This window comes from Streptomyces sp. NPDC045678 (genome assembly GCF_056432085.1).
This window is the reverse complement of record NZ_JBWKJS010000009.1, coordinates 137,627-191,893: the sequence shown is the minus strand read 5'-3', so window position 1 is coordinate 191,893 and position 54,267 is coordinate 137,627. Positions and strand designations below refer to the sequence as shown.

General features: G+C 72.2%; 56 protein-coding genes (2 of these 56 only partly in view). 21 read left to right on the top strand and 35 right to left on the bottom strand.

Annotated elements, in window-relative coordinates; genetic code table 11:
- The 4 genes in view from AC07DO_RS29815 to narI are tightly spaced (at most 1 nt apart) and all read left to right on the top strand, a layout consistent with a single transcriptional unit that may run on beyond the window.
- A protein-coding gene (locus AC07DO_RS29815; protein WP_479063817.1) for a nitrate reductase subunit alpha crosses the window boundary here: on the top strand, positions 1-1,917 show its 3' portion. The gene continues 1,812 nt to the left of window position 1, outside the view; only the last 1,917 of its 3,729 coding nucleotides appear in the window; its start codon lies off the left edge, out of view; its stop codon occupies positions 1,915-1,917.
- 1 nt (position 1,918) lies between these two features.
- On the top strand, positions 1,919-3,550 hold the full coding sequence (narH, locus tag AC07DO_RS29810; RefSeq protein ID WP_479063816.1) for a nitrate reductase subunit beta: 1,632 nt from the start codon (positions 1,919-1,921) through the stop codon (positions 3,548-3,550).
- Positions 3,547-4,125 carry a nitrate reductase molybdenum cofactor assembly chaperone gene (gene narJ, locus AC07DO_RS29805; protein ID WP_479063815.1) on the top strand — a complete coding sequence of 193 codons (579 nt, stop codon included), beginning with the start codon at positions 3,547-3,549 and terminating at the stop codon, positions 4,123-4,125. The genes narH and narJ overlap by 4 nt, the downstream gene beginning before the upstream one ends.
- Positions 4,122-4,844, top strand: coding sequence for a respiratory nitrate reductase subunit gamma (narI, locus tag AC07DO_RS29800; RefSeq protein WP_479063814.1), 723 nt, complete (start codon positions 4,122-4,124; stop codon positions 4,842-4,844). Before narJ ends, narI begins: the two co-directional genes overlap by 4 nt.
- Before the next feature lie 22 nt (positions 4,845-4,866).
- Here narI and dnaK read toward each other — a convergent pair whose 3' ends face one another.
- Both dnaK and AC07DO_RS29790 read right to left on the bottom strand, forming a co-directional pair.
- Positions 4,867-6,765, bottom strand: a complete 1,899-nt coding sequence (gene dnaK / locus AC07DO_RS29795) for a molecular chaperone DnaK (protein ID WP_479063813.1) — start codon at positions 6,763-6,765, stop codon at positions 4,867-4,869.
- A 149-nt stretch (positions 6,766-6,914) separates the two neighbouring features.
- A complete protein-coding gene (locus AC07DO_RS29790) occupies positions 6,915-7,340 on the bottom strand; it encodes an OsmC family protein (protein WP_479063812.1) in 426 nt (141 codons plus the stop codon).
- Between the two features lie 311 nt (positions 7,341-7,651).
- On the opposite strand from AC07DO_RS29790, the gene AC07DO_RS29785 reads away from it, so the two are divergent.
- On the top strand, positions 7,652-9,283 hold the full coding sequence (locus AC07DO_RS29785; RefSeq protein ID WP_479063811.1) for a DUF6345 domain-containing protein: 1,632 nt from the start codon (positions 7,652-7,654) through the stop codon (positions 9,281-9,283).
- Positions 9,284-9,289: 6 nt separating this feature from the next.
- On the opposite strand, the gene AC07DO_RS29780 is transcribed toward AC07DO_RS29785, so the two are convergent.
- From AC07DO_RS29780 to AC07DO_RS29770, 3 genes are all read right to left on the bottom strand, one after another.
- A complete protein-coding gene (locus AC07DO_RS29780) occupies positions 9,290-10,741 on the bottom strand; it encodes an amino acid permease (RefSeq protein WP_479063810.1) in 1,452 nt (483 codons plus the stop codon).
- Positions 10,742-10,824: 83 nt separating this feature from the next.
- Positions 10,825-12,882, bottom strand: coding sequence for an alkaline phosphatase family protein (locus tag AC07DO_RS29775; protein ID WP_479064193.1), 2,058 nt, complete (start codon positions 12,880-12,882; stop codon positions 10,825-10,827).
- Positions 12,883-13,162: 280 nt separating this feature from the next.
- Positions 13,163-13,567: a hypothetical protein gene (locus AC07DO_RS29770; RefSeq protein ID WP_479064190.1), complete on the bottom strand. Its 405-nt coding sequence runs from the start codon at positions 13,565-13,567 to the stop codon at positions 13,163-13,165.
- A 111-nt stretch (positions 13,568-13,678) separates the two neighbouring features.
- On the opposite strand from AC07DO_RS29770, the gene AC07DO_RS29765 reads away from it, so the two are divergent.
- Together AC07DO_RS29765 and AC07DO_RS29760 are read left to right on the top strand one after the other, a co-directional pair.
- Positions 13,679-14,455, top strand: coding sequence for an MBL fold metallo-hydrolase (locus AC07DO_RS29765; RefSeq protein WP_479063809.1), 777 nt, complete (start codon positions 13,679-13,681; stop codon positions 14,453-14,455).
- Entirely contained in the window at positions 14,455-15,069 is a 615-nt protein-coding gene (locus AC07DO_RS29760) for a DedA family protein (protein ID WP_479063808.1), read from the top strand. Before AC07DO_RS29765 ends, AC07DO_RS29760 begins: the two co-directional genes overlap by 1 nt.
- 13 nt (positions 15,070-15,082) lie before the next feature.
- On the opposite strand, the gene AC07DO_RS29755 is transcribed toward AC07DO_RS29760, so the two are convergent.
- Both AC07DO_RS29755 and AC07DO_RS29750 read right to left on the bottom strand, forming a co-directional pair.
- Complete coding sequence (locus AC07DO_RS29755) at positions 15,083-16,318, bottom strand: aminotransferase class I/II-fold pyridoxal phosphate-dependent enzyme (protein WP_479063807.1); 1,236 nt, start codon at positions 16,316-16,318, stop codon at positions 15,083-15,085.
- Positions 16,319-16,408: 90 nt separating this feature from the next.
- Positions 16,409-17,107 carry an ANTAR domain-containing response regulator gene (locus AC07DO_RS29750; protein ID WP_479064189.1) on the bottom strand — a complete coding sequence of 233 codons (699 nt, stop codon included), beginning with the start codon at positions 17,105-17,107 and terminating at the stop codon, positions 16,409-16,411.
- Positions 17,108-17,189: 82 nt separating this feature from the next.
- On the opposite strand from AC07DO_RS29750, the gene AC07DO_RS29745 reads away from it, so the two are divergent.
- Complete coding sequence (locus AC07DO_RS29745) at positions 17,190-18,326, top strand: PAS domain-containing protein (RefSeq protein ID WP_479063806.1); 1,137 nt, start codon at positions 17,190-17,192, stop codon at positions 18,324-18,326.
- Here the strand turns inward: AC07DO_RS29745 and AC07DO_RS29740 are convergent.
- On the bottom strand, positions 18,307-19,119 hold the full coding sequence (locus tag AC07DO_RS29740) for an RNA polymerase sigma factor SigF (protein ID WP_479063805.1): 813 nt from the start codon (positions 19,117-19,119) through the stop codon (positions 18,307-18,309). The two genes, AC07DO_RS29745 and AC07DO_RS29740, sit on opposite strands and share 20 nt — an antisense overlap.
- A 250-nt stretch (positions 19,120-19,369) precedes the next feature.
- Between AC07DO_RS29740 and AC07DO_RS29735 the strand changes: the two genes are divergently transcribed.
- The 3 genes from AC07DO_RS29735 (at position 19,370) to AC07DO_RS29725 (ending at position 22,402) form a co-directional block, all read left to right on the top strand.
- Positions 19,370-21,190, top strand: a complete 1,821-nt coding sequence (locus AC07DO_RS29735) for a thiamine pyrophosphate-requiring protein (protein WP_479063804.1) — start codon at positions 19,370-19,372, stop codon at positions 21,188-21,190.
- A 94-nt stretch (positions 21,191-21,284) separates the two neighbouring features.
- A complete protein-coding gene (locus AC07DO_RS29730; protein ID WP_479063803.1) occupies positions 21,285-21,722 on the top strand; it encodes a CBS domain-containing protein in 438 nt (145 codons plus the stop codon).
- A 119-nt stretch (positions 21,723-21,841) separates the two neighbouring features.
- Complete coding sequence (locus AC07DO_RS29725; RefSeq protein WP_479063802.1) at positions 21,842-22,402, top strand: type 1 glutamine amidotransferase domain-containing protein; 561 nt, start codon at positions 21,842-21,844, stop codon at positions 22,400-22,402.
- Positions 22,403-22,471: 69 nt separating this feature from the next.
- Here the strand turns inward: AC07DO_RS29725 and AC07DO_RS29720 are convergent, their stop codons facing one another.
- The 3 genes from AC07DO_RS29720 to AC07DO_RS29710 form a co-directional block, all read right to left on the bottom strand.
- Entirely contained in the window at positions 22,472-23,479 is a 1,008-nt protein-coding gene (locus tag AC07DO_RS29720; protein ID WP_479063801.1) for a Ppx/GppA family phosphatase, read from the bottom strand.
- Between the two features lie 99 nt (positions 23,480-23,578).
- Complete coding sequence (locus AC07DO_RS29715; protein ID WP_479063800.1) at positions 23,579-24,157, bottom strand: TIGR03086 family metal-binding protein; 579 nt, start codon at positions 24,155-24,157, stop codon at positions 23,579-23,581.
- Complete coding sequence (locus tag AC07DO_RS29710) at positions 24,154-24,387, bottom strand: DUF6158 family protein (protein ID WP_479063799.1); 234 nt, start codon at positions 24,385-24,387, stop codon at positions 24,154-24,156. The genes AC07DO_RS29715 and AC07DO_RS29710 overlap by 4 nt, the downstream gene beginning before the upstream one ends.
- A gap of 255 nt (positions 24,388-24,642) precedes the next feature.
- Here AC07DO_RS29710 and AC07DO_RS29705 point away from each other — a divergent pair, with 255 nt between their 5' ends.
- The gene (locus AC07DO_RS29705; RefSeq protein ID WP_479063798.1) at positions 24,643-26,214 is read left to right on the top strand and encodes an alpha/beta hydrolase; all 1,572 of its coding nucleotides are present in this window, start codon (positions 24,643-24,645) and stop codon (positions 26,212-26,214) included.
- A gap of 28 nt (positions 26,215-26,242) precedes the next feature.
- Here the strand turns inward: AC07DO_RS29705 and AC07DO_RS29700 are convergent, their stop codons facing one another.
- Positions 26,243-27,871 (bottom strand): ABC-F family ATP-binding cassette domain-containing protein, encoded by a 1,629-nt coding sequence (locus AC07DO_RS29700; protein ID WP_479063797.1) that lies wholly within the window; start codon positions 27,869-27,871, stop codon positions 26,243-26,245.
- A 91-nt stretch (positions 27,872-27,962) separates the two neighbouring features.
- Between AC07DO_RS29700 and AC07DO_RS29695 the strand changes: the two genes are divergently transcribed.
- On the top strand, positions 27,963-29,495 hold the full coding sequence (locus AC07DO_RS29695) for a phosphatase PAP2 family protein (RefSeq protein WP_479063796.1): 1,533 nt from the start codon (positions 27,963-27,965) through the stop codon (positions 29,493-29,495).
- Between the two features lie 101 nt (positions 29,496-29,596).
- On the top strand, positions 29,597-30,406 hold the full coding sequence (locus AC07DO_RS29690; protein WP_479063795.1) for a methyltransferase domain-containing protein: 810 nt from the start codon (positions 29,597-29,599) through the stop codon (positions 30,404-30,406).
- A 28-nt stretch (positions 30,407-30,434) separates the two neighbouring features.
- Here the strand turns inward: AC07DO_RS29690 and AC07DO_RS29685 are convergent, their stop codons facing one another.
- The 11 genes from AC07DO_RS29685 to ligD form a co-directional block, all read right to left on the bottom strand.
- Entirely contained in the window at positions 30,435-30,698 is a 264-nt protein-coding gene (locus AC07DO_RS29685) for a gas vesicle protein K (protein WP_479064187.1), read from the bottom strand.
- A 152-nt stretch (positions 30,699-30,850) separates the two neighbouring features.
- Positions 30,851-31,039 carry a gas vesicle protein gene (locus AC07DO_RS29680; protein ID WP_098245919.1) on the bottom strand — a complete coding sequence of 63 codons (189 nt, stop codon included), beginning with the start codon at positions 31,037-31,039 and terminating at the stop codon, positions 30,851-30,853.
- Complete coding sequence (locus AC07DO_RS29675; protein WP_479063794.1) at positions 31,036-31,875, bottom strand: GvpL/GvpF family gas vesicle protein; 840 nt, start codon at positions 31,873-31,875, stop codon at positions 31,036-31,038. Before AC07DO_RS29675 ends, AC07DO_RS29680 begins: the two co-directional genes overlap by 4 nt.
- Complete coding sequence (locus AC07DO_RS29670; RefSeq protein WP_479063793.1) at positions 31,856-32,281, bottom strand: gas vesicle protein; 426 nt, start codon at positions 32,279-32,281, stop codon at positions 31,856-31,858. The genes AC07DO_RS29675 and AC07DO_RS29670 overlap by 20 nt, the downstream gene beginning before the upstream one ends.
- Positions 32,278-33,465, bottom strand: a complete 1,188-nt coding sequence (locus tag AC07DO_RS29665) for an SRPBCC family protein (protein WP_479063792.1) — start codon at positions 33,463-33,465, stop codon at positions 32,278-32,280. Before AC07DO_RS29665 ends, AC07DO_RS29670 begins: the two co-directional genes overlap by 4 nt.
- Entirely contained in the window at positions 33,458-34,150 is a 693-nt protein-coding gene (locus AC07DO_RS29660) for a DNA primase (protein ID WP_479063791.1), read from the bottom strand. Before AC07DO_RS29660 ends, AC07DO_RS29665 begins: the two co-directional genes overlap by 8 nt.
- A 2-nt stretch (positions 34,151-34,152) precedes the next feature.
- Entirely contained in the window at positions 34,153-34,392 is a 240-nt protein-coding gene (locus AC07DO_RS29655; protein WP_150174161.1) for a gas vesicle protein GvpG, read from the bottom strand.
- Between the two features lie 7 nt (positions 34,393-34,399).
- Positions 34,400-35,140: a GvpL/GvpF family gas vesicle protein gene (locus AC07DO_RS29650; protein WP_479063790.1), complete on the bottom strand. Its 741-nt coding sequence runs from the start codon at positions 35,138-35,140 to the stop codon at positions 34,400-34,402.
- The gene (locus AC07DO_RS29645; RefSeq protein ID WP_150215162.1) at positions 35,137-35,565 is read right to left on the bottom strand and encodes a gas vesicle structural protein GvpA; all 429 of its coding nucleotides are present in this window, start codon (positions 35,563-35,565) and stop codon (positions 35,137-35,139) included. Before AC07DO_RS29645 ends, AC07DO_RS29650 begins: the two co-directional genes overlap by 4 nt.
- Positions 35,566-35,631: 66 nt before the next feature.
- Entirely contained in the window at positions 35,632-35,976 is a 345-nt protein-coding gene (locus AC07DO_RS29640; protein ID WP_479063789.1) for a gas vesicle protein GvpO, read from the bottom strand.
- Between the two features lie 47 nt (positions 35,977-36,023).
- Complete coding sequence (gene ligD / locus AC07DO_RS29635; protein WP_479064185.1) at positions 36,024-37,001, bottom strand: non-homologous end-joining DNA ligase; 978 nt, start codon at positions 36,999-37,001, stop codon at positions 36,024-36,026.
- Positions 37,002-37,215: 214 nt separating this feature from the next.
- Here ligD and AC07DO_RS29630 point away from each other — a divergent pair, with 214 nt between their 5' ends.
- Positions 37,216-37,878 carry a hypothetical protein gene (locus AC07DO_RS29630; protein ID WP_479063788.1) on the top strand — a complete coding sequence of 221 codons (663 nt, stop codon included), beginning with the start codon at positions 37,216-37,218 and terminating at the stop codon, positions 37,876-37,878.
- A gap of 15 nt (positions 37,879-37,893) precedes the next feature.
- Here AC07DO_RS29630 and AC07DO_RS29625 read toward each other — a convergent pair whose 3' ends face one another.
- Entirely contained in the window at positions 37,894-39,747 is a 1,854-nt protein-coding gene (locus tag AC07DO_RS29625) for a transketolase (protein WP_479063787.1), read from the bottom strand.
- Positions 39,731-40,021 carry a hypothetical protein gene (locus AC07DO_RS29620; RefSeq protein ID WP_479063786.1) on the bottom strand — a complete coding sequence of 97 codons (291 nt, stop codon included), beginning with the start codon at positions 40,019-40,021 and terminating at the stop codon, positions 39,731-39,733. Before AC07DO_RS29620 ends, AC07DO_RS29625 begins: the two co-directional genes overlap by 17 nt.
- A gap of 220 nt (positions 40,022-40,241) precedes the next feature.
- On the opposite strand from AC07DO_RS29620, the gene AC07DO_RS29615 reads away from it, so the two are divergent.
- Entirely contained in the window at positions 40,242-41,234 is a 993-nt protein-coding gene (locus AC07DO_RS29615) for a TIGR03557 family F420-dependent LLM class oxidoreductase (protein WP_479063785.1), read from the top strand.
- 32 nt (positions 41,235-41,266) lie between these two features.
- A complete protein-coding gene (locus tag AC07DO_RS29610; RefSeq protein ID WP_479063784.1) occupies positions 41,267-42,364 on the top strand; it encodes an enolase C-terminal domain-like protein in 1,098 nt (365 codons plus the stop codon).
- A 135-nt stretch (positions 42,365-42,499) separates the two neighbouring features.
- Here AC07DO_RS29610 and AC07DO_RS29605 read toward each other — a convergent pair whose 3' ends face one another.
- Both AC07DO_RS29605 and AC07DO_RS29600 read right to left on the bottom strand, forming a co-directional pair.
- The gene (locus AC07DO_RS29605) at positions 42,500-42,817 is read right to left on the bottom strand and encodes a hypothetical protein (RefSeq protein ID WP_479063783.1); all 318 of its coding nucleotides are present in this window, start codon (positions 42,815-42,817) and stop codon (positions 42,500-42,502) included.
- 7 nt (positions 42,818-42,824) lie between these two features.
- Positions 42,825-43,397, bottom strand: a complete 573-nt coding sequence (locus AC07DO_RS29600; RefSeq protein ID WP_479063782.1) for a phage holin family protein — start codon at positions 43,395-43,397, stop codon at positions 42,825-42,827.
- A gap of 169 nt (positions 43,398-43,566) precedes the next feature.
- Between AC07DO_RS29600 and AC07DO_RS29595 the strand changes: the two genes are divergently transcribed.
- The 3 genes from AC07DO_RS29595 to AC07DO_RS29585 all read left to right on the top strand — a co-directional run bounded on the left by AC07DO_RS29595 (position 43,567) and on the right by AC07DO_RS29585 (position 44,924).
- Positions 43,567-43,644, top strand: a complete 78-nt coding sequence (locus tag AC07DO_RS29595) for a 50S ribosomal protein bL37 (RefSeq protein ID WP_370443954.1) — start codon at positions 43,567-43,569, stop codon at positions 43,642-43,644.
- Between the two features lie 150 nt (positions 43,645-43,794).
- A complete protein-coding gene (locus AC07DO_RS29590) occupies positions 43,795-44,151 on the top strand; it encodes a VOC family protein (RefSeq protein WP_479063781.1) in 357 nt (118 codons plus the stop codon).
- A 71-nt stretch (positions 44,152-44,222) separates the two neighbouring features.
- Complete coding sequence (locus AC07DO_RS29585) at positions 44,223-44,924, top strand: GntR family transcriptional regulator (RefSeq protein WP_479063780.1); 702 nt, start codon at positions 44,223-44,225, stop codon at positions 44,922-44,924.
- 13 nt (positions 44,925-44,937) lie between these two features.
- On the opposite strand, the gene AC07DO_RS29580 is transcribed toward AC07DO_RS29585, so the two are convergent.
- The gene (locus tag AC07DO_RS29580) at positions 44,938-45,327 is read right to left on the bottom strand and encodes a VOC family protein (protein WP_479063779.1); all 390 of its coding nucleotides are present in this window, start codon (positions 45,325-45,327) and stop codon (positions 44,938-44,940) included.
- 255 nt (positions 45,328-45,582) lie between these two features.
- Here AC07DO_RS29580 and AC07DO_RS29575 point away from each other — a divergent pair, with 255 nt between their 5' ends.
- The gene (locus AC07DO_RS29575; protein ID WP_479063778.1) at positions 45,583-46,911 is read left to right on the top strand and encodes an amidohydrolase; all 1,329 of its coding nucleotides are present in this window, start codon (positions 45,583-45,585) and stop codon (positions 46,909-46,911) included.
- Positions 46,912-46,925: 14 nt separating this feature from the next.
- Here the strand turns inward: AC07DO_RS29575 and AC07DO_RS29570 are convergent, their stop codons facing one another.
- The 7 genes from AC07DO_RS29570 to AC07DO_RS29540 all read right to left on the bottom strand — a co-directional run.
- Positions 46,926-48,899 (bottom strand): DUF5107 domain-containing protein, encoded by a 1,974-nt coding sequence (locus AC07DO_RS29570; RefSeq protein WP_479063777.1) that lies wholly within the window; start codon positions 48,897-48,899, stop codon positions 46,926-46,928.
- Between the two features lie 40 nt (positions 48,900-48,939).
- Positions 48,940-49,836, bottom strand: a complete 897-nt coding sequence (locus AC07DO_RS29565; RefSeq protein WP_479063776.1) for an arginase family protein — start codon at positions 49,834-49,836, stop codon at positions 48,940-48,942.
- A 33-nt stretch (positions 49,837-49,869) separates the two neighbouring features.
- Positions 49,870-50,451 (bottom strand): GNAT family N-acetyltransferase, encoded by a 582-nt coding sequence (locus AC07DO_RS29560; protein ID WP_479063775.1) that lies wholly within the window; start codon positions 50,449-50,451, stop codon positions 49,870-49,872.
- A 149-nt stretch (positions 50,452-50,600) separates the two neighbouring features.
- Positions 50,601-50,834, bottom strand: a complete 234-nt coding sequence (locus AC07DO_RS29555) for a LapA family protein (protein WP_479063774.1) — start codon at positions 50,832-50,834, stop codon at positions 50,601-50,603.
- 143 nt (positions 50,835-50,977) lie between these two features.
- On the bottom strand, positions 50,978-52,744 hold the full coding sequence (locus AC07DO_RS29550; RefSeq protein ID WP_479063773.1) for a CocE/NonD family hydrolase: 1,767 nt from the start codon (positions 52,742-52,744) through the stop codon (positions 50,978-50,980).
- Between the two features lie 171 nt (positions 52,745-52,915).
- Positions 52,916-53,860, bottom strand: a complete 945-nt coding sequence (locus tag AC07DO_RS29545) for a S66 peptidase family protein (RefSeq protein ID WP_479063772.1) — start codon at positions 53,858-53,860, stop codon at positions 52,916-52,918.
- On the bottom strand, positions 53,857-54,267 hold the final stretch of the coding sequence (locus AC07DO_RS29540) for a prolyl oligopeptidase family serine peptidase (protein WP_479064183.1). The gene runs 1,575 nt beyond the window's last position; the window shows 411 of its 1,986 coding nt (coding positions 1,576-1,986); its start codon lies off the right edge, out of view — the gene reads right to left on this strand; the stop codon is at positions 53,857-53,859. Before AC07DO_RS29540 ends, AC07DO_RS29545 begins: the two co-directional genes overlap by 4 nt.

The following is a 54,267-nucleotide window of genomic DNA, read 5'->3' as shown; positions in this document are numbered from 1 at the left end:
ACGCTCGCGAGCGCCAACGACTGGAGCAGGCCGCCGCGGCAGATGATCGGGGCCGCCTACTGGTTCCTCAACACCGACCAGTGGCGCTACGACAGGTTCGCGGCGGACGTGCTCGCGTCGCCGTTGGGCGAGGGGCGCTTCGCGGGGATGACGGGGGCCGACTGCCTTGCCCTGTCCGCCCGTACGGGGTGGATGCCGTCCTATCCGACCTTCGACCGCAGCTCCCTCGACCTGGGGGCGGTGACGGGTGATCCCGTCGCCAACGTCGTCGACGAACTCAGGTCCGGCACCCTCAAGTTCGCCTGCGAGGACCCCGACGCGCCGGAGAACTGGCCGCGCGTCCTCACCCTGTGGCGCGCCAACCTGCTCGGCTCGTCCGCGAAGGGCGCCGAGTACTTCACGAAGCACCTGCTCGGCACGCACTCGTCGCTGCGGGCGGCGGAAGCGGAACCGGACGAGCGGCCCTCCACGGTCACCTGGCGCGACGAGGCACCCGAGGGCAAGCTCGACCTGCTCGTCTCCCTCGACTTCCGCCAGACGTCGTCGACGCTGCTGTCCGACGTGGTGCTGCCCGCCGCCACCTGGTACGAGAAGCACGACCTGTCGACCACGGACATGCACCCCTACGTGCACTCCTTCACCCCGGCCGTCGACCCGCCCTGGCAGGCCCGCACCGACTTCGACACCTTCCGCGCCATCGCCGACCGGCTCAGCGAACTGGCCGTGGACCACCTGGGCGTGCGCAAGGACGTCGTCGCCACCGCGCTCCAGCACGACACTCCGGGCGAGATCGCACAGCCCGGCGGTGTCGTCCTGGACTGGCGCAAGGGCGAGTGCGAACCGGTGCCGGGCAGGACGATGCCGAACCTCGCGGTCGTGGAGCGCGACTACACCGCGATCGGCGCGAAGTTCGCCGCGCTCGGCCCGCTCGTGGAGCGGCTGGGCCTGCCCGCGAAGGGCATCGCGCTCCACCCCGACCAGGAGGTCGACGAGCTGCGCGAACGCAACGGCGTGGTGCGCGGCGGTCCCGCGGACGGGCGGCCAGCCCTGGACACGGCGGTGAAGGCGGCCAACACCATCCTCGCGCTGTCCGGGACGACCAACGGCCGCCTCGCCACCCAGGGCTTCCGCACCCTGGAGGCGCGCACCGGGCAGGAGATGGCGCACCTGGCCGCCGAGCACGAGGGCAAGCGCGTCACGTACGCCGACACGCAGGCCGCGCCCGTCCCGGTGATCACCTCGCCGGAGTGGAGCGGCAGCGAGTCCGGCGGCCGCAGGTACACGGCGTTCACGCTCAACACCGAGCACCTCAAGCCGTGGCACACGCTCACCGGGCGCCAGCACTTCTTCATCGACCACGACTGGATGCACGAGCTGGGCGAGGCGCTGCCCGTCTACCGGCCGCCGCTGGACATGAACCGGCTGTTCGGGGAGCCACGGCTCGGCCCGGACGGCGAGCGTGAGGTGACCGTCCGCTACCTCACGCCGCACAACAAGTGGTCGATCCACTCCGAGTACCAGGACAACCTGTTCATGCTGTCCCTCTCCCGCGGCGGCCAGTGCGTCTGGATGGCGCCGCAGGACGCGGACGCGATCGGCGTCAAGGACAACGACTGGATCGAGGCGGTCAACCGGAACGGTGTGGTGGTGGCGCGGGCGATCGTGTCGCACCGCATGCCGGCCGGCACCGTCTTCATGCACCACGCGCAGGAACGCACCGTGAACGTGCCCAGGACGGAGACGACCGGCAGGCGAGGAGGCATCCACAACTCGCTGACCCGCCTCATCCTCAAGCCGTCCCATCTCATCGGCGGGTACGCGCAGTTGTCGTGGGCGTTCAACTACCTGGGTCCGACGGGCAACCAGCGCGACGAGGTGACGGTCATCCGCCGCAGGTCGCAGAAGGTGGAGTACTGACATGCGCGTCATGGCTCAGATCGCGATGGTGATGAACCTCGACAAGTGCATCGGGTGTCACACCTGTTCGGTCACCTGCAAGCAGGCGTGGACCAACCGCGACGGCATGGAGTACGTCTGGTTCAACAACGTCGAGACCCGCCCCGGCCAGGGCTACCCGCGCCGCTACGAGGACCAGGAGAAGTGGCGCGGCGGCTGGGAGCTGAACAAGCGCGGCGCCCTGAAGCTGAAGAACGGCGGCCGCCTCAAGTCGCTCCTGGAGATCTTCTCCAACCCCAAGCTGCCGGAGATCAAGGACTACTACGAGCCCTGGACGTACGAGTACCGGAACCTCACCGACGCCCCGCTCGGCGACGACTATCCGGTGGCCGAGCCGCGCTCGCTGATCAGCGGCAAGCCCATGAAGATCGAGTGGTCGTCGAACTGGGACGACAACCTCGGCGGCGCCACCGAGCACGGCGACCTCGACCCAATGGTGCAGAAGACGCGCCAACAGGTCACGGACAAGATCAAGTTCGCCTTCGAGCAGACGTTCATGTTCTATCTGCCGAGGATCTGCGAGCACTGCCTCAACCCGGCGTGCGTGGCGTCCTGCCCGTCCGGCGCGATGTACAAGCGGTCGGAGGACGGCATCGTCCTCGTCGACCAGGACCACTGCCGGGGCTGGCGCAAGTGCGTGACGGGCTGCCCGTACAAGAAGGTGTACTTCAACCACCGCACCGGCAAGGCCGAGAAGTGCACGATGTGCTACCCGCGCGTCGAGGTGGGCCTGCCGACGGTCTGCTCGGAGACGTGCGTGGGCCGGCTGCGCTACCTCGGCGTCATCCTGTACGACGCCGACAAGGTGACGGCTGCCGCCTCCGAGCCCGACGAACACAAGTTGTACGAGGCCCAGTTGGGCGTCTTCCTCGACCCCGAGGACCCCGAGGTGCGGCGCGCGGCCGAGCGGGACGGGATCTCGTACGACTGGATCGAGGCGGCCCGCCGCTCCCCCGTGCACGCGCTGATCAGCAAGTACAAGGTGGCGCTTCCGCTGCACCCGGAGTACCGCACCATGCCGATGGTCTGGTACATCCCGCCGCTCTCCCCCGTGGTGGACGCGCTGACGGAGACCGGCCACGACGGCGAGGACCTGGGCAACCTGTTCGGCGCCATCGACACGCTGCGCATCCCCCTCGAATACCTCGCGGAGATCTTCACCGCGGGGGACGTCGGCCCCGTACGGGCCTCGCTGGAGAAGCTCGCGGCGATGCGGTCCCACATGCGGGCCATCAACCTCGGTGACACGCCCGGCAGTTCGACGGCCGACGCGGTCGGCATGACGGGACAGGAGATCGAGGAGATGTACCGGCTGCTCGCCATCGCGAAGTACGAGGACCGGTACGTCATCCCGACCGCCGCCGTCGCCGACGCCCAGCGCCTGGAGGAGTCCGCGCTCCCCGACTCGTGCAGCCTCGACTACGAGGGCGGCCCCGGGATGGGCGACGACGGACCCTTCGGCCAGGACTCCGGCCGCAGGAACCTGCCGCTGGTCACCATCGAGAACTTCCACACGCTGCGCGACCGGCAGACCGCCGACGAACAGCCCAGCGCGGCCGACAAGGCGCACGCGGCCAAGGAGGACGACCAGTGACGCGGCACGCGGTGCTGTACCAGGCGGCGGCGCTCTGCCTGGCCTACCCGGACGACGAGTTCCACGAGCGGCTTCCCCTGCTGCGGGCGGCCGCCCCCGCCGGCCTCGACGGCTTCCTCGGCCATGTCGAGACGACCGACCCGCGGGAGCTCGCCGCGCACTACGTCCGGGTCTTCGACTTCAAGAACCGCCACAGCCTGTATCTGAGCTGGTGGCGCGAGGGCGACACGCGGCGCCGCGGCATGGCCCTGGTCCGGTTCAAGGAGGTCTACCGGGAGCACGGCATGGAGTTCACGGGCGAGGAACTGCCGGACTTCCTGCCCGCCGTCCTGGAGTTCTCCGCGCACGCGGGCCCCGCCCTCCTCCAGGAACACCGCAGCGGCCTGGAGTTGCTGCGGATCGCGCTCACCGACTTCGGCACGCCCTACGCGGCGGTCCTCGACGCGGTGTGCGCGACGCTGCCAGGACCCTCGCCCAAGGACCGCGCGGAGGCACAGGCCCTCGCCCGCTCCGGGCCGCCGCGCGAGGACGTCGGACTCCAGCCCTTCGCACTCGTCGGGGAGCGCTCCTCATGAAGACCCTGTTGTGGGGCGTGCTCCCCTACGTCGCGTTCGTCCTGCTCGTCGCGGGCATCGTCTGGCGCTACCGCTACGACAAGTTCGGCTGGACGACCCGTTCGTCCCAGGTCTACGAGTCGAAGCTCCTCAACATCGCGTCGCCGATGTTCCACTACGGCATCCTCTTCGTGCTCGTCGGGCACCTGGTGGGGCTGTTCCTGCCGGAGTCGTGGACGGACAAGGTGGGCCTCACGGAACACACGTACCACCTGTTCTCGCTCTACGGCGGCACGGCGGCCGGCGTCCTCCTGGTCCTCGGCATCCTCCTGCTGCTCTACCGGAGGCGCACCAACACGCCCGTGTTCCGCGCGACGACCGCCAACGACAAGCTGATGTACCTGGTGCTGTTCGCGGCGATCGTGCTCGGCATGGTGGCCAAGCTGACGCACGCGTCCGGCGACGGCTACAACTACCGCACGTCCATCGCACCGTGGGCGCGCAGCCTGTTCACGCTCCAGCCGGACATCGACAGGATGACGGGGGTGCCGGTGCTGTACGAGATCCACGCGGTGGTCGGGATGGCCCTCATCGCCCTGGTGCCGTTCACCCGGCTGATCCATATGTTCAGCGCGCCGGTGCAGTACCTGTTCCGGCCGTACGTGGTGTATCGCAGCCGGGACCCGAAGCGGGTCGGGGCGCGGCCGGACCGGCGGGGCTGGGAGCGGACGGGTTCGTGACCCCCGCCCGCCCCCGCGGCACCTACTGGGCGCCGCCCTTCCCCCCGTCGCTCCTCTCCCCGTCGCTCTTCTCCCCGGCACTCCTGTCGTCCTCGTCCACGATCTCGGCGTCCACCACGCTCTCCTCGGCGGGGGCCTCCGTGGGCGTCTCCTGCTGGGCGCCCCCGCCGGAATTCGCGTACATCGCCTGCCCCATCTTCTGGCTCACCGTCGCCAGTTTCTCGGCGCCGGTGCGCAGGGCCGTCGTGTCGTCGGGCCGGTTCTTGAGGACGTCCCGCAACTCGGCCGCCGCTGCTTCCACCTCGTTCTTCGTGTCCACCGGCACCCGCTCCCCGTTCTCCCGCAGGAAGCGCTCCGTCTGGTAGACGAGCTGCTCGGCCTGGTTGCGGCCCTCCGCCGCCTCGCGGCGCCTGCGGTCCTCCTCCGCGTGCTCCTCGGCCTCCCGCACCATCCGGTTGATGTCGTCCTTGGGCAGCGCGGAGCCGCCGGTGACCGTCATGCGCTGCTCGCGGCCCGTGGCCTCGTCCTTCGCGGAGACGTGCATGATTCCGTTGGCGTCGATGTCGAAGGTGACCTCGATCTTCGGGACGCCGCGGGGAGCGGGCGGCAGGCCCGTCAGGTCGAAGACGCCGAGCTTCTTGTTGTACGCGGCGATCTCCCGCTCGCCCTGGAAGACCTGGATGCCGACCGACGGCTGGTTGTCCTCGGCGGTGGAGAAGGTCTCCGAACGCCGGGTGGGGATCGTGGTGTTGCGCTCGATGAGCTTGGTCATGATGCCGCCCTTGGTCTCGATGCCGAGGGACAGCGGGGTCACGTCGAGCAGCAGCACGTCCTTCACATCACCGCGGATGACCCCGGCCTGGAGCGCCGCGCCGAGCGCGACGACCTCGTCGGGGTTGACGCCCTTGTGCGGGTCCTTGCCGGTGAGCTCCCTGACGAGGTCCGTCACCGCGGGCATGCGGGTGGAGCCGCCGACGAGGATGACGTGGTCCACGGCGGAGAGCTTGACGCCCGCGTCCTTCACCGCCTGGTGGAAGGGGGCCTTGCAGCGGTCGAGCAGGTCCGCGGTGAGCTCCTGGAACCGGGCGCGCGTCAGCTTCTCCGCGAGGTGCAGCGGGCCGTCCGCGGACGCCGTGATGTAGGGCAGGTTGATGTCCGTCTCGCTCGATGAGGACAGCTCGATCTTGGCCTTCTCGGCGCCCTCGCGCAGGCGTTGCAGCGCCATCTTGTCCTTGCCGAGGTCCACGCCGTGCCCGTTCTTGAACTGGCGCACCAGGTGCTCGACGATCCGCTGGTCCCAGTCGTCGCCGCCCAGCTGCGTGTCGCCGTTGGTGGCCTTGACCTCGATGACGCCCTCGCCCATCTCCAGGAGCGAGACGTCGAAGGTGCCGCCGCCGAGGTCGAAGACGAGGACGGTCTGGTCGTCGCCCTTGTCCAGGCCGTACGCGAGGGCGGCCGCCGTCGGCTCGTTGACGATGCGCAGGACGTTGAGGCCCGCGATCTCGCCGGCCTCCTTGGTGGCCTGGCGCTGGGTGTCGTCGAAGTACGCGGGCACGGTGACCACCGCGTCGGTGACGTCCTCGCCCAGATAGGACTCGGCGTCGCGCTTGAGTTTCTGCAGGACGCGCGCGGAGAGCTCCTGCGCGGTGTAGCGGGTGCCGTCCACGTCGCCGTTCTCCGGAAAGCGCCAACCCCCGTCACCCATGTGGCGTTTGACGGAGCGTGCGGTGCGCTCCACGTTGGTGACGGCCTGCCGCTTGGCGACCTCGCCCACCAGGACGTCGCCGCTCTTCGCGAAGGCGACGACGGAGGGCGTGGTGCGCGCGCCCTCCGCGTTGGCGACGACGGTGGGTTCACCTCCCTCCAGCACGGCCACCACTGAGTTCGTCGTCCCGAGATCGATCCCGACCGCACGTGCCATGGTCCAGTCCCTTCCGCCGCGAGCTCACGTCCCCCGTTTCCCGGTCTACTCCGTTCTCCATCACAAAACTTGAGCGGGCTGATGTCAATGCCGCACACGACAATGCCGCCACCCCGACAGGGGTGACGGCACTGTCAACGGGCGCGAGGTCAGGCCAGCTTGGCCGAAAGCGTGATGGTCGTGCCCGACAGCGCCTGGCTCACCGGGCAGTTGGCCTTGGCGTCTTCTGCGGCCGAGACGAAGCCGGCCTCGTCGAGCCCGGGAACGGTGCCCTCGACGGTGAGGTGGATGCCGGTGATGCCGGTGCCGGGCTGGAAGGTCACGTCGGCGGAGGTGGTGAGCCGGCTGGGCGGGGTGCCCGCACCCGTCAGACCGTGCGACAGCGCCATGGAGAAGCAGCTGGAGTGGGCGGCCGCGATCAGCTCCTCCGGGCTGGTCTTGCCGTTCGCCTCCTCGGCGCGCGACGGCCAGGACACCGCCTGCTCCCCGATGCCGGAGGAGTCGAAGGTGACGGTGCCCGAACCCTCCGTCAGAGAGCCTTCCCAGACCGTGTGCGCGGAGCGCGTGGTAGCCACGATGCGTTTCCCTTCAATGCGGATCCGTGAACGGAAGTTCCGTTGCCCCCATCCGATCACACTCCGGATCAAAACGGGCCGCGCGGGGCGCGGCGGGCCGACGGGGGTGTTCGAGCAAGGGGCGCAGGTACGCGTCGGCCGATACGAACACGTTGTGTGCGGCGCCGCGCCACAGGGGCCTCTGAGGTGCGGGAACAGGTCCGTGGCAGGGGGCCAATGGCCGGAATGGCAACTGGGCAAGGCGCGTCTGCGGTGACACTTTGAGGCCCCCTCGCGCACAGAACGAGGAGATCCTCTCAGGGGGTATGGCCATGCGCATCAACTACTCGGACCACGGTCCGTCTCCGCTCGAACCCGAGAAGCCCGGAGCGGCGGGTGACCGGGACTCGACCTTCGGCTGGTGGGGTGCCTTCAGCATCCAGAAGTTCGTCAACCAGTCCTCGCTCTCCCACACCCACGGCGACGCCACCGGCTGGCTGGCGTACCTCCAGCAGTTCTACGACCGGAACTTCTGGTTCGCCGACGGCGGCGCGCAGGTGTGGGCGTACGAGGAGACGTACGACAACTGGCAGGACCGCTACGGCATGGACGCGGTCGTCGCCGTCTACCACTCCGGCCACGGCGGCATGGACAACAACGGCGTCTTCTTCGCGCCGCTCGGCGCCGTCTGGGACGGCCGCAGCGACGCCATCTCCAACCGGATGGCGCTCGGCAACGAGAAGGCGAACTACGTCTTCTGGTCGACGTGCACCTCGCTGCGCGTCCTCGGCGGGCACTCCCCGATCCGCACCTGGGCCGGACCCAACATCGGCTTCCGGATGATCTTCGGGTTCGAGACGGTCAGCATCGACAGCCCGGACTACGGCAAGAAGTTCTGGGAGAAGTGGCGGTCCGGGCAGACGTACTGCGACGCCTGGCTCAACGCCAGCTGGGACATCTACCACGGCCAGGCGCCCTCCGTGTGCGCCGTCGGCGCCACCCAGGCCGAGGCCACCAACCGCCTCAACACGGAGCGGAACTTCTACCGCGACCACGTGCCGGACAACTGGTACGCGTGGCGCTGGTACTACGCCCGCGAAGGCATCAGGGAGCCGCTCGCCCAGCTTCCCGGGCAGCAGCAGATCATCCAGCTGGCGCCCCGCGAGCCGAGCGCCGAACTCGGCACGCTCGGACAGCTCGCCGACTTCCCGTCGGCGGCGCTGCAGGAGGTCCAGGTCGACGGGCTCGGCGTGCTCAACGCGTCCTCCGGCGACCGTGTGATCTCCACGGGCCCGGAGGGCGTCCGCTGGGTGCGGCTCGCCGAGCCCAACCACCGCAACACCCAGCAGCTGCCCACCGAGCGGGCGATCGAGGCGGCGCGCGCGTTCGCCGAGCGGTACGCCGACGGCGCCGACCTCGTCGTCGACGGCGTGCACGACCTGATGCAGAACTCCGGCACGAAGGACGGCTCCGAGGTCGGGCGCCCCGTGTCGCTCCAGACACACGTGACGTTCCGGCAGGTCTTCGACGGAGTGCCCGTCATCACGCCGGGCCGCGGCCTGATCCGGGTCGGTCTCGACAACGACGGCACGGCCGTCCAGGCGCAGATCGCCACGCGCCGGGCCACCGGCGTCACGCGCGAGCCGAGCACCGAGGTCTCGCCCCCGCCGCCCAAGGGCGGCAGGGCGACGGCGGCACCGCTGGAGCGGGACCCGCGCAAGGCGCTCGACGCGGCGCAGCGGAAACTGCTCGCCGAACTCGCCGCGATCACCGCCGACGAGTCCGGGCAGCGGGCGACGGCGGAGCGGCAGCCCCAGGTCACGGACGTGCCCGGCACGTTCGAGGTCGGCTATGAGATGGAGGGCAACGAGGCCTATCCGGCGGCCCGCAAGCTGATCGAGATCGGCTCGAAGGACAGCATGTTCAAGACACGCCGCTGGGTCGTCGCGCCACTGGCGAGGTAGGCGCTCTCAGTGACCTTCGGTGGCGGCCCGCTGCTTGCGGGCCGCCATCCACGCGTAGACGAGCACACCCACGAAGAGGAACAGCACGCCCTGGTAGACGGCCGCGTACCCGGACCCGGCGACCAGCCACATGGAGAACGCGAACGCGACGCCCGCGAGGACCGCGTCCCGCACGAGACGCCCGCGGTGCACGCGGTCGCGCTGCCCGGACACCAGGAAGTAGATCTGCGCGACGGTGGCGAGGAGGTAGGGCACCGTCGCCGTGAACGTGGTGATCAGGACGAGGGACTCGAAGACGCCGCCCGAGCCCGCCGTGTAGTTGTAGACGGTGAGCAGCGAGGCGAGCACGACGGTGACCAGCACGCCGACCGTCGGCACACCGCGCTTCTTCTTCCCGAACGCGCTCGGGAACAGGCCGTCCTGGGCCGCCGCGTACGGCGTCTGCGCGCTCAGCAGCGTCCACCCGTTGAGGGCGCCGACCATCGAGACCAGCGCGGCACAGGCGACCGCGGTGCCGCCCCAGGATCCGCCGAACATGACGTCGACGGCGTCCGAGAAGGGCGCGGTGGACGCCACCAGCTTGTCGTGCGCCACCGTTCCGAAGACGGCGAGCGTGCCGAGCAGATACACGACGGCCGCGCCGAGGGTGCCGAGGATGGTGGCCCGCCCGACATTGCGGCGCGGGTCGCGCACCTCGCCCGCGCTGACGGCGGCGGACTCCACGCCCAGGTAGGAGAAGAGCAGGATCGCGGCGGCGGCCGAGACGGCGCCCATCGGGCTGTCGTCGCTCGCCTGGAAGGGTCCGAGGTTCGCGCTGTCGAAGAAGAAGAGACCGCCGACCGCGACGAGCAGCAGCGGCACGAACTTCAGGACGGTGGCGACCAGCTGGACGGCGCCCACATACCGCGTGCCCGCGAAGTTCGCGAGCGCCGGCAGGAGTTGCAGGACCAGCGCGGCCGCGCAGGCCGACCACTTGTGGTCGTTGACCGGGATCAGGACGTCGAGGTAGCCGACGGCGGCGACGGCCAGCGCGGCGTTGGACACCCAGGTGGTGATCCAGTACGACCAGGCGGCCAGGAAGCCCGCGAAGTCGCCGAAGGCGGCGCGGGCGTAGACGTACGGCCCGCCGGTCCGCGGATCGCGCTCCGCGAGCCGTCCGAAGACGAGCGCGAGGGCGATGGCGCCCGCGGTCAGGACGGCGAACGCGACGAGGCTGATGGTGCCGAAGGGGGCGACGGAGGCCGGGAGCAGGAAGATGCCGCCGCCGATGATGTTCCCCATGACGAGGCAGGTGGCGATGGGAAGTCCGAAGCGCCGGGCGTGCTTGCTCGCCGCCTGCGCCGTTGCTCCTTGACCGGGTTCGCCCTTGCCGGATTCGCCCTTGCCGGATTCGCTCCGGCCGGGTTCTCCCTGGTCAGGGGCCGGATCCGACGGTGCCGCGGTTCCGGTGTCGTGCATGGGGTGGTGCGCCTCTCGTCGTGCCCGGCGCCCGGGATCGCCGGGCGGAAGACATGGTCGGGCACGGCGGACGCTCCCACAAATCAGAGTGTTTTGTCCTGCACAGCGCGGCCGGGAACAGTAAAAGCTGTGCTGTCCGGCGCACCGGACAGGGAATCGTTCACGTCGACGGACAGCGGCACTTCCGGCCCCGAGCCCTCTCCCAGCCAGTCCCGCAGGACGCGGTGGACCTCCTCGGCACCGACCAGTTCCCCGCCGTCAGCCACCGGATCGCCGAGCACGAGCGGCGACAGCAGGAACGGCCGGGACTGCGCCCCGCCGAGGCCGCCGTGCGAACCGATCTGCTCCTCGAAGGCGAGCACCTCCCCGTCGTCCGGGTCGTACCAGGAGTTGACCATGATGTCCGCGACGTGCGGAAAGCCGTCGGTGCGCCGCACGGTCTCCGCGGCGCCGGGCCCGAAGTCGGCGAGCGGCCCGAGATCGGCCGGGTCCTCGTCCAGATACACCTCGGCGCCGCGCGCCCCCAGCACCAGCGCGCCCCGAGTCGCACTGCGCACGAGGAGGAAGCCGACGCCCGGATGGTTGGCGAGCGTCGGAAGCAGCGCCGGATGCCTGAGGTCGATCTCCTCGCGCGTCATGCGATGCCGCACATCCGGGAACGACACGAGCCCCAGATTGCCGGAGGCCAGCACGATCGGCTCGGCGCGGCGCACCGGCCTGCGCTGCTCCGCGCCCTCCTCCACGGGCCTGCGCAGCGCGGCCCGCACGGCCGCCCTGGCCTCCGCGCCACTGTGCGTGCGCCGCGCCTTGCGCGGCACGGGCAGCCCGCACCCGGCCCGGACGAGGTCGCCGAGCGACAGGCCGTAGCGGGTACGGAACGTCTCACCGGGGCTCTGCCCGTGGTCGGAGAGCACCACGATCCGGTAGGCGCGGGGCGCGTGGTCGGCGACCTGGTCGAGCAGCGCGAGCGACCGGTCGAGCCGCCGCAGCACCTTGTCGACGTCCTTCCCCGCGGGACCGGAGTGGTGCGCCACTTCGTCGTACGCGACGAGGTCGGCGTAGACCGCGCTGCGCCCGGCGAGCATGTCCCCGATGACGGCGGCGACCACGACGTCACGCTCGACGACGGTCGCGAAGGCGCGGATGAACGGGTACAGGCCGCCGCGGCCCACCCGGGGGCGGCGCCGCTTGAACCGGGCGGCCGTCGACTCGCCGATCTCGCGGAAGACCTCGGCGACGAAGGAGAGCGCCGTACGGACGGCGTTGGCGGGATCGGAGAAGTACGCGAAGTACCCCGCCCGCGACCGGTTCTCCTTCCCCCTCCTCGCCGCCATCGAGAGCACGAGGGCGAGCTGCTCCGCGCCCCCGCTGAACAGGTTGCCGCGGCTCGCGCCGTCCACGGCGAGGAGCCCCCCGTCACCGGTCCGCGCGACGGCCCGCCGCTGCAGCTCCGCGGCGGAGGCGGGCCGGTTGATGACCATGACCTCGCCCGTGTCCTTCTCGTACCACCGGAACGCGGGCACGTCGTGGTTCGAGCCGTGCAGGATGCCGAGCTGACTGGCACCGGTCTGACTGGACCAGTCGGTACGCCACGGAGTGAGCCGGTGGGTGGCGGGCCCCGTGTCGCCGAGCCAGCGCGCGACGGTCGGCATGAGCCCTCTCCCGACGGCACCGGTCAGGACGTCGTGCCCGACCCCGTCGAGCTGGATGAAGACGGTGCCGGGGGTGGTGGGCCCGGGAGTGCCGTCGGGACGGCGGCGGCGTCGCCGGTCGGCGAGCCGGTACAGCCGCCGCCGGTACGCGTCGTCGTCCCGCACGGCGAGCGCGCCGCCGGTCGCCGAGGCGACGGCGGACATCACGGCGGCCACCACGACGGCGGTCTCGGCACCGGCCTCGCCACGCCCCTCGGGGATGAGGCTCAGCGCCAGCAGCAGCAACGACCCGTTCAGGAAGAACGCGAGCACCCCGAGCACGAGCGCGGGCACGAGCAGCAGGGCCCGCACGAGCAGCGGCCACACAAGGACCGAGAGGAGGCCGAAGGCACCGGCGCCGAGGGCGGCGGTGATCGCGATGCGGGTGGCGCTGTCGCCGTCGGCCGACTGGAGCTTGAAGTCCGGCAGGAGGCCGGCGAGCACGAGCATCGTCAGCGTGCTGACGGCCCATACCGCCACGACGCGCCACAGGGCGCTGCCGACTCTCCGCCATCGCCCCACGTCAAGCCCTTTCCCGACCCCCGATGTGCCCCCAGCGTGCCACACCGCCGCGGAGCGGCGGAGATCTACCGGGTGCTGCGGTGCGGAGTACGGGCGGGCGGGTGGGAGAACCGCCGCGGAGCGGCGGAGCCAACGGCGCGGAGCGCCGGGGATACACGCCGCGGAGCGGCGCAGAAGCACGCCGCGGAGCGGCGGAGAGGGGCGCCGGTCAGCAGCCGTCGTACCCCGCGGTCGGCATGGACAGCCGCCGATGGACGCTCGCCTTCATGCGCGAGTCGTACGCGGGCTCCGCAAGCCCCGCCGTCTCGACCCGCACCCCCCGCCGCGCGCACTCCGCCGTGAACTCGTCCGCGGACCGCAGCGCCCGCTCCAGGACCCTGCGGCTCGGCACGACGAAGAGGTCGACGAGGCCGGCCTCGACGTCGCCCCACAGCACGGCGTGATCGGTGCGCACTCCTCGTACGACGAGTTCGCGAGTGATCACGTATCCCTGCGCGGCGGCCCACCGCGCGCACATCGCGTGCTGGCTGCGCGAGTCGACCAGGAAGGGGTCGGCCTCCAGCTCCTCCAAGGGGGTCAGACTGGCGATCGCCGCGACACGTACGGCGCCCACGACGGCGGTGCCCACGGCATCCTCCACGGCGTCCCCCTGACCTTCGGTCCCAGGCCGCCGACCCTACTCCTGGCCGTAGGCTCGGAGACAGTCGCACGAAGGAGGAACCGGGTGCCCGTCGAGGTCACATGGTGGGGTCACGCCACATGCACGGTCGAGGACTCGGGCGTCCGCGTACTGACCGACCCCCTGTTCGCCCGCCGCCTCGCGCACCTGAGACGGCGCAGGGGCGCCCTGCCGCCGCCGGACGCGGCGGTCGCCGACGTCGTGCTCCTGTCGCACCTGCACGCCGACCACCTGCACGTGCCCTCGCTGGCCCGGCTCGCGCCCGGCACCCGCGCCCTGGTCCCGCACGGCACGGCACGTTCGCTCCCGGGGCTGCGGCGCAGGCTGCCGCACCTGCGCTTCACCGAAGTCGTGCCCGGTGACGAGATCCCGGTCGGCGACGTCACCGTACGCGTGGTGTCCGCGCTGCACGACGGGCGGCGGCTGCCCGTCGGCCCGCACCGTTCGCCCGCGCTCGGCTACGTCGTGGAGGGCGAGGCGCGCACGTACTTCGCCGGGGACACCGGACTGTTCGACGGGATGGCCGACGAGGTCGGCGCCGTCGACGTGGCGCTGCTGCCGGTGGGCGGCTGGGGCCCGTATCTGGGCCACGGCCACCTGGACGCGGCACGCGCGGCGCGAGCGCTGGCACGGATCGGGCCGCGGAGCGCGGTTCCGGTGCACTACGGAACGTACTGGCCCATCGGCATGGACGCGGTGCGTCCGCATGAGTTCCACGCGCCGGGGCACGAGTTCGTGCGTCATGCGGCCCGGCTCGCCCCCGAGGTGTCGGTGCACCGGCTCGCGCACGGAGAGAGCGTGCTGCCGGAGGTGTCCAGGTAATGCTTGCCTCAGTGGCCCAGGTGACGCCGGAGAGTACGCAGCAGGCCGTCGGCTATCCGACGCTGTTCCTGCTCGTGGCGGTCGGCGCGCTGGTGCCCGTGGTGCCGACGGGCGCGCTGGTCAGTTCGGCGGCGGTGGTGGCCTTCCATCAGACGGCGCCGTTCTCGCTGCTCATCGTCTTCGGTGTCGCGGCGTTCGCCGCGTTCCTCGGGGACGTCGCCCTGTACTGGCTGGGGCGGCGCGGCATGAGCTCGAAGAACGGGTCGCGCTGGCTGGAGGCGATCCGTGACCGGGCGCCGGAGGAGCGTCTCGCGCAGGCACAGGCGAAGCTGGCGGACCACGGGGTGATGGTCCTGGTCCTCTCGCGGCTGGTGCCCGCGGGCCGGATCCCGGTGATGCTGGCGTGTCTGATGGCGAAGATGCCGCTGCGCCGGTTCGCCCGCGGGGACGTGCCCGCGTGTCTCGCGTGGGCGGTGACGTACCAGCTGATCGGCATCCTCGGCGGTTCCCTCTTCAAGGAGCCGTGGGAGGGCGTGGCGGTGGCGGTCGCGCTGACCGTGGTGATCAGTGTGGCGCCCGCGCTGTGGCGCAGGGTCAGGCACGCGCTGGCCTAGGGCCTGTCCGGCCCTAGACCTCGCTGTGGTGGTCCGCGAGGTCGTCGAAGGCCGCGCCGAACAGGGTCAGCGCCCGCTTCACGTGCGGCAGCACCAGAGGGTCCGGTGCGGTGAGCGACGCCTGGCGTTCCGCCTGGGTCGAGCCGAGGAGAGGCCCCGTGGACAGCCGTACGCGCAGGGCGTCGAAGTCGTCGCCGAAGCGGTGCCCGCCCGGTGCGGGCATCCCGAGGCGTGCGCCGAGGTGGTCCTCCAGGTCCTGCGCGTCGCCGACGCCCCGTGCGGCGAGCGCGGAGCGCAGGGGGCCGAGGTCGGCGTAGAGGTGGCGGCCCGCCTGCGGCGGCCTGACGAGGGCGCCCGCGGCGAGCAGGGCGTGCTGGGCCGCGTCGGCCACGCGCGCGTGCAGCCGGACGGCGGCGGCGAGCCGTTCGACGACCGGGTCCGGTTCGCCGAGTGCGTACGACGCCGCCGCCGCGGCGGGTGCGGCGAGGGTGGCGCCGAGCGCGGTGAGGACGTCGAGGGTGCGGGCGCGCAGGGCGGCGCCCGCCGCGGTGGCGGGGAAGCGGGCGACAGCGGCGGGCAGTGCCGGGGGCAGGAAGGGCCCAGCGAGGTCGCAGAGCACGGTCACCCGCTCGTGGTCCATCTCGGCGGGTCCGATCAGGACGGTGTCGCGGGGGTGGTGCAGGGTGTCGCGCCACGTCTCGTCACTGACGATGTGCAGGCCTTCGCCCGCGGCGGCCTCCACCGCCTCGTGGAGCACTTCGGGCGGCGGCACGGTGGCGGTCGGGTCGTCGGCCACGGAGAGCACGAGGAGCCGGGGTCTTCCGCCCTCGGCGCGGATACGGCGGACGGTCTCCAGGAGGGCGTACGGGTCGGGGACGCCGCCGCACTCGGCGGGTGTCGGCACGTGGTAGACGCCGCGGCCGAGCAGCCGCGCCTGCGGCGCCCACCAGGCGGGGCAGGGGCGGGGCAGCAGGACGTCGCCGCCGAGGGCCGCGGTGAGGGCGAGCAGGAGGAGCGGGGCGCCGGGTGCGGCGACGACCTGGCCGCGCTCCCCGGGCAGACCGCGCCGGGCCCAGTAGCCGCTCGCGGCGTCGAGGAGCGCGGGGCCGCCGCCGGCGGGCTCGGCCGGGGAGCGGCCCGCGGCCGCCGCGGCGGCCGCCGCGAGCTCGGGCAGGACCGGGAGGCCGGGCTCCGGCTGCGGGGGCCCGTACCGGACGGGTCCGCGGCCCTCCGTCTCCGTGCGCCGCATCCCTGCCTCCGTGCCGTACGGGTCCGCCGCGCTGGTCCGCGGTACGTATCCATACGTATCCCCGACAGGCCTGCGCCGCCACCGGCGCCGTCAGCGGGCCAGGGAGACCAGTTCGCGTTCCAGGCCGCGGCCCTTCGTCTCGACCAGCGCGGCGGCGACGTCCGCCAGCTTGCGGTTGGTGGTCTGGGAGATCCGTCGCAGCACTCCGAAGGCGGTGTCCGCGTCGCAGCCCAGGACGTGCATGACGATCCCGGACGCCTGGTCCACGACGGGCCGGGTCCGCAGGGCCGTGCCGAGCTGGTCCAGCTCGGTCAGCACGGCGCGGTAGTGCCGGTCGCGCACGAAGCTCGTCGTGGCGAGGTCCCCGAGTGCCTGGGCGGGCCCGTGCTCGGGGTCGTCGAGCGCTCCGGAGCGGAAGCTGAACAGGGTCAGGGTGACGGTGAGCCCGCCGCGCTGGAAGGGCAGCGTGACGGAGGACCGTACGCCCGCGTCGAGGGCCATGGCCCGGTACTCGGGCCACCGCTCGTCCCGCAGCAGGTCCTCCGCGTCGACGGGTACGCCCTGCTCCTCTGCGGCGGGGATGGGGCCGTCGCCGGAGCGCAGCTGCACCGAGACGAGGCCGGCGAGGTCGGGGTGGGTGACGGCTATGGGCTGTCCGTCGCCGCCGTCGGAAACCGTCGTGCTCGCGCCGCAGCAGGCGGGGGTGCAGCGTGCGGCCTGCTCGGCGAGTTCGGACAGCCTGCGGCCGGGCAGGGACGACTCCGGTCGGAGCAGGTCCGGGTCGGGCATGGGCGCCATGACTGTTCCTCCTCTCCCCCTCGGCTTCCCTGCACGGCCCGCGGAAAACGGTCGCAGCGGATAGGTTCGACCCATGTCCCAGATGGAGGAGTTCGGTGAAGAGCTCGCGGATTTCCTGCGCCGTGTCGCCGAGTTGAGGTCGGCGCGCTCCGTCCCGGCCGGTGACCTCAGCACCGTCCTGGACGCGGCGCTCTTCGAACTGGACCATGTGGCGGCCCGGTTGTGGCCCACGTACGAGCGGCTCGCCGTGAACGGCCAGTGGGACGACGCCACGTCGGACCGTGGCGAGCAGCGGCTGCTGCGGTCCCTGTTCCAGCGGATGCCGCTGCCGGTCGCGCTGGTCGACAGGGAGACCGTGGTGCGGCGCATGAACTTCGCCGCGACGGGTCTGACCGGTGTCCGCGCGGGCTACGCGACGGGCCGGCCGCTGACCGGGTTCCTGATGCACGCGGACCGGGTCGCGTTCCGTACGCAGACCGCGGCCGTCGCCCGCGGCGAGGGCGACCGGAGCCTGAACGTGCACCTCCAGCAGAGCCCCGGCACCCCGGTCCGTGCGACCCTCACCGCGCTGCGCCCCGGCGCCGAGCCGCGCACCTCGGTCCTCGTCGTGCTGCAACCCACGAAGGACCACGCCCAGCAGCGGCCGAGCGTCCGGGGGCCCGCCCCCGACCTCGGTGAGGCGACCCGGCACGCGGCCCAGCTCGACCTGATGGACGCCATGACGTCGGCGCTGCTCTCCGCGCCCGCGGGGGACGGCGCGGCCGTCCTCGATGCGGCCGCCGGGGTGCTGCACGGACGGTTCGCGGACTGGGTGATCGCCGACGAGGGCGCCGCCCGGCCGCGGCGTTCGACGGTCCTCGGACCGCCGGACGCACCGGCCGCCGACGTCCTCGCGCAGAACCCCGCCGCGTGCCCCCTCGTCGTGGAGGCGGCACGCGGCGGGGCGGCCTCGCTTCAGGTGCGCCCGGAGGACCCGGACGCGTTCGGCAGGGACGCGTCCGGCGCGCACGTACTCGTCCGCGCCGAGGTCACGTCCCTGCTGTGTGTGCCGCTGACCGCCCGCACGCACGGGCCGGTGGAGGGCGTCCTCACGCTCTTCCGCAGCGGCGCGCGGCTCGCCTTCTCGATGGCCGAGGCGCGGGCGGTCGACGTGATGTCACGGCACATCGCACTCGCCATGCGGCGGGGCGTCAGGCCGCGTCCCGCATGACCTGGTCGCGCAGCCGGTCGCAGCAGCGGCTGATCAGCCGTGAGACGTGCATCTGGGAGATGCCCATCTCGTCGGCGATGCTGCTCTGCGTCATGTCGCCGAAGAACCGCATGTAGAGGATGGTCCGTTCGCGCTCGGGGAGCTGCGCGATGCGCGGCTTGACGGCCTCGCGGTCGACGACGACGTCGAGCGCCGGGTCGGGGCCGCCCAAGGCGTCGCTCAGCGAGTAGCCGTCCTCGCTGCCGGGGAGTTCGGCGTCGAGGGAGAGCGCGGTGAAGCTGTCGAGCGCCTCCAGGCCGGCCTTGGCGTCCTCCTCGCTCATCTGCGCGTGGGTGGCGATCTCGGCGGTGGTGGGGGCGCGCCCGGAGACCGTCTGGGAGAGGTCCTGGCGGGCGAACCGCACGCGGTTGCGCAGGTCCTGGACGCGGCGCGGCACGTGCAGGGTCCACATGTGGTCGCGGAAGTGCCGCTTGATCTCACCGGTGACGGTGGGGACCGCGTAGCTCTCGAACGCGGTGCCGCGCCGCGGGTCGTAGCGGTCGACGGCCTTGACCAAACCGAGGGCCGCGACCTGCCGCAGGTCGTCGAGGGATTCGCCGCGGTTGCGGAAGCGGCCTGCGAGCCGTTCCGCCATGGGGAGCCAGGCCTGGACGATCTCCTGGCGCAGGGTGTCCCGCTCGGGTCCCGGTGCCAGTTCGACGAGGCGGTCGAAGGCTTCCGCGGTGTCGGGGGCGTCGTCGTGCGGGTGACGCCTGGGCCTCGCGGCTACTGCAGTGCTGGTGTGGGATCGCATGGTGCGTCGCAACTCCCTTGTGGGTGCCTTGGGATGGACGGTCACCGCGGGAGTGTGTGCACGTCGGACCTCCACGGGGCACACCCGGGAGGCGAGCGTCAGGGACGCTCCCACGGACGTGCCTCCGGTCCGAAGCACTCTCCTCCGCCTGCCCCGCGCCTTCGGCAGCAAACACCCGTCAGGTTTCCCCCCGGTCCGGCAGGACACCCGGACGGCACTGCCGTTTTCCGTTTCGACCGGAGGGTTCCGCATGAACGTCAAGGTCGCCGACCACATTCTGGAGAGGCTGCGCGCCTGGGACGTGGAGCAGGTCTTCGGCTATCCGGGTGACGGCATCAACGGTCTGCTCGCCGCGTGGGGCAGGGCCGAGGACCGGCCGCGTTTCGTGCAGTCGCGGCACGAGGAGATGTCGGCGTTCCAGGCCGTCGGGTACGCCAAGTTCGGCAGGCGCCTCGGGGTGTGCGTCGCGACGTCGGGCCCGGGGGCCGTTCATCTGCTCAACGGCCTGTACGACGCGAAGCTCGACCACGTGCCGGTCCTCGCCATCGTCGGGCAGACCGACCGCAGCGCGATGGGCGGCTCGTACCAGCAGGAGGTCGACCTGCACACGCTGTTCAAGGACGTGGCGGGCGACTTCGTGGAGACGGTGACGGTCCCCGAGCAGCTGCCCAACGTCCTGGACCGGGCGATCCGCACCGCGTACGCGCGCCGCTGCCCGACCGCCGTGATCGTCCCCGGCGACGTGCAGGAGCTGGAGTACTCGCCGCCCCCGCACGCCTTCAAGATGGTCCCCTCCAGCCTCGACCGCGCCAGTTGGACCGCGATGCCCTCGCCGACGGCCCTGGAGCGCGCCGCGGAGGTCCTCAATTCCGGCGAGAAAGCGGCCATCCTGGTCGGCCAGGGCGCGGCGGGGGCGCGCGCGGAGGTCGAGGAGATCGCGGAGCTGCTCGGCGCGGGCGTGGCGAAGGCGCTGCTCGGCAAGGACGCGCTGAGCGACGAACTCCCGTACGTCACGGGCTCGATCGGGCTGCTCGGCACCCGCCCCAGTTACGAGCTGATGCGCGACTGCGACACGCTCCTGACGATCGGGTCCAGCTTCCCGTACTCGCAGTTCCTGCCGGAGTTCGGGTCGGCGCGCGGCGTGCAGATCGACATCGACCCGCACATGATCGGGATGCGCTACCCGTACGAGGTGAACCTCGTCGGCGACGCGCGGGTGACGCTGCGCGAGCTGATCCCGCTCATCGACAAGGACCGCCGTGAGGTGTGCCGCGAGTGGTACGACGAGATCTGTGCGAACGTCACGCGCTGGCACGGGGTGATGGAGCGCAGGGCCGGGATCTCCGCCGACCCCGTCAATCCGGAGTTCGTGGCGCGCGCCCTGGACCCGCTGCTCCCCGACAACGCGATCGTGACCTCCGACTCGGGCTCGGTGGCGAACTGGTTCGCCCGCCATCTCACCTTCCGCGGCGACATGCGCGCCTCCCTGTCGGGCACCCTGGCGACGATGGGCTGCGGTGTGCCGTACGCGATCGGCGCGAAGTTCGCGCACCCGGACCGTCCCGCCATCGCTCTGGTGGGTGACGGCGCGATGCAGATGAACGGCATGGCGGAGCTGATCACCGCCGCCAAGTACCGCCACCGCTGGGAGGACCCGCGGCTGGTCGTCGGCGTGTGGAACAACCAGGACCTGAACCAGGTGACGTGGGAGATGCGGTCGATGGAGGGCGCCCCGTCGTTCCTGCCGTCGCAGTCGCTGCCGGATGTGCCGTACGCGGAGTTCGCCCGCTCGATCGGTCTGACCGGGATCCGCGTGGAGCGCCCCGAGGACGTGGAGGCGGCGTGGCGCGCCGGGCTCGACGCGAGCGGCCCTGTGGTGATCGACTTCCGCACCGACCCGGCGGTGCCGCCGGTCCCGCCGCACGCGACGTGGGACCAGATGGAGGCCACCGCGTCGTCGATCCTCAAGGGTGACGCGGACCGGGCGTCGATGGTCAAGCAGGGGCTGAAGGCGAAGGTGCAGGAATTCCTGCCGGGGGCGGGGCGCAAGGACCGCGGGCAGCGGTCCTAGGGCTCCCCCGCGGAGGCATGGCTTCGGGGCTCAGGGGTACTGCGGCGGAGTCAGCACGCGGAACTACGGCGCACGTCAGCAGGAAGGCTCAGCCATGGCTGATTACGTAAGGGACGTCATGACGCCGGGTGTCGTGGCGGTACGCCCCGACGCGTCTCTCGTCGAAGCGGCACAGTTGATGCGTGCCCAGGACATCGGTGACGTCCTGGTCGCGGCGGGCGGACGGGTTCTGGGCGTGCTCACCGACCGGGACATCGCGTTGCGTGCCGTGGCGGACGGCGCGGATCCGCTGACGGTCAGCGCGCAGGCCGTGTGCACGCCCAACCCGGTGGTGGTGACCCCCGACGACGCGGTGTCGGAGGCCATCGGGCTGATGCGCGACCACGCGGTGCGGCGGCTGCCCGTCGTCGAGGACGGCCACCCGGTGGGGATGGTGAGCCTCGGCGACCTCGCGGTGTCGCAGGATCCGACGTCGGCACTCGCCGACATCAGCCGCGCGGCTCCTGACGGGGGTCCGGACGAAAGGGTTTAAACCCTGCTCATACGGACAATCAGATCTTGTACGGGGCGCCATCGGGTGCCATCGCCCTTGAATCACATGCACGGGCGTCTCCGTACAGAATCAGTGCCAGCAGAAAGGACGACCCCGCCATGCCGCAGCGCATCGCGTTCCTCGTAGCGCCCGAGGGCGTCGAGCAGATCGAACTCACGGACCCCATGCAGGCCGTCCGGGACGCGGGCGGTGAGGCCGTCCTCGTATCCACGGACCCCGGCGAGATCCAGGGCTTCAACCACCTCGACAAGGCGGACACCTTCCCCGTCCAGGAGGTCGTGGCCGACGCCCGGGCCGACGCGTTCGACGGGCTCGTCCTGCCCGGCGGCGTCGCCAACCCGGACTACCTGCGCACGGACGCCAAGGCCGTGGCGTTCGTGAAGGACTTCTTCGACAGCGGCCTCCCGGTCGCGGCCATCTGCCACGCCCCCTGGACGCTCGTCGAGGCCGACGTGCTGGGCGGCCGCACCCTGACCTCCTGGCCGAGCCTCAAGACCGACATCCGCAACGCGGGCGGCACCTGGGTCGACGAGCAGGTCAAGGTCTGCACGGGCGGCCCCAACACGCTCATCACCAGCCGCAAGCCCGACGACCTCAAGGCGTTCTGCGAGGCGTTCCTCGCGGAGTTCGCCAAGGGAGCGAAGCCGCAGTCCGGCTGATCCCCTTCAGGGCGCGTCCCGGGGCGCGCCCGGGTCGCGTCTCAGGTCCCCGCGGTCAGGTCCCCGCGGTCAGGTTCCCGCGGGCAGCGGCAGCAGCATCCGGGCGGTGCGGCTCGTGTCTCCCGTGTGCACGTGCTCACCGGCCCACCAGTCCGCGTCACCGTCCTCGATGTAGCGGAGCAGGATGCCTTCGCGCAGGGCCCAGGGGCAGACGGTGACCTCCTCGATGCCGGTCAGCTTCATCGCCGTGTGGGCGACCACCGCGCCGGCCACGCACTGACCGGCGCGCGCCGCCGAGATGCCGGGCAGCTGGGCGCGCCGCTCGGCGGGCAGCGATGCCAGCTCCTTCAGCGCCCTGCCGAGTTCGACGCGGCCCAGCTGACGCTCCACGAACGGGCCGTAGCGGCCGGGCGCGGCGCCGCACAACCTGGCCAGCTGCTGGAACGTGCGGGACGTGGCGACGGCCGTGTGCGGCATCTCCCAGCGGATCCGGGCGGCCACGTCCCGCAGCTGGTGGCGCACCTGACGGCGTACCGCCTTCACGTCCTCGGGCCGGGGCGGGTCCTGGCCGTCGAAGAGGTCCTGTGTCAGCCGCCTCGCCCCGAGCGGCAGCGAGGCCGCGTAGTCGGGCAGGCGGCTGCGCCCGAAGGCCACTTCGAGGGAACCGCCGCCGATGTCGAAGAGCACGAGCGGCCCCGCGCGCCACCCCATCCACCTGCGGGCGGCGAGAAACGTCAGCTCCGCCTCGGCCTCGCCCGACAGGGTGCGCAGCCGGATCCCGGTGCCTGCCTCCACCGCTTCGAGCACCTCGGCCCGGTTCGGGGCGTCCCGCACGACCGAGGTGACGAAGGCGAAGGGTTCGTACACCCCCCACCGCTGCGCCTCCTCCTGTACGTCGCGCACCGCGGCGACCAGTTCGCGGACCGGCTCCTCGCCGAGGCGCCCCTCGCCGTCCAGCTGCTCTCCCAGCCGCAGGCGTCTCTTCACCGTGTGGACCGGCAACGGCACCTGCCCGTCGGCGTCCGCGACGACGAGCCGCACCGTGTTCGAACCCACATCCACCACTCCGACTCTCATGAACATCAGGTTCCCTCTGTTCGCGAGCCGAAAGACGGCGGAACGGCGATCTCAGTGGTGTTCCCAGTGGTGATCTCAGTGGTGATCTCGGCGACGGCCTCAGGCCTCGCGGCCGAGGAGGTTCAGGAGTTCCGTCTGCTCGTCGGCGTCGGCGGGCGGCTCGACCGCCGGGGCGAAGAGGCCGCTCTTCTCCAACTCGGCCGCATACGGCTTCACTTCGGCCAGCGCGAACGCGACGAGGCTCTCGGGCAGGGTCTCGTCGGCGCCGATCGCGCGGGACAGGTCCCATGCGTGCACCACGAGGTCGGTGATCATCTGCCCGGCGTAGAACGGTGCCGACGCCTCTCCGGAGGACAGGTGCACGGTGCGGTCGAGGGCGCCCTCCTCGCGGAACGCGGCGCGTGAGGCGGCGGACGCCGTGTCCCAGGAGGCGACCGGGTCGGGGCCGAGCATGTCGCCGTCGAAGGCGTCGCCCACGGATTCCGTGGTGGCGCCGTCGCGGAGCAGCGGCGGTACCCACAGCTGCTCGGACGCGAGGTGGTTGACCAGGTCGTGCACGGTCCAGTCCGTGCAGGGCGTCGGGGCGTCCCACTGGTCGGCCCGGACGGCGTGCACGCGGTCGGTGAACAGGTCGAGCGCTTCGCCGTGCCGCTCCAGCAGTGTCCGGTTGTCCGTCATGAGCTCGTGGTTCCTCTCTCCCGCGCGCCCGCGCGGGTCCGGCCCCCGGCCACCGACCTGCGCGGGTGGCGGCGCAGGTACTCGCCTTCGAGTTGCGCCATGCGGTCGTTGTGGGCCCGCAGGGCGTCGTTCGAGCCGTGCAGCAGGGTGCTGTGGCGGGTGCGGTGGATCGTCTCCAGCTCCTTGATGAGCTGCTGGTCGTCCAGCCTGCCCGGATCGACTCCGTTCATGGATCGCTCCGATCGCTCTGCGGGCGATCGCTGTCCGATCGCTCTGTCGCGGCGCTCCCTGCTTCCCGGGTACCCGCTGGACCCGTACTACCCAGGATGCACCGGGCGCGGGCCGCGCGCGCACCGCACGGGTGAACCGGCGCGTACAGGAACCCCGTGATTGTCCTGAAACAGCGGCGCCTGCCGGGGAGGCGGAGGGCGCTGTTTCCGCGTCCACCCGAGCGGCAGAACATTTCGACGGGAAGGACCGCCCACGTGCCCCACTCCGTACCGAGACGCCGCCGCTTACCGCTCCTCGCCCTCGGCGTCACCGCCGTACTGGTGCCCGGCCTCACCGCGCTGCCGGCCTCGGCCGCGCCCCGGCAGGACACCGAGAGCCGGCCGTTGAGCCGTTTCACCGACCAGAAGCCGGACTGGAAGCGGTGCGGGCCCGACACGCCCGCCGCCTACCAGTGCGCCACCATCAAGGTGCCGCTCGACTACCGCGACCCCCGCGGCGCCGCCATCGACGTCGCGATATCCCGGATCAGGGCGGGCGACCCCGGCAAGCGCCGCGGCGTCCTGCTCTCCAACCCGGGCGGACCCGGCGGCCCGGGACTCGACCTGCCGCTGTACTTCACGAAGACCATGCCCAAGGCCGTGACCGACCGGTACGACCTCATCGGGTTCGACCCCCGCGGCATCGGGCGGAGCACCCCCGTCAACTGCGGGCTCACCGACGAAGAGATGCGGTTCCCGCGCCCCTACCGGCCCTTCGGCGAGAACGTCGCCCGGGCGAGGACCGTGGCGGACAAGTGCCGCAAGGAGACGGGCCCGGCACTCTCGCACATGACGACCCGCAACACCGCACGGGACATGGACGTCCTGCGGGCCGTCCTCGGCGAGAAGAAGATCTCGTACTACGGCGTCTCGTACGGAACCGCGCTCGGGTCCGTCTACACGCAGCTGTTCCCCCGGCGCGCCGACCGGTTCGTCCTGGACAGCGCCGTCGACCCCAAGTTGATGTGGCGGAAGATGTTCCAGGTGTGGGCGCCGGAGGTCGAGCCCGCGTTCGCACGGTGGACGCGGTGGACCGCCGCGCACTCGGCGACGTACGACCTGGGGAAGACGCCGGCCGAAGTCTCCCGGACCTTCTGGGACTTGGTGGAGCGGGCCGACCGTGACCCGATCGACGTGGGCACGGCCAAGCTCACCGGCACCGACATCCGCGGCTTCCTGCGCCGCGAGTTCTTCACCGTGCGCAACGCCGCCGAACTCGTCGGCATGCTGAAGGACGCCGCCGCGGGCAAACCGGTCCCCGACTTCCCGACCGAGCCGGAGAGCACGGACAACCTGGTCTCGGCGCTCTGGACCGTCGTGTGCGGTGACGCGCCCATGCCGCGCGATCCGGAGACGTACCGCCGCGACTCGGTCCGTGACGCCGCCCGCTACCCGCTGTTCGGCGACTTCGCGTCCAACATCAACCCGTGCGCCTTCTGGGACCGTCCCGTGGAGCCCCTCACGAAGGTGGACAACGACGTCGCCTCGCTGATCGTGCAGAACGAGTGGGACTCGCAGACCCCGCTGTCGGCCGCGCGCGGCATGCACCGCGCGCTCAAGGGGTCCCGGCTGCTGACCGTCGACGAGGGCGAGGGGCACGGCGTCGTGTACGGCATGTCCGCGGGCCCGGCCAACCGGTGCGCGGAGGACACCGCCACGGCCTACCTGGTCACCGGCAGGCTGCCGGCGAAGGACGTGACGTGCCGGGCGGCACCGGGCGTCAAGCCCACGAAGCCGGTGTCCCCGGCGTTCCCGACGCCCCCGACATCCCCGGCGTTCTTCGGCTGAGACCGCCGGTCCCGGTCGGGCGGCGGGTCTACCGCACGCGGTCGACCCGCCGCTCGTCCCACACCGGCTCCGGCGTCTCGCGGACCCGGCCGTCGCTGCCGAAGACCAGATAGCGGTCGAAGGAGCGGGCGAACCAGCGGTCGTGGGTGACGGCGAGGACCGTGCCCTGGAAGGCCTCGAGGCCTTCCTGCAGCGCCTCGGCGGACTCCAGGTCCAGGTTGTCCGTGGGTTCGTCGAGGAGCAGCGCCGTGCAGCCCTGCAGTTCGAGCAGCAGGATCTGGAAGCGGGCCTGCTGGCCGCCGGAGAGCCGCTCGAACTTCTGCTCGGCCTGCCGCGTCAGCTCGTACCGCCGCAGCCGGGACATCGCGGCGCCGCGGTCCTGCGCGTGCTCGCGCCACAGGATGTCCAGGAGCGGGCGGCCCATCAGCTCGGGATGGGAGTGGGTCTGCGCGAAGTGGCCGGGCACGACGCGCGCGCCGAGCTTCCACAGCCCGGTGTGCGCCACCGGATTCTCGGAGTCGCCCGCGAGCAGCCGCAGGAAGTGCGACTTGCCCGAGCCGTTCGAGCCGAGGACGGCGACCCGCTCGCCGTAGAAGACCTCCAGGTCGAAGGGTTTCATCAGGCCGGTCAGTTCGAGGTTCTCGCAGGTCACGGCCCGTACGCCGGTGCGTCCGCCGGACAGCCGCATGGTGATGTCCTGCTCGCGCGGCGGCTCGGGCGGCGGTCCCGCCTCCTCGAACTTGCGGAGCCTGGTCTGGGCCGCGTGGTAGCGCGACGCCATCTCGTGGCTGACGTCGGCGGCCTGGCGCAGGGTGCGGACCAGCTTCTTCAGCTGCTCGTGCTTCTCGTCCCAGCGGCGGCGCAGTTCCTCGAAGCGGGCGAAGCGTTCCTTGCGGGCCTCGTGGAACGTCCCGAAGCCGCCGCCGTGCACCCACGCGTCGGCGCCCCCGGGACTCTGCTCGACGCTGACGATCTTCTCGGCGGCGCGGGCGAGCAGCTCCCGGTCGTGGGAGACGAACAGGACGGTCTTGCGGGTCTCCTTGAGCTGCTCCTCCAGCCAGCGCTTGCCGGGGACGTCGAGGTAGTTGTCCGGCTCGTCGAGGAGCAGCACCTCGTCGGTGCCGCGCAGCAGGGCCTCCAGGACGAGGCGCTTCTGCTCACCGCCGGAGAGGGTGCGCACCTCGCGGAACTGGGCCTTGTCGTAGGGGACGCCGAGCGCGGCCGTGGTGCAGATGTCCCACAGCGTCTCGGCCTCGTACCCCTGGACCTCCGCCCAGTCGGAGAGCGCCTGGGCGTACCGCATCTGGGCGGCCTCGTCGTCGACCGTCATGATCGCGTGCTCGGCGGCGTCGACGGCCTTCGCGGCCGCCCGGAGCCGCGGCTGGGCGACGGAGACGAGCAGGTCGCGCACGGTGGTCTCGTCGCGCACTGAGCCGACGAACTGCGGCATCACGCCGAGGCCGCCGCTGACGGTGACACTGCCGCCGTGCGGCTGGAGCTCGCCGGAGATGAGCCGGAGCAGGGTGGTCTTGCCCGCGCCGTTCGCCCCGACCAGGGCGACGACCGCGCCCTCGCCGACCCGGAAGGAGACATCACCGAGCAGCGCCCGCCCGTCCGGCAAGTAGTACTCGAGGTGTGCGGCTTCCAGATGTCCCATGAGCGGGATTCTCCGTGTCCGACGGGTGCCCGGGCAAACCGTTTCCCCGCCGGGGCGGCCTGAACGGCGAAGGCGGGGGTACGTGAGCGCCATGTGCGCTGACTCCCCGGACGTCTCCGGTCTCGACCTGTCCCGTCCCGCCGCCGGGCACCGCCCGGTCAAGGCCCGTCTGGTCTCCTTCGACAGCCGGCTCTTCGAAGCGGTGGCCACGCGGCACTGGCCCGGCGCCGACCGGGTCCTTCCCGGGCTCAGCCAGAGCGCCAACCACGGCGTGCTGTGGTTCGCGACGGCCGCGGCGATCACCGCGACCCGGACCCCGCGCGCCCGGCGCGCCGCCGTGCGCGGCGTGGCCTCCCTGGCACTGGCCTCCGCGACGATCAACACGCTGGGCAAGCGCTCGGTGCGCCGCGCCCGGCCGCTGCTCGACTCGGTGCCCTTGATACGCCAGCTCAAGCGGCAGCCCATCACCACGTCCTTCCCCTCCGGCCACGCCGCGTCCGCCGCCGCGTTCGCCACGGGGGTGGCGCTGGAGTCGCGGGCCTGGGGTGCGGCCGTCGCGCCGCTCGCTGCCGCCGTCGCGGTCTCCCGCATCTACACCGGGGCGCACTTCCCGAGCGACGTCCTGGTGGGCGGCGCGCTGGGCGCGGGCGCGGCGTTCGCGGTGCGGGGTCTGGTGCCGACGCGGGCGCAGCTGGCGCCGCCGGGACGGCCCCGGGTGACGGCGCCCGCGCTGCCGGGCGGGGCCGGTCTGGTCCTGGTGACCAACACCGGCGCGGGCACCCCGCAGCGCGTGAAGGCGCTGCGCGACGCGCTGCCGGAGGCGGAGGTCGTCGTCGCGGAGCCCGCCGACGTGGGCGCCGAGCTGGAGAAGGCGGCGGCCCGCGCGCAGGTCCTCGGGGTGTGCGGCGGCGACGGCACGGTCAACGCCGCGGCCCGCGTCGCGCTCCACCACGGTCTGCCGCTCGCGGTGCTGCCCGGCGGCACCCTGAACCACTTCGCGTACGACCTCGGGGTCGAGGACGCCCGCGATCTGGCGGGTGCGGTGGAGGCGGGCGACGCGGTCGCCGTCGACGTCGGCCGTTTCACCGCGGAGGGGTCGAAGTCCGGGGAGCCCAAGGAGGGGTACTTCCTCAACACGTTCAGCCTGGGTGTGTACCCGGAGCTGGTGCGGCAGCGGGAGCACTGGTCGCCCCGTATCGGCGGCAAGCCCGCGTCGGTGCTCGCTGCGCTCAAGATCCTGCGCTCCGACGAGCACCCGCTGACCGCCCAGTTCCGCGGCAAGGACCGGGCGCTGTGGATGCTGTTCGCCGGCAACTGCACGTACCACCGGCCGGGCTTCACCCCGGGCCGCAGGCTCGACCTGGCGGACGGTCTGCTCGACGTGCGCATCGTGCACGGCGGGCGCAGGCCGGGCGCCCGGCTGCTGGCCGCCGCGCTGACCGGGCCCGAGGTGCGCTCCCCCGCGCAGGCGGCCGCGCGGCTGCCCAGGCTGCGGGTGGACGGGCTCGGCGAGGGCACGGCGGTCGCGTTCGACGGTGAAGTGACGCACGTGCAGGGTTCGTTGCTGATCGACAAGCTGCCGGAGGCGCTGACCGTCTACCGCCCGCTGAGCAACCTCCGCTGAGGGTGCCCGCCACCTCCGTCTGACCACATACTGATACGCAGGTCTCACTATTCGGCATGGCGGCGTACGGTCTTCGTACGCGCACACGAAGGAGTTCCGCCATGCCGCAGGAGACCGCTGTCTACACGCACGGGCACCACGAGTCCGTGCTGCGTTCCCACACCTGGCGCACCGCCGCCAACTCGGCCGCCTATCTGGTCGGTTCGCTGAAGCCGCACATGACGGTCCTCGACATCGGGTGCGGGCCGGGCACCATCACCGCCGATCTGGCCGCGCTGGTCCCGGACGGCCGGGTCACCGGCGTGGACCGCGCCCCCGGCATCCTGGACCGGGCTCGCGCCACCGCGGCCGAACGCGGCGTGGAGAACGTCGAGTTCGCGGTGGCCGACGTGCACGACCTCGACTACCCCGACGACTCGTTCTGTGTCGTCCACGCCCATCAGGTGCTCCAGCACGTCGGTGATCCGGTCCGGGCGCTGCGCGAGATGCGGCGGGTCTGCAAGCCGGGCGGCATCGTCGCGGTGCGCGACGCGGACTACGAGGCGATGACCTGGCACCCGCGGACACCCGTCATGGACGAGTGGCTGGACCTCTACCGGCAGGTGGCCCGCGCCAACGGCGGCGAGCCCGACGCGGGACGCCGTCTCAAGTCCTGGGCCCTGGAGGCCGGCTTCACGGACGTCACGGCGACCGCGGACACCTGGTGTTACAGCTCGCAGGACGAGCGCGCCTGGTGGAGCGGGCTGTGGGCGGACCGTACGGTCGACTCCACGTATGCCGAGCGCGCCGTGGAGGCCGGCCACACGGACGCGGAGCGGCTGCGCGCGATCGCCGCGGCGTGGCGGGAGTGGGGCGCGCGGGAGGACGCGTGGTTCGCGGTGCTGCACGGGGAGGTGCTCTGCCGGAAGTGACGCGTCCGTCCTTCGGCCCCGTCGCGTGTCACTCCCTGGGGAGCAGCGGTCCGAGCGGTCCGAGGTCCAGGTTCAGGTCCTCGGGCCGCAGCCCGTACCGCCCCCGGAGCTCGGCCATCCGGTCCTCCAGGAGCATCAGCGTGAGGCCGATCCGCTCCTCCTGGTCCTCGGTCAGCTCGCCGGTGTCGAAGCGGCGCACGGCCTGCCGCTCCATCAGCTGACGCAGCAGTTCGACGATGGTCAGCACCAGTTTGACCAGGTCCCGCTCGATGGTGTCGGGGTCGAGGTCCATGCGCTTGCGGCGGTCGGTGTTCGGCTCTGCGTCTGTACGCACGCGGTCTGCTTCCGCACGCATGGGATCTGCTTCCGCACGCACGGGATCCGCTTCCGCACGCATGCGGTCTGCTTCGGTACGCACGGGGTCCGCTTCTGTGCTCATGGGGGTCACTCCAACTCCGGCCACGGCGAGGGCACTTGCTCGTTGACCGAGCTGATCAGGGCGTTCAGGTCGATGCGCACGAGGTCGACGTCCGCGATCCGCAGGGTGATGTCACCCGCGATGACCACGCCGCCCGCGAGGAGCCGGTCGAGCAGGTCGACCAGGGCGACTTCCCTGCGTTCGACGACGGTCATGCGGTCGTGTCCTCCTCGTCGTTCGCGTCACCCGTGAAGGAGTACGCCGCCCACGGCCCCGTCAGCTCCACCCGGAGCCCGCCCGTCCCCGCACCCTCGTCCTTGGTGCGGTCCACGAGCTCGACGAACTCCTCGGAATGCGTGCGGGACACCAGATAGGCCGCGTTGAGCACGTTGCGGCCCGGCGTGCGGGACAGCTCCGAGTTCTGCGGGGCGTGCAGCCGGGAGTCGTCGGCCTGCCCCGAGAGCCGCTCGTGCAGCTCCCGCGCGAAGCCCTCGGCCCGCTGCCAGTTCTCCTCCTGCGCCGTGCGCTGACTGCGCCGGCGGCGCAGGTAGTCCCGCCCGGTCCGGGGGGCCGCCTCCGTCTCCTCGCCCGCCGTGTCCTTGGCGTCCTCGGCGTTCTCCATGTACACCTTCACGCCCCACTCCACGCGCCCATCGATGCGTTCGAGGACGCGGTGGAAGCGCTCCGCCCCGTCCTCCAGCATCGCGCGTACGCCGCTGTCGTCCCGGAAGACGGTCGCGAGGCGCAGCGGCAGCGGGCAGGTCACGGTGGTGAGCGCGTCGATGACGCGCTGGTGCGCGCGGGCCGTCTCGGAGAGCCAGTCCAGGTCTTCGAGGTGCGCGCGCAGCGGCTTCTCCGCGAAGTCCCGCTCCGGCACCGGCCCGACCAGGGCGACCAGGTCCCCGTGGACGAGCTGCCGGGGCGGCACGCCGCCGACCCCGGTGAGGTCGGCGGCGAGCGGCGCGGCGAGGGGGCGGCAGACCGCGTAGACGTACCGCAGGTCGTCGTGGTGCGGTCCGCCGCCGTGCGGGTCAGCGTTCGCGGCGTTCACGTGTCTCCTCCTTGGCCTTGGCCCCGGTCTTGGCCCCAGTCTTGGCCTCGGTCTTGGCCGCGGTCTTGGCCTCGGCCGGCTCAAGGGCTTCCCGCTCCTCGACCTCTTCCAGGCGCCGTCTCAACTCGGCGTTCTCCCGGGCGAGTTCGGCGCGGCGTGCCCCGGAGGACAGCGCCGGATCGTCCTCCCACCAGTCGATGCCCATCTCCTTGGCCTTGTCGATCGAGGCCACGATCAGGCGGAGCTTGATGGTGAGCAGTTCGATGTCGAGCAGGTTGATCTTGATGTCACCGGCGATGACGATGCCCTTGTCCAGGACGCGTTCGAGGATGTCGGCGAGGTTGGCCCCGCCACCGCCGCTGCCGTACGGGCCGGGAAGGCCACTGCCGCCGGGGGACGCCGTCATCGACGGTCCCGCCCGCCGGACGACCCGGCGTACTCACGCTGCTTCCCGTCGTCGGCCTCGGGCTCGTCCTCGTACTCCTCGGACTCCGGCTCGTCCTCGTACTCGGCCTCGGGTTCGTCCTCCTCGAGCTCCTCCTCGGGGACGTCCTCCTCGTCCTCGTACTCCTCGGCCGGCTCGTCCTCGCGCTCGTCCTCTTCGTCCTCGTCCTCGTCGTACTCGGACTCCGGCTCGTCCTCCGGCTCCTCGTCGGACTCGGCCTCGGACTCGGGTTCGGTGTCCTGCTCGTCCCGGTCCTCGTACGCGTCCTCCGCGCCTTCCTCGTTCTGGTTCCGCTCGTCCTCGTCCCGCTCCTCTTCCTCGGCCACCGCGTCCTCGTGGCTGCGGACGACCTCGCCGTCGCGGATCTCGCCGCGCCAGCCGTCGCTCGCCTCGCCGCGCATCGTGATGTGCCGGGCGAAGTTCTTGAGGTCGAGGCGGGCCCGGCGGCCCTGGGCGCGCCAGATATTGCCTGTCTTCTCGAAGAGGCCCTTCGGGTAGTACTCGATGATGAGCAGTACCCGGGTGAGGTTCTCGGCGAGCGAGTGGAAGGTGACGACGCCCTTGGTCGTCCCCTTGCCGCCCTCGGAGGTCCAGGTGATGCGCTGGTCCGGCACCTGCTCGGTGGTGTGCGCCTTCCAGCTGCGGCTGGACCAGAACACCTTCAGCTGCCAGTCGGAGTCCGTGTCGTTCGCCACGGTGGCGCCCTTGACGCCCTTGGCGAAGGTGGAGAACTCCTGGTGCTGGGTCCACTGGTCGTACGCCTCGCGCAGCGGCACGCCGACGTCGATGTACTCCAGGATGACCGTCGGCTTCTGGCCCGCGCCGCCCTTCTTGCGCTTGCCGCCGCCGATGCCCTTGAAAGCGTCGGTGACCTTGTCCTTCAGGTGGCTGCCGCCGAGTTCCAGGGCGCTGCGCACCGGGCCCTTGCCCTCGGTGACCTTCTTGCCCGCCTGTGCGGCGAGCTTGCCGAAGCCGGGGCTCTTGCCGTCCGCGATGTCGTTCAGCTTGACGGTGGCGTCACCGAGCCGGTGCCCGACGCCGACGAGCATGCGCTCGGCCTGCGCCATGAGGTAGGCCTGCGCCTCCTCCTTCAGGCGGTCGGCAGCGGGGCTGCGCGTGATGTTGCTCAGGGGTGATTCAGCCATGGTCACTGCCTCCCTTCGTCCTGCCGCCGGAGCGGGCCGACGAGGTCGCCCTGCGGGCGGTCCCGCGGGACGCTGCGGCCGTCTTCTTCTGGGCGGTCTTGCGGGCCGTGTTCTGCGCGGTCTTCTTGGCCGGAGCCTTCTTCGCGGCCGTCTTCGACGCGGTCTTCGCGCCTGCCTTCGGCGCGCTCCTCTTGGCCGGCGCCTTCTTGCGCTGCTGCCCGGACCGGTCGGAGTCGGAGTCGGAGTCGGCGCCCGCATCGGCCTCGGCGTCGGCGTCCCGCTCGGACGCGGGCTCTTCGTCGTCGTGGTCGTCGTCGTCCGCGTCACGGTCGCGCTTGCCGTCGCCGCCCTTGACCTCGTCCGGCACGACGCCGGACATGCGGTCCTGGACGCCGAGGGTGCGGTCGTGCAGCCGGTCGGCGAGGCCCTCCAGCTGCCGGTTGAGGAGGGATCCGGTGGCGGCCTTGCCCACGCCCCGCAGATCCTGGCGCAGCTGGTCGCCGATCTCCTTGAACTGCGGATTGTTCTCCAGCTGCTGGGTCACCATCTGGCCCAGCGCTTTGGGGCTCAGATTGAGCCGCTTGCCCGCCACCATGCTGCCGACGGCGAACGCGAACTTCGCCTTCTTCGTGCGCCCGAGGACGTATCCCGCGCCCACGGCCAGGCCTACTGCAAGTCGGTTCATTATCAGAAGTCCTGTCCTGTGCTCTGCTGCAGTCGGTCGAGGAGCTGGTCCTCGCACCGCTCGAACTCGGCTTCGTCGATCTCCCCCGCCTCCAGGAGCTCCTCGAGGCGGGAGAGTTCACGACGGATCGCCGAGGGGTCGTAGTACTGCCGCTCCGCCTCGTCGACGACCTGCCTGAGCACCCAGAGGGAGCCGCGGGCAGGGGCCAGAGGCAGCATGAGCAGTTCCCCTATGAGCCCCATGCCGTCATCACTCCGCGGGCTCGGAAGGCCCCGGGTCGACGAAGCTGTAGGGAGGCAGCGGCCCGTGCACCCGCAGGTCCAAGTGCGGCTGCGTGGCGCGGAGTTCCTCGACGGCCGAGAGGAAGCCCTCGGACGTCTTGCGGTCCACGAGGAACGAGATGTTCGCCAGCCAGCCGGTGCCCTCGGGGCCGTCGCCGACCGCCTCGGCCGTCGGTTCCAGCGCGCGCCGCACCTCGACGGCGTCGCTCGCCTCGCGGGCCCGCACTCCGTTGGTGATCGCCTCGCCCAGCTGCAGCTTCTGCTCGTGGGTGCCGCCGCCCGCACGCTGGTTGGCCTCGACCATCGCCCGCAGGTCCGGGTTCTCGGCCAGCACCTGGTGCAGCACGGCCTCCTCGTGATGGGTGGCCTTCACGTTGTACTCGACCTTGCCGTCGAGGGTGCGCAGCCGCTCCTCGTAGTGACCGGCCCGCTCGCCCAGCACGGAGACGACCGTCTCGTCGTCCGGGGCGAGACTGCCGAAGCGCATCGGGAGCACGGACCCTGCCGCGCCGGCCTCCGACAGGACGTTCTGGTGCGCGAGCAGGTCGCGCCGCTTGGGCTTGAGGTCCTCGGGGGCGTCGCTCACGATGGCCGCGAGGTCGCCGTTCTTCAGGACGCGCACGGGGCAGGCCGGCCGGCCGATGCCCTCCATGCCGTCGGGCAGCGCCGGGTGGGAGCTGCTCGCGATGCCGTAGACGTACGTGGTCACTCCTGCTCCTCCTTCCGGCGGGAGGTCGAGCGCCGGGCCCTCGGCCGCTCCTCGCTCTGGCGCTCGCCTTCTTCACGGGACTGCTTGAAAGCGTCCGATATGGTCTCGGCGGCTCCGGAGAGCGCGCCCTTCGACTTGCCCTTGGCGCCGGACTCCGTGATCTCGCCCACGAGGCCGGGCAGGCCCGGGTCCTTCTTCTGTCCGGTCTCCAGGTCGAGACGGTTGCACGCCTCGGCGAACCGGAGGTAGGTGTCGACGCTCGCGACGACGACACGGACATCGATCTTCAGGATCTCGATGCCGACGAGCGACACGCGTACGAAGGCGTCGATGACGAGTCCTCGGTCGAGGATGAGCTCCACGACGTCGTACAGGCCACTCGTGCCGCCTCCGCCGCCGGACTGTTGTGCCGGGACTACGGTCATGCCGACGGTGCCTCCTTGGTCTTGTCCTGCTTTCGGGTCGTGCCTTGTCCGGTCGTTCTCTCGGCCCTAGCCGCCCGCTCCGCGGGGCTCCGAGCGTCCGCGCTCGTAGCGGCGCAGCCGCCGGTAGCCCGTGAGCTCGCCCTGCGGATCGAGCTGCACCTCGTAGCTCGCGAGGAGGCTCATCGTGTCGGGGACACGGGACAGCTCCAGAACCTCTATCTCCAGCAGCCAGCCGTCTTCGGTGCGTTCGAAGGACGACACCGATTCGGGGGTCATCCCGGTCAACTCGGCAAGCTGCTCGCGGGCGTTGCGGAGGACTGCCATGGGGCCCGGCAGCGATTCCTTCTCGCTGCTCGATGCCTTTTCATCCGTTGTCTTGCTGTCTGTGGTTTTACGGGGTGTATTGGCCATGTTCACCTCCTCCACCGGGTTACCCGTTGAGCCTTGGCCAAACGTGCTCAGCCGCGGAGCGCCCGCAGCTTCCGGCGGGCGGGCCCAAGAGCCCGTCCCGAGCGCGGGACGCCGGCCCACGGTTCGGTGCGGGCCTGCTCCACGGCGGTGTCGATCGTCCAGCTGCGGGCGTGCACCGCGGGGTCGTCGAGCTGCTCCCAGGAGATGGGCACGGCGACCGGCGCCCCAGGCGTGGCCCGCACGGAGAACGGGGCGACGGCGGTCTGCGCGTACCCGTTGCGCTGCACGTCGAGGTAGAGCCGGTCGCCGCGGTCCTTCTTGCGCGGCGCCGTGGTGAGCCGCTCGGGGTGGGCCTCGGCGAGGGTGTCGGCGACGTCCTTGGCGAAGGCGCGGGCGTCGTCGAAGTCGTGGTTCCCGTTGAGGGGCACGATCACGTGCAGTCCGCGCGAGCCCGTCGTCATGAGGGCCGACGGCAGGTTCATCTGGTCGAGGAGCTCGCCGAGGAGGTGGGCGGCGTCGCGCACGGTGCCGAAGTCGTCCTCGGCGGGGTCGAGGTCGAAGACGAGCCGGTCCGGGCGGTCGATGCGGCCGGTGCGGGAGAGCCAGCGGTGCAGGGTGACGCAGGCCTGGTCGGCCAGGAAGAGGAGCGTCGCCGTGTCGTCGCACACGGTGTGGGTGACGGTGCCGTCCTGCTTGGCCACCTCGGCGCGGGTGATCCAGTCCGGATAGTGGTCCGGGGTGTCCTTCTGCATGAAGCGGGGGCCCTCGACGCCGTCCGGGTGCCGTTCCAGCATGAGGGGCCGGTCGCGCAGGTGGGGCAGCATGAACGGCGCGACGGACCGGTAGTAGTCGAAGAGGTCCGCCTTGGTGAGGCCCGAACCGCTGCCTTTGCCTCTGCCTTCGCCCGCGCCCTTGCCGTCCTCCTTGCCCTTGGCGTCGTGGACCGGAAAAAGGACCTTCTGCGGCCGGTGCAGCTCCACGGTGCGGCGGCCGGCCCGTACCGTCCGTACGTCGTTCATGGGGATTCCCTTCGGCTCGGTTCGCCGGGTCCGACGTGCCACGGCGGGTACCCAGCGTCAGGTCCGGCAGTCGCGCGGGACGGTTCCGACACGGTGGCGTTCACCCTGGTCGGGAGGGTGGCTGGCACCACCGGGAAGTCGGGGGCGGACGGGCGTGCCCCGGCGCCGCGGGGCCGGAAGGATCGGAGGACCGGATCCGGCCCCACCTGAGAGGCGCCCCATGCCGCACCACCCCGACGTGACGAACCCCTCGCCGCCGACGCCCGGCACAGAGCCACTGCTGTCCGGCACAAAGCCACTACCGCCCGGCACAGAGCCACTGCCGTCCGGCGCCGAGCCGCTGCCGACCACCGCCGAGCCCCCGCCGCCCGGCGCCGAGCCACCCCGCGCCCCTCGCCCCCGGCCCCGCTCGCACGAACAGCGGCTCCTGGCCCCGGCGCTGGCCCGCATGCTGCCGGGCGCCGACGGGCCACCGGCTCCCGGCGCGGTCAGGGCGGCGTTCGCGCTCTGGCTCACCGCGGCCGCCGCGGGCGTCTTCATGACGGCCGTCGACGGGCTGTCGCTCCTGCCCTCCCTGCCGTTCCACATGGCGGTGTTCTCGGCCGCCGTCCTGGTGGCGGTGCGGATGCGCCGTGGCGCCCGGTGGGCCCGCTGGGCGCTGGCCTGCGGGCTCGGGGCGACCGGCACGCTGTCCCTGCTCGGCTCGCCCTTCACGCCGTCGCTCACCGCGTGGGCGGACGGCTCCGCCGAGTGGCCCCCGGACGTCGCCGACGTCCTGGCGGGCGCCGGCTGTGTGCTGCATCTCGCGGCGGCGCTCACGGCGGCGGTCCTGATGTTCCGCCCGGCGGCCAACGCCTGGTTCAGGGCGGTGCACCACCACTGACGGCAGCCGCCGGAGTCACCGGACGACTCCCTCCTCCACCAGGAGGCGGGCCGCCGCCGCGATCGACTCCGCGTCGATGCCCGCGGCGCGCAGCTGCTCCTCGGGCGACGCCGAGCCCGGCATCGTCCGCACCGCGAGACGCACCAGGCGCGGTACCGGCCGGCCGTCGGTGAACGCGTCGAGGACCGCGTCGCCGAGGCCGCCCTGTTCCCGGTGGTCCTCGACGGTCATGAGGCAGCCGGTGCGTTCGGCGGCCTCGCGCAGGGTGCGCCGGTCGACGGGTTTGACGGAGTACAGGTCGACGACGCGCACCGCGATGCCCTCACGGTCCAGCGCCTCCGCGGCGGCCAGCGCCTCGTGGACCGTCACGCCCGCGGCGACGACAGTGATCCGGTCGGCGTCGCTGGAGCGCAGCACCTTGGAGCCGCCGACGGGGAACTCCTCGTCGGGCCCGTAGATGACGGGCGAGTCCCCGCGTGACGTACGCAGATAGCTGATTCCGTCGAGTCCGGCCATGGACGCGACGAGCTGTCCCGTCTGATGGGCGTCGCACGGGTACAGGACCGTGGAGCCGTGCACCGCGCGGAACAGCGCCAGGTCCTCCAGGCCCATCTGCGACGGGCCGTCCTCGCCGATCGCGACGCCGGCGTGCGAGCCGACGAGGTTGATGTCGGCGCCGCTCACCGCCGCCATCCGCACGAAATCGTGGGCGCGGGTGAGGAACGCGGCGAACGTCGACGCGTACGGCACCCAGCCGCGCGCCGCCAACCCCACGGCAGCGGCGACGAGTTGCTGCTCGGCGATGTAGCACTCGAAGAACCGGTCGGGGTGTTCCTTGGCGAAGTACTCCGTCCTGGTCGAGTCGCCGACCTCGCCGTCCAGGGCCACCACGTCGCCGCGCGCGGTGCCGAGCGCGGCGAGCGCCTGGCCGTACGCGGTGCGGGTGGCGACGGCGTCGCCCAGGGCGTGGCGCGGCAGTTCGAGGTGGCCGCTGCGCACGGCGTGCATGGCGCGGGCGGCGGCGGGCCTGCGCATCTCCACGCGTACGTCGTGTACGCCGCCCAGTTCCTCGACGGCCGCGTCGGCGTCCGGCAGCGGCTTGCCGTGCAGGCCCTCGCGGTTCTCCACGGAGGCGACGCCCTTGCCCTTGACGGTGCGGGCGAGGATGACGGTGGGCTGCCCGATGGTGGAGGCCGCTTCCTGGCAGGCGCGGTCGACGGCGTCGATGTCATGGCCGTCCGCCTCGACGACGTGCCAGCCGAAGGCCCTGAACCGGTCGGCGTAGGCGCTGAGCTGCCATTCGTGTCGGGTGGGGCCGCGCTGGCCGAGGCGGTTGACGTCGACGATCGCGGTGAGGTTGTCGAGGTGCTCGTACCCGGCGTGCTCGGCGGCCTCCCACACGGATCCCTCCGCGAGTTCGCTGTCACCACACAGCACCCAGACGCGGAACGGGATCCGGTCGAGCCGCTTCCCGGACAGGGCCATGCCGACGCCGACCGGGAGTCCCTGCCCGAGCGAGCCGGTGGCGACCTCGACCCACGGCAGGGCGCGCGGTGTGGGGTGCCCCTGGAGGCGGCTGCCCTGCTCGCGGAAGGTGAGCAGCTCGTCGTCGGTGACCGCCCCGGCCGCTTTGTACGCGGCGTACAGGAGCGGCGAGGCGTGTCCCTTGGAGAGGATGAACCGGTCGTTGCCGGGGTGGTCAGGCCGGTCGAAGTCGTAGTGCAGATGGCGTCCGATGAGGACCGCCATCAGGTCGGCTGCGGACATCGACGAGGTGGGGTGGCCGGATCCGGCGGCGGCCGCGGCGCGGACGGAGTCGACGCGCAACTGCCGGGCGATGGATGCGAGTTGGTCACTGCTGCTGGGCATGGGGGGCCTCCTTGGGTGGCGGGTGCTCGGGGGCTCGTGAGGGGCGGTCGTCCGGGTGCGGAAGGCGGGCCACCTCGGGCGAGGCGGGTTCCGGGGGGACCGACCGGGCGCGGGCCAGACCCAACTGGACGGCCTGGCGCGGGAGTACGGAGCCCAGGAGCGCGTCCGCGGCGACGCGGACACGGTTGCCGGGCGTGGCCGCCGGGCGGGACGGGGTGCGGGCGGTGCGGTAGCCGACGAAGCCGGTTCCGACGACGATGTGGTTTCGGCTCACGGTGCGTCTCCGGCGGGTCGAAAGGGGTCGAATCCGGCGGGGTCGGGACCCCACGCGTGCCCCTGCGCGGAGGCCGCCAAACACGGTGCCGCACGGGGCGGTTCACCGGGCGGAAGCCCTGAGGAACACCGCGCGGGCGCCGTTTGCGCGCGCGTCGCGGGGTTACTCGCAGCCGTATCCGCCCACCCTGCTCCGCCCGCCGCACCGGAGGTGCACCCTCATGGCCGAGTACGGATACTTCCTGGCGACCGAGGAGTTCGGCCCCGCAGAGCTGGTCGAGCAGGCCCGCATGGCTGAGCAAGCCGGGTTCGAGTCGCTGTGGATCTCCGATCACTACCACCCGTGGACCGCGTCCCAGGGCCAGAGCCCGTTCGTCTGGTCGGTGATCGGGGCGCTCGCGGAGGCGGTGTCGCTGCCCGTGCAGACCGCGGTGACCTGTCCGACGGTCCGTATGCACCCGGCGGTCGTGGCGCAGGCCGCGGCGACGAGCGCGGTGCTGACGGGTGGCCGCTTCCGGCTCGGTGTCGGCACGGGCGAGGCGCTCAACGAGCACATCACGGGCGGCCCGTGGCCCCCGGTCCACGTCCGCCTCGAGATGCTGGAGGAGGCGGTCCAGGTCATGCGGAACCTCTTCACCGGCGCGGAGGTCAACCACCGGGGCACGCACTACACCGTTGAGAACGCCCGCCTGTACACCGTGCCGGACGAGCCCGTGCCCATCGACATCTCCGGCTTCGGCCCCAAGGCGACGGCGCTCGCGGCACGCATCGGCGACGGGTTCGCGACCATGACGCCGGACGAGACGCTGGTCTCGCACTACCGCAAGGGCGGTGGCGGCGGAAAGCCGGTCAGCGGCGGCCTCAAGGTCTGTCACGGCCTGGACCGCGAGGAGGCGGTGCGCCGGGCACGCGACCTGTGGGGCAGTCAGCTGCTGCCCGGCGAGATGGGTCAGATCCTGCCGACGCCCCGCCACTTCGAGCAGCTGGAGCCGCTGGTCACCGAGGAGGCGGCCGCCTCGTCCTTCACGTGCGGCGACGACGTCGACGAGCACGTCGCGGCGCTCACCGCGTACGCCGACGCCGGCTTCGACCGGGTGTACGTGGGCCAGATCGGCCCGGACCAGCGGGGCTTCTTCGACTTCTACCGCACGAAGGTGCTGCCGCAGGTCCAGGGCGCGCCGCCTGCCACACCGGGTGACGGCACCCGCCGTTGACGCCCTACGGGTACGACTGAGGAACGGTCCGAATGAAGCACGAAGTCCCCATTGAACGACCCGCCGTCTCCGCGTACACGGTGCCCGCGGACGCGCCGGAGGCCGACGGCACCCTCGCCTGGGAGACCACGACCATCGTCGTCGCCGAGGTCACGGCGGGCGACGCGACGGGGACCGGGTGGACCTACGCCCCCGCGTCCGTGGCCGCCCTGATGGACGAGGTGCTCGTCCCCGTCGTCCAGGGCCTCGACGCCCTCGACATTCCCGCCGCGCACGACGCGATGACGAAGGCCGTCCGCAACACGGGCCGCGCCGGCGCCGCCGGATGCGCGATCTCGGCGCTCGACATCGCTCTGTGGGACCTGAAGGCACGCCTTCTGGAGCTGCCTCTCGTACGCCTCCTCGGGGCGGCCCGCGACGAGGTCCCCGTGTACGGGAGCGGGGGCTTCACGACGTACCACGACACGCATCTGGCGGCGCAGCTGAACGGCTGGGTGCACGGCCAGCGCATCCCGCGCGTCAAGATCAAGATAGGTGAGGGGTGGGGCAGGGCGGCCGCCCGCGACGTGTCCCGGGTCCGCACCGCGCGGGACGTCACCGGCCCGCAGGCCGAGCTGTACGTCGACGCGAACGGCGGCTACACGCGCAAGCAGGCGGTCCGGGTGGGCCGGGTCCTCGCCGAGCACGGCGTGGGCTGGTTCGAGGAGCCGGTGTCGTCGGACGACCTGCGGGGGCTCGCGCTGGTCAGGGACGCGCTGGTGTGCGACGTGACGGCGGGAGAGTACGGCTACGACCTCCCGTACTTCGCCCGCATGATCCCCTCCGTGGACTGCCTCCAGGTCGACGCGACGCGCTGTGGTGGCCTCACGGAGTGGCTGCGCGCGGCGGCCCTCGCGCAGGCGCACGGCCTGGAGGTCTCCGCGCACGGCGCCCCGCACGCGCATGCCGCGGCCGCCGCGTGCGTGGCGAACCTGCGGCACATCGAGTGGTTCCACGACCACGTGCGCATCGAGTCGCTGTTCTTCGACGGGGCGCTCGACCCGACCGGCGGCGTCGTCCGCCCCGACGGGGGCGTCGGACACGGTCTCGAGCTGCGCACGGGGGACGTCGAGGAGTTCCGGGTCGTGTGACCGCCTCGCGCCCCTGTCGGCTGTCGGCGCAGGTGCTTCGGTCAGCGCAGGTACTTCCGGCGCGTTCCCGAACGAGTGGTGCGTCGTGGCGCAGGACATCGAGGGCAACGCGATCTTCCTGGAGGGAGAGCCGACTCAGGGCTCGTCGCGGTGCTCGTCGAGGCGGCGCAGGCTGTCGTCCGCGCGTTCCTCGCGTTCGGCGGGCGGCAGTTCCCACCACGCCGTGCCGCGCTCCCCGAGGCCCGTCTTCGCCAGCTGCACGCGGGCCCGGGCCGCCGTGCGCGCCGCTCCGTCGTCACCGGCGGCGGCGACCGCACGGCGGGCCGCCATCAGGTGACGGACCAGCCGCTCCCGCACGTCCTCGGCGAGGCCTGGATCGGTGGCCCGCCACCGTCGTCCCTTGACGATGATGAAGTGGCCGTCCTCCGTGCGTTCGACATCCTCTGCCGCCATACGGCCATCATGACCCGGACCCGTCGGCGGCGCGGCCCCACGGCCGGACGCCCGCGCGGCCCGTCGAGGGCGCGGCGGACGGCATCGGCGGTACGTCGGGGGTGTCGGGTCCGCCCGGCGGGACGGTGGGGGCCGCGGGAGTGGTGGGGGCCGCGGGAGTGGTGGGGGCCGCGGGAGTGGTGGAGGCCGCGGGAGTGGTGGAGGTTGTCAGGCCACTGCCGCCCGGCTCGGGCAGCGCCTCGGCCGTGCGGGTGCCCGCGGCCGAGGTCCTGGCGTCCCGGCCGGGGCCCGACCGTGCCGCGTTGCGCAGCAGGAACGCCGCCGCGCCGAGCACCGCGGCCACGATGAGGGCCGCGGCCCAGCCGGGCAGGCCGAGCTCGATGACGAGGCCGAGGGCCAGGGCGGCCGCGGCGCCCGCGTAGAGGGCGGCGGCGCCGGACGCCGCGTACAGCGTGGCCTTGCGCCGCTGCTTCCTGGTCTGCTCGCGGAACTCCTCGCGCAGTTCGGCGCGGATCGTGCGCACCAGTTCGTCGGTCAGGCCCTTGTCGAGGCCGGACAGTGGATTCTCTGGACCAGTCATGGCGCCCGGGTACCCGGCCGACCGGCGGCTTAACGGGAACACCCCGCGTGCAACCCCGACCCCACAGAGTGACGCAGGACACACCATGGCCGGTTGTCCCCTAGGGTAGGCGGCGCGTGATCGTCCGGATTCGCACCCGGGAAGCACCATCGGAAACACGGAGGTATCCATGTCCTCGAAGCGACGCCGCAAGAAGAAGGCCCGCCGCAAGAACGGCGCGAACCACGGCAGCCGTCCCCAGTCCTGAATCAGGGCCGGTACGGCGAACGGAGGGCGGCACCGAACGGTGCCGTCCTCCGACGCGCTTGGCACCGAACGGAGTTGGGGAACGGAGTCGGGGGATCTTCTCGCCGGAGGCGGTGGCGAGCGGGCGGTCAGTCATGAAATCGTTCCGACCATGGAGATCCTGGGAACCACGCTGCGGATCTGCGTCGAGGACCTGGAGTCCTCGGTCGCGTTCTACGAACGGCTCGCGGGCGGCAAGGCGATGCGCTTCGAGCGCGGCGGCGTCTCCGTCGCGGCGATCGGCTGCTTCCTGCTGATGAGCGGTCCGGAGCACGAGCTGGAGGTGCTCCGCAAGGTCTCCGCGACCATCGCGGTCAAGGACGTCGACGAGGCGTACACGGTCCTGAACGCGTCCGGCGCGCGCGTCATCGCGGGCCCGGTCCCGACCCCCGCGGGCCGCAACCTCATCGCGATGCACCCGGACGGCTCCGTCTTCGAGTACGTGGACCGCCGCGTCACCGAGGCCTGACCCGTATTCTCCACGGCGGGACGGGCGTCCCGCCGGGCCGTGGCGGCCCGGTCGAGCGGAGGACGGTGCGCGTGGCGGGCGGTACGACGAGTGGCGCGGCGACGGGCGGCGCCGAACGGACGTCGCTGAGCGCCCGGGCCCGCGAGGCGGTACGGCAGCGCATCGTCGACCGCCGCTACGCCCTCGGCGCGCGTCTGGTGGAGCGGGAGGTCGCCGAGGAGCTTCAGATGTCCCGCGTCCCCGTCCGCGAGGCCCTGCGCTCCCTGGTCGCCGAAGGCCTGCTGGAGCTGCTGCCGCACAGCGGTGTGCGGGTACGGCGCCTGGAGCCCGACGACGTACGGCATCTGTACGAGGTGTGGGAGCCCCTCGCCGTCCAGGCGTCCCGGCTCGCCGCGCGACAGGTGGCGCACCGCGCGCCGGACGAGCCGCCCGGTCTGGCCGCGCTCCGTGCCTCGCTCGGCCACGCCGAGCGGGCGTCGGACGCGGACGACGGGGCGCGCGAGGTCGCCGCCCACACGGCGTTCCACGAGGGCATCGTCGCCCTCTCCGGCAATCCGTTGCTGGCCCGCACGATGGAGCAGCTGAGCTGGCAGTTGCAGCTCCTGTTCGGGATGCGCGCCGAGCCCGGCCACATGCGGGCCCAGCACCGGCTCATCTACGAGCGGATCGCGGCGGGCGACGAGGACACGGCGGCGGCGAGCACGCTGCTCCACGTACGGGACAGCCGGACGGTGGCGCTGCGGTCGCTGTTCGACGAGAGCGACCCCGTGTGACCGTGGTGCGCGGTCACACGGCGGTGGCGACCTTCCACAGGTGGCCGTCCGGGTCGCTGAAGTAGCCGAAGTAGCCGCCCCACTCCGTGGCGGACGGTTCCCTCACCACGGTGCCGCCCGCGGACTCCGCAGCCTGCACGGTCTCGTCCACCTCGTTCCGGGAGTCAGTGAGGTAGTGCAGCGAGACGCCGCGGAATCCGGCTCCCTCCGGAGGGACACCCGCGTCCTGCGCGGCCGCCTCCCACTCGTACAGCGCCAGCATCGACGACCCCGGCCCCAGACTGCACCGGACGAAGCCCGGATAGTCCTGGTCGACCTCGCAGCCCAGCCCGTCGACGTAGAACCTCTTGGCGCGGTCCAGGTCCTCGACGCCGAGCATGACGGCGCTCACCTGCAATGACATGGCGGTCTCCTAGCTGTCCCCGTAGCGGCGGATGCGAGTCACGCTATAGCTGCCCTGATCGCCCCGCCTCTTGAGGCAGGTTGTATACCGAGCACACCACCCACTTGGGAACCATTCGGGATTACCTGCGCAATCTCCCACGCAGTTCCCTCCCACCCTTGCTGCCGCCCGGACTCTTGGTATACAAACTGGCGGACGCTCCCCCTCCGCTCCCGCCTCCCCCTGCGCGGGCCCACGAGCACTCCAGGAGTCCCCATGACGCCCCTGTCCCGCCGCGGCATGATCACCGGCGCCGCCGCCCTGGCCGGCACCGGAGCCGCCCTGCCGTCCGGCACCGCGACCGCGGCCGCCGACGCGCGCGAGTCCGCCGACCGCCGGCACGGCCAGGGCCACGGCCACAGCCACGGCAAGGCCGTCGTCTTCCGCAACGTGCGCCCGCTCGGCGCGCGGACCCCCGTGGACCTCACCGTGGTCGACGGCCGGATCTCCGACGGGCCCGCGCCCAGGGGCGCCAAGGTCGTCGAGGGCGGCGGCCGGGTGGCGCTGCCCTCCCTCGTGGACGCGCACATCCACCCCGACAAGACGACGTGGGGCGGCTCCTGGGTGACGCGGAAGCCGGCGAGCGGCATCGCCGACTACTGCGCCCAGGACGTGGAGCTGTTCAAGAGCCAGCGGCGCCCGGTCGGTGAGCGCGCGTACGGCCTGATGGCGCACGCCGTGACGCGCGGCACCCGCGCGATGCGGGCCCACGCCGACGTGGCGCCGGCCTACGACCTGGCGGGCCTCGAAGGCGTCGCGCACGCGCGTGACCGGCTGCGGCACGCCCTCGACGTGCAGATCGTGGCGTTCCCGCAGCACGGCGTGGTCCGCGCGCCCGGCACCGCGGAGCTCCTGGAGGAGGCCGCGCGCTCCGGTCTCGTCGACTTCGTCGGCGGCATCGACCCGATCAGCTTCGACCACGCGATGGACGAGCAGCTCGACCTGGTCTTCGGTCTGGCGGACCGGCACGGCATGGGGGTGGACATCCACCTGCACGACCGGGACGAGAAGGGCACGAAGGTGCTGCGCTCCATCATCGACCGCACCCGCGCGCTGTCCCTGCGCGGCAAGGTGACGGTCAGTCATGTCTTCTGCCTGCCGAACCTGTCCGACGGCGACCTGGGGAAGATCGCCGCCGACCTGGGCGAGCTCGACATCTCCCTGACGACGGTGGCGCCGAACGAGTCGCTGGTCCTGCCGATCGCGAGGCTGCGGGAGCACGGGGTGCGCGTCGGCCTCGGCTCCGACGGCGTGCGGGACGCGTGGAGCCCGTTCGGCAACGCGGACATGCTGCACCGCACGCACATACTCGGCTGGGTCACCGACGTCCGCCTCGACGAGGAGCTCACGGACTGCTATCTCGTGGGTGCCCACGGCGGCGCGGACGTGATGGGCCTGCGCCACGCGGACTTCACCCCGGGCGCCCCGGCCGACTTCATCCTCGTACGCGGCGAGAACATCCCGCAGGCGATCGTGGACATGCCGCAGCGGGACATGGTGGTGCACGGCGGCCGGGTCGTGGCCCGCGACGGCGAACTCGTCTGAGAACCGGGACCCGTTCAGCCCTCCGCCGGGCGCATGCGGAAGTCGTACCGCTCCGGTACCGCCTCGCCCGTCGCCGCCGTCCACAGGTCGCCCAGCGTCTCCGCGCCCTCGCGGAGGTCCGCCGCCTCGAATCCGGAGTCGAAGACGGCGCGGACGCCGTCCATGTCGCCCTCCGCGTGCAGGAGTTGCGCTTCGAGGAGGCGGAAGCGACCCTCGGCGCGGGTCGCCTCGTGCAGGCGGTCCCAGACCGCGCGGGCCGCTTCCGTGCGGTGCGCGGCGAGCAGCCCGGTGATGGCTTCACGGCCGAGCGCGGCGGTGGCCACCGACCACACGGGTCCGTCGTCGCGGCGCTCCTGGCACAGGTCGTCGAAGGCTTCCGCGTACCGGTCGGCGGCCCGTTCGGTGTTGCCCTCGGCCTGGTCGGCGACGGCGAGACAGCGCAGCAACGGCCAGCGCGACGGGGCGAGTTCGAGGCCGCGCTCCCAGCTGCGGACGGCCTGCGCCCGGTCGCCGGCGTGCCATTGGGCGACGCCCAGGTGGTACTCGGCGAGCGGGCGCGCGGGCGCCGTCTCCAGCATGTCCCGCCAGTGCGGCGCGACGAGCGTCGGCCCGGGCGGCGCCACCTTGCGCGGCTCGGGCACGGCGCCCGTGTGCAGCAGCTCGAGCCACGGCGCCTGGTCGGGTCCGATGGTCGACTCGGCGAAGGGCGTGCCCGGCAACTTGTGCCCGGCGCGCAGGACTTCGAGGGCGCCCCAGCCCGACCCTGTGGCGAGCACCTCGCCGGGTTCGGTGTCGGCGGAGGTCAGCCACGCCTCGTGGGCCGCGTCGACCGCCTCGCGGGGCAGCGCGTCGGCGAGACGTGCCGCGACCTCGTCCCGGGCGTCCGCCCACTCCCCGTGCACGCGGTCGGCGGACGCGGACAGCGGCCCGTACGACTCCAGCCAGCTGAACTCGGCCCCCGCGTCCAGGCGTACGTGCTCCAGCTGGGTGCGCGCGAGACCCGACTGGATCTCCGCGTAGCCGCCCGTGCCGGGTTCGGTGAGCCACTCCTGCCAGCGGCGGCCGCCGGTGCCGGTCCCCCAGACGAAGAGCTTGCGGCCGCGCGGCAGGTCGGTGGAGGTCTGGACGAGTCCGTGTCCCGCGTCGTCGAGTGCGGCCACCCAGCGGCGTGCGCCGTCGGGCACGTCGTAGAAGTAGTCGGCGGGGTACTCGCTGTTCCGCGGGTACGTCCGGTCGGCGCCCTCGAACTCCGGGACCGGCACCTTGCGCAGCGCGCCCGTGTACGCGAAGTGCCAGGCCTCGTCGGCCGGGGCGAGCACCCTGCGCTCGTCGGGCACCGCGATGTTCGACCACCAGTAGACGGGGGCGGCCTTCTCGTGCGGGTTGCGGATCCGGACGCCGACGTGCAGGAAGTCGGACTCCTCCGGCAGCCACAGGTCGACCTGGAAGGGCAGGTCGCGCAGCCGCTCCCACTCCCACAGGCGGAGCATCTCGCCGCCGTCGGGCGCCCGCACGCGGGCCGCGTGCACGGGGGCGCAGGACAGGGTGGTGTGACCGGTCGCGCCGATGTTCCACTCGATGCCGCCGGAGGTCCAGGCGCCGTTGAGGGCGAAGGCGGCGGGCTGCAGCACCGGGTTGCGGTACAGCAGCTCACGGCCTGTCGGTCTGTGCAGGAGGGAGTGGACGCGGCCGCCGTAGCCGGGCAGGACGGTGGCGCGCAGCCGGGCGTTCTCCACGACGATCACGTCGAGCGCCGTGTCGGTGCGTTCGCGTCCGTACGCGTCGAGGACCCGGGTGGGCAGCGGGGAGCTCAGCGGTGCGTAGCCGAGCTGCCGCGCCATGTCGCGCGGCAGCCCTTCCTTGGCGCGCTCGTCGAGGGTGTGCACGTTCCGCAGGGGCAGCAGCGGCGGCAGCGGGTTCTCAGGCCCCGGCGCGGCTGCGGGCAGGGTCAGTACGTCGCGTCGCACGGTCGTCTTCACGATCACCATGGAACACGGTCGGCGGGGCGTCGGCCAGGGGCCGCCCAGGTCAGGATTGTGCAAAAGCCTCCACGATCACGTCGGTGAGCAGGTCGCCCGCCTTGCCGTCGGGGTCGAGGTCGGGGTCGTAGATGGTGACGTTGAGGCCGACGCAGCGCGGTGAGCGGACGAACGGCCGCAGCAGGGCGAGGAGTTCCTCGGCGAACAGGCCGCCGGGGTCGGGGCTGTCGACGGCGGGCATCACGGACGGGTCGAGCACGTCGGCGTCCAGGTGCACCCAGAAGCCGTCGAGTTCGGGTTCCTCCAGCGTCTGGGCGACGGCGCGGGCGATGTTCTCCTCGCCCCACTTGCGCAGTTCGCCGACGGTGGCGTTGGCGATCTTCAGATCGGTGAACTCCGCGCGGTCCTCGTCGCCGTCCCTGAGACCGAAGATGCAGACGTCCTCGTCGCGGACGTAGGGCCGCAGCCCTTCGAGGTCGGTGAGGTCCTCCTGGCCGCGTCCCGTCGCGAGGGCGAGCTCCTCGCCGCCCGCGGCGCCGATGCGGTCGGAGTTGCCCGGGTGCCGGAAGTCGGCGGAGCCGTCGATGGACGCGATGCCGTAGCGCCCGATGCGGCGCAGGGCGAGCGCCGCACCCAACTGGATCGAGCAGTCGCCGCCGAGGACGACGACGAAGTCCTCGCCGCGCACGTGGTGTTCGATGCGGTCGGCGAGCTTGCGGGTGTAGGAGGCGATGGCGGCGGCGTTGAAGACGCCGTCGCCTTCCCGCCAGTCACCGCGGTCGTAGCGGGGCGGCACGACCACGCCGCCCTCGAAGGCGCCGAGACGGCGCAGGATGCCCCGCTCCCGCAGGGCTCCGGCCAGCTTGTAGCAGCCGGGCACGGTGCCGGGGGCGGGCGGGCGCAGGCCCAGGTTGGAGGGGGCGTCGACGAGCACGATATTCCGCATGGCGCCCATCCTGTGCGACGTACGCGGGCGCTTTCAACACTGCCGGTCTCGTCGAACGGAAGAGCGGGGCGGAGATGGCCGCATGTCGGCGGTGATGGCCCAGCGTTCGTGGTCGCGCCAGGCCCCGTCGATGAAGAGGAAGTCCGGCGAGAAGCCTTCGAGGCGGAAGCCGGCGCGGCGGACCAGTGCGATCGAAGCCGCGTTGCCCGGCTGGATGTTGGCCTCCAGGCGGTGCAGGCCGAGTTCCTCGAAGGCGTACGTGAGGACGAGCCCGAGCCCCTCGCTCATCAGGCCGCGCCCGGCGGCGTGCGCGAAGGCTCCGTAGCCGAGGGCTCCGCAGTGGAAGCCGCCGCGGACGATGTTGTTGATGTTGATGAATCCGGCGACGGCGCCACCGTCCCGCTCACAGACGACGAACCCCTCCTTGGCGGGGTCCTCGATGACCGTCCCGGCGTAGGCGCGAAAGGTGTCGTCGGTGCACGGCGGGAAGAGCCAGGGGTGGTGCAGCTCCCGGCTCTGGTGCGCGCGTGCGGTGAACTCCGCACCGTCGGCGAGGGCGAGAGGACGTATGCCCACGCGGGGGCCTTGGGCGAGGAAGGGACGAGGTGCGGACATCCGGCCACGCTATCCGCAGGGGCGGGCTCTCAGGGCCTGGGGCACTGTTCGCCGGTCTCGGCCTTGCCGAGGGTGATCGTCGGTGACGGCCGTCGGGGTGGCCGCGACCGCGCCGCCCGCCACCGTGCGCACCCGTGCGAGCCGCGCCCTCACCGCCGCCTCCGCATGAAGTAGGCCCCGCACAGCGCGCCGATCAGTCCCGTGCCGAGCAGGGCCATCCACAGCGGGACGGTCACCTCGGGGATGAGCAGGCGGATCTTGGTGCTGCGGGTGTTCTCGAAGATGAAGACGAGGGTGAGGACGACGACCGCGGCGACGGCCACCCTGCCGGGTGTCATCAGCCCGCCGTCCTGGGAGCCGCCCGTGGAGGTGTTGGGGCTCATGCTGTGGACCCTTCCGTCGGAGGTACGCCGGCCTCCCCCGCTCCCCAGCATGGGCAGCCGGGGAGCGGAGCGCGCGGTGGAGGTGCCTCCGGGGTGGGTCGGTGGGCCGTACGGGTGACGCCGGCGCGCGGCCGCCGCGGGTCTCAGTGGCGGACGACCGGCAGCTTCAGGACGCCGGTGTCCTCGGGCGCGCTGGTCACGGTGACGGGCTTGACGCCCCGGTTGCCGCCGTACGCCCCGTCGCTCGCCGCCACCACGAACTGCAACCTGTGGCCCTTCTCGTAGCGGTGCACGATGCCGGGCAGCGACACCTTGAACGGTTTGGTGACGTCCGGCACCCGCACCGGGGAGACGAGGCGGTGGACGAGGGTCTTCTTGCCGTCGGGCGCGACGTCGTACAGCTTGGCGAAGAGGACGAGCTTGTCGGCGGCGTCACCGGAGTGCTGTACGCGCTCCGTCCTCGGCGAGATCACCTCGAGGGTCGCCTCGGGCGCGCCGACGACGTCCACGGCGTCGGTGAGGGGTTCGGTCGTCCAGTCGAGGTAGGTGCCCCTGGTGTCGTGCGGCGCCGGGTCGGGCAGCCCGATCATCCCGGCGAGCGAGGACTCGGAGTGGCTGGTGGGGACAAGCCAGTTGCGGTACTCGCGGCTGCCGCGGGTCACTTTCTTCCGGTTGTCGACGAGCTTGCCGTCGCCGGACAGGTAGAGCGTGCGGTTGCGCGCGGGGACGTCGGGGGCGCTCGCGTAGGTGCTGGCCGGGTCGCCGATCCAGTCGCGGTAGTAGGCGAAGGCGGGTCCGGTGTCGGCGCCCTTGTTCCCGTGGAGGTAGCGGTCGAACCAGGCGAGGATGCGTTTGCCGACGTACGAGGTCTCGAGGTTGCCCTCGCCCAGGTTGAGCTCGCCGGACGCCGGGTCGGTCATGCCGCCGCTGTGGCCCCAGGACTGCCAGATCATCTTGGCGGTGGTGCCCTGGTTCTTGAGCGTCTTGTACGTCGCCTCGGCCTCGCTGAGGTTGAAGAGGCTGTCGGCCTGCCCCTGTACGAGGAGCGTCGGCGCCTTCACCTTGTCGAGGTAGGAGACCGGGGAGACACCGCGCGCGAACTTCTGGAGCGCCTCGGTCCTGTCGGCCGGGTAGCGGCCGGAGTTGAGGGTGCGGATCGTGTCGCAGGCCTTGGTGACGAAGTGCAGGCAGCCCAGGCGGTTGACGCGGGAGGGGTCCAGGTCGGGGACGAGCAGGGGCTGGCCCTCGCCGATGAGGTAGAAGCCGTTCATCCACTGCCACTTGGCGGCGCCGAGGACCCTGCGGTCGGTCGCGTTGTTCGGGTCGAGGGAGTACGCCAGGTCGTTCCATGTGATCATCGGGACGAGGGCGTCGACGCGGTGGTCCACGGCGGCCGTCGCCATCTGGACGGCGCCGCCGTACGATCCGCCGATCATGCCGACGCGCGGGTCGCCGTCCGCGTCGGCGGTGACGTAGTCGGCCCTGGTCCCGTCGTCGGCGGCCCGCTCGCCGCCGAGGAAGTCGATGAGCCCGGAGGCCGCCCGGCCGTCGATCTCCGGGTCGTCCAGGGAGATCAGGCACCCGGACCTGCCGAAGCCGAGGCCGGAGTAGACGAGCGAGACGTAGCCGCGCTCGGCGAAGGCCTTCCCGGTCGCGGCGGTCCCGTCGGACTTGCTGCCGCCGAACCCGTTCGTGGTGACGACGGCCGGTGCGGGGTGCGCGGCGTCCACCCCGGCGGGCCGGTACAGGTCCGCGTCGATGGTGCAGTTCCGGCCGCCCGCCTGGACGGTGAACTTCAGGGCGGTGACGGTGTACTGCCCCGTCGCGCTCGCCGGGGCGGGTGCGGCGAGCGCGAGCGGCGCGGCGAGTGCCGCCGCGGTGGCGAGGGTCAGGGCACGGCGACGGGACAAGGGGACCTCCACGCTGAGGACGGCCGACGACCGGCGACTACTGGCCGGTATGCACCGGCGGAGTCATGCTGTGACACGTGTCATGTTGAGGTCAACGGCTGTGACAGCGGTTTCTGGCGGGAGATTCCGTGAAACTCCGCGAAAGAGGCGGAGAGCGCCGATGCGGGGCGGTCAGACGAGCGCGGGCTCGTCCAGCGTCAACGTCCCCGCGTCCGCGTCGAGTTCGCCCGCCACCCCGAACGGCACGGTCAACGCCCCCTCGCAGTGCCCGAACCCGAACTCCTCCGCCACCGGCACGCCGAGCCCGCCGAGCCGGTCCGCGAAGAGCGCCCGCAGTTCGTCGCGGTCCCCGCACTCCTCCCATGACCCCAGCGCGATTCCCGCTACCCCGTCGAGCCAGCGGGCGCGCAGGAGTTGGGTGAGGATCCGGTCCATGCGGTACGCCTCCTCGCCGATGTCCTCGATGCAGAGCAGGCCCCCGCGGGCGGAGGTCCTGGCCGTGGGCGTGCCGAGGTCGGCGGCGAGCAGCGACACACAGCCGCCGAGCGTGACACCGCGGGCCCGGCCGCCGACGAGGGCCGCGGCGTGCGGGGACCCGGCCCGGATGACGCGGGCCTCCTCCGGCGCGAAGAGTGTCGTGCGCAGATGTTCCTGAGCGCGGGCGTTCTTGAGGAAGCCGACCGTGGCGGTCATCGGACCGTGCAGGGTGGCGACGCCGAGGCGGGCGGCGAAGGCCTCGTGCAGTGCGGTGATGTCGCTGTAGCCGAGGAACACCTTGGGCCCGGCGGCCCGGGTCGCGCACCGCATGGCCTGCCAGTCGACGAGGTCCACCATGCGCTGGGCGCCGTATCCGCCGCGGGCGCAGAAGACGGCGGCCACGGACGGATCGCACCACGCCTGTTCCAGGTCGCGGGCGCGGTCGGCGTCCGCCCCCGCGAGGTAGCCGAACTCCCCGTGCCGGTCGCGGACATGGGGGGCGACGACGGGTTCCAGGTCCCAGCCGCGCAGGATGTCCAGGCCCGCGTCGAGGCGGTCGTCGGGGACGGGGCCGCTCGGCGCGACGACGGCCACCCGCGCGCCGGGCATGAGGCGCGCGGGCCGTACGAGGGGTCTCACTTGGCGAGCTCCAGGGTGGGGACGCGTCCCGCGAGGTCGATCCTGAACACCTGCGCGTACAGGGAGAGTTCGGCCTCCAGGGCGCGGACCAGGGTGTCGGCGCGGCGGAATCCGTGTCCCTCGCCCTCGAAGGCGATGTAGGCGTGCGGGACGCCGCGCCCCTCCATCCTGGCGAGGAACCGCTCGGACTGGGCGGGCGGACAGATGACGTCGTCGAGGCCCTGGAGCAGCAGGAACGGCGCGGTGATCAGTTCGGCGTGGCGGGCCGGTGAGCGTTCCGCGTACCGTCCGGGCACGGCGTCGAGCGGGCCCACGAGGGATTCCAGGTACTGGGATTCCAGGTCGTGGGTCTCCCCCGAGGCGAACGCCGTGAGGTCGAGCACCGGGTAGCTGATCGTCCCGCAGGC

What these genes read in the sequence shown, in the direction of transcription:
- narH (WP_479063816.1), top strand. Translation starts at nt 1,919, where the DNA reads ATGCGCGTCATGGCTCAGATCGCGATGGTGATGAACCTCGACAAGTGC.
- narI (WP_479063814.1), top strand. Translation starts at nt 4,122, where the DNA reads ATGAAGACCCTGTTGTGGGGCGTGCTCCCCTACGTCGCGTTCGTCCTG.
- dnaK (WP_479063813.1), bottom strand. Translation starts at nt 6,765, where the DNA reads ATGGCACGTGCGGTCGGGATCGATCTCGGGACGACGAACTCAGTGGTG.
- AC07DO_RS29785 (WP_479063811.1), top strand. Translation starts at nt 7,652, where the DNA reads ATGCGCATCAACTACTCGGACCACGGTCCGTCTCCGCTCGAACCCGAG.
- AC07DO_RS29780 (WP_479063810.1), bottom strand. Translation starts at nt 10,741, where the DNA reads ATGCACGACACCGGAACCGCGGCACCGTCGGATCCGGCCCCTGACCAG.
- AC07DO_RS29775 (WP_479064193.1), bottom strand. Translation starts at nt 12,882, where the DNA reads ATGCTCGTGCTCGCCGGCCTCCTGCCGGACTTCAAGCTCCAGTCGGCC.
- AC07DO_RS29760 (WP_479063808.1), top strand. Translation starts at nt 14,455, where the DNA reads ATGCTTGCCTCAGTGGCCCAGGTGACGCCGGAGAGTACGCAGCAGGCC.
- AC07DO_RS29755 (WP_479063807.1), bottom strand. Translation starts at nt 16,318, where the DNA reads ATGCGGCGCACGGAGACGGAGGGCCGCGGACCCGTCCGGTACGGGCCC.
- AC07DO_RS29750 (WP_479064189.1), bottom strand. Translation starts at nt 17,107, where the DNA reads ATGCCCGACCCGGACCTGCTCCGACCGGAGTCGTCCCTGCCCGGCCGC.
- AC07DO_RS29745 (WP_479063806.1), top strand. Translation starts at nt 17,190, where the DNA reads ATGTCCCAGATGGAGGAGTTCGGTGAAGAGCTCGCGGATTTCCTGCGC.
- AC07DO_RS29740 (WP_479063805.1), bottom strand. Translation starts at nt 19,119, where the DNA reads ATGCGATCCCACACCAGCACTGCAGTAGCCGCGAGGCCCAGGCGTCAC.
- AC07DO_RS29735 (WP_479063804.1), top strand. Translation starts at nt 19,370, where the DNA reads ATGAACGTCAAGGTCGCCGACCACATTCTGGAGAGGCTGCGCGCCTGG.
- AC07DO_RS29730 (WP_479063803.1), top strand. Translation starts at nt 21,285, where the DNA reads ATGGCTGATTACGTAAGGGACGTCATGACGCCGGGTGTCGTGGCGGTA.
- AC07DO_RS29725 (WP_479063802.1), top strand. Translation starts at nt 21,842, where the DNA reads ATGCCGCAGCGCATCGCGTTCCTCGTAGCGCCCGAGGGCGTCGAGCAG.
- AC07DO_RS29720 (WP_479063801.1), bottom strand. Translation starts at nt 23,479, where the DNA reads ATGAGAGTCGGAGTGGTGGATGTGGGTTCGAACACGGTGCGGCTCGTC.
- AC07DO_RS29715 (WP_479063800.1), bottom strand. Translation starts at nt 24,157, where the DNA reads ATGACGGACAACCGGACACTGCTGGAGCGGCACGGCGAAGCGCTCGAC.
- AC07DO_RS29710 (WP_479063799.1), bottom strand. Translation starts at nt 24,387, where the DNA reads ATGAACGGAGTCGATCCGGGCAGGCTGGACGACCAGCAGCTCATCAAG.
- AC07DO_RS29700 (WP_479063797.1), bottom strand. Translation starts at nt 27,871, where the DNA reads ATGGGACATCTGGAAGCCGCACACCTCGAGTACTACTTGCCGGACGGG.
- AC07DO_RS29695 (WP_479063796.1), top strand. Translation starts at nt 27,963, where the DNA reads ATGTGCGCTGACTCCCCGGACGTCTCCGGTCTCGACCTGTCCCGTCCC.
- AC07DO_RS29690 (WP_479063795.1), top strand. Translation starts at nt 29,597, where the DNA reads ATGCCGCAGGAGACCGCTGTCTACACGCACGGGCACCACGAGTCCGTG.
- AC07DO_RS29685 (WP_479064187.1), bottom strand. Translation starts at nt 30,698, where the DNA reads ATGGACCTCGACCCCGACACCATCGAGCGGGACCTGGTCAAACTGGTG.
- AC07DO_RS29680 (WP_098245919.1), bottom strand. Translation starts at nt 31,039, where the DNA reads ATGACCGTCGTCGAACGCAGGGAAGTCGCCCTGGTCGACCTGCTCGAC.
- AC07DO_RS29670 (WP_479063793.1), bottom strand. Translation starts at nt 32,281, where the DNA reads ATGACGGCGTCCCCCGGCGGCAGTGGCCTTCCCGGCCCGTACGGCAGC.
- AC07DO_RS29665 (WP_479063792.1), bottom strand. Translation starts at nt 33,465, where the DNA reads ATGGCTGAATCACCCCTGAGCAACATCACGCGCAGCCCCGCTGCCGAC.
- AC07DO_RS29660 (WP_479063791.1), bottom strand. Translation starts at nt 34,150, where the DNA reads ATGAACCGACTTGCAGTAGGCCTGGCCGTGGGCGCGGGATACGTCCTC.
- AC07DO_RS29655 (WP_150174161.1), bottom strand. Translation starts at nt 34,392, where the DNA reads ATGGGGCTCATAGGGGAACTGCTCATGCTGCCTCTGGCCCCTGCCCGC.
- AC07DO_RS29645 (WP_150215162.1), bottom strand. Translation starts at nt 35,565, where the DNA reads ATGACCGTAGTCCCGGCACAACAGTCCGGCGGCGGAGGCGGCACGAGT.
- AC07DO_RS29640 (WP_479063789.1), bottom strand. Translation starts at nt 35,976, where the DNA reads ATGGCCAATACACCCCGTAAAACCACAGACAGCAAGACAACGGATGAA.
- AC07DO_RS29630 (WP_479063788.1), top strand. Translation starts at nt 37,216, where the DNA reads ATGCCGCACCACCCCGACGTGACGAACCCCTCGCCGCCGACGCCCGGC.
- AC07DO_RS29625 (WP_479063787.1), bottom strand. Translation starts at nt 39,747, where the DNA reads ATGCCCAGCAGCAGTGACCAACTCGCATCCATCGCCCGGCAGTTGCGC.
- AC07DO_RS29615 (WP_479063785.1), top strand. Translation starts at nt 40,242, where the DNA reads ATGGCCGAGTACGGATACTTCCTGGCGACCGAGGAGTTCGGCCCCGCA.
- AC07DO_RS29610 (WP_479063784.1), top strand. Translation starts at nt 41,267, where the DNA reads ATGAAGCACGAAGTCCCCATTGAACGACCCGCCGTCTCCGCGTACACG.
- AC07DO_RS29605 (WP_479063783.1), bottom strand. Translation starts at nt 42,817, where the DNA reads ATGGCGGCAGAGGATGTCGAACGCACGGAGGACGGCCACTTCATCATC.
- AC07DO_RS29600 (WP_479063782.1), bottom strand. Translation starts at nt 43,397, where the DNA reads ATGACTGGTCCAGAGAATCCACTGTCCGGCCTCGACAAGGGCCTGACC.
- AC07DO_RS29595 (WP_370443954.1), top strand. Translation starts at nt 43,567, where the DNA reads ATGTCCTCGAAGCGACGCCGCAAGAAGAAGGCCCGCCGCAAGAACGGC.
- AC07DO_RS29590 (WP_479063781.1), top strand. Translation starts at nt 43,795, where the DNA reads ATGGAGATCCTGGGAACCACGCTGCGGATCTGCGTCGAGGACCTGGAG.
- AC07DO_RS29580 (WP_479063779.1), bottom strand. Translation starts at nt 45,327, where the DNA reads ATGTCATTGCAGGTGAGCGCCGTCATGCTCGGCGTCGAGGACCTGGAC.
- AC07DO_RS29575 (WP_479063778.1), top strand. Translation starts at nt 45,583, where the DNA reads ATGACGCCCCTGTCCCGCCGCGGCATGATCACCGGCGCCGCCGCCCTG.
- AC07DO_RS29570 (WP_479063777.1), bottom strand. Translation starts at nt 48,899, where the DNA reads ATGGTGATCGTGAAGACGACCGTGCGACGCGACGTACTGACCCTGCCC.
- AC07DO_RS29565 (WP_479063776.1), bottom strand. Translation starts at nt 49,836, where the DNA reads ATGCGGAATATCGTGCTCGTCGACGCCCCCTCCAACCTGGGCCTGCGC.
- AC07DO_RS29560 (WP_479063775.1), bottom strand. Translation starts at nt 50,451, where the DNA reads ATGTCCGCACCTCGTCCCTTCCTCGCCCAAGGCCCCCGCGTGGGCATA.
- AC07DO_RS29555 (WP_479063774.1), bottom strand. Translation starts at nt 50,834, where the DNA reads ATGAGCCCCAACACCTCCACGGGCGGCTCCCAGGACGGCGGGCTGATG.